Annotated in this window: 54 protein-coding genes (1 of these 54 cut by a window edge); 26 read left to right on the top strand and 28 right to left on the bottom strand. The window is 70.2% G+C overall.

All coding sequences use genetic code 11. The features are described from left to right. Window positions 1-253: 253 nt before the first annotated feature. Entirely contained in the window at window positions 254-2581 is a 2328-nt protein-coding gene (locus tag VF584_10785) for a DUF2723 domain-containing protein (GenBank protein ID HEX8210651.1), read from the bottom strand. A 315-nt stretch (window positions 2582-2896) separates the two neighbouring features. Here VF584_10785 and VF584_10790 point away from each other — a divergent pair, with 315 nt between their 5' ends. The 3 genes from VF584_10790 to VF584_10800 all read left to right on the top strand — a co-directional run bounded on the left by VF584_10790 (window position 2897) and on the right by VF584_10800 (window position 5989). Then, window positions 2897-3499, top strand: a complete 603-nt coding sequence (locus VF584_10790) for a hypothetical protein (GenBank protein ID HEX8210652.1) — start codon at window positions 2897-2899, stop codon at window positions 3497-3499. 124 nt (window positions 3500-3623) lie between these two features. Then, the gene (locus VF584_10795; protein ID HEX8210653.1) at window positions 3624-4001 is read left to right on the top strand and encodes a BlaI/MecI/CopY family transcriptional regulator; all 378 of its coding nucleotides are present in this window, start codon (window positions 3624-3626) and stop codon (window positions 3999-4001) included. Continuing rightward, window positions 3998-5989 carry a TonB family protein gene (locus VF584_10800; GenBank protein HEX8210654.1) on the top strand — a complete coding sequence of 664 codons (1992 nt, stop codon included), beginning with the start codon at window positions 3998-4000 and terminating at the stop codon, window positions 5987-5989. The genes VF584_10795 and VF584_10800 overlap by 4 nt, the downstream gene beginning before the upstream one ends. A 73-nt stretch (window positions 5990-6062) precedes the next feature. On the opposite strand, the gene VF584_10805 is transcribed toward VF584_10800, so the two are convergent. After that, complete coding sequence (locus VF584_10805) at window positions 6063-7547, bottom strand: S8 family peptidase (protein ID HEX8210655.1); 1485 nt, start codon at window positions 7545-7547, stop codon at window positions 6063-6065. Between the two features lie 531 nt (window positions 7548-8078). Here VF584_10805 and VF584_10810 point away from each other — a divergent pair. From VF584_10810 to VF584_10830, 5 genes are all read left to right on the top strand, one after another. Then, complete coding sequence (locus tag VF584_10810; protein ID HEX8210656.1) at window positions 8079-9602, top strand: phospholipase D-like domain-containing protein; 1524 nt, start codon at window positions 8079-8081, stop codon at window positions 9600-9602. 535 nt (window positions 9603-10137) lie between these two features. Continuing rightward, a complete protein-coding gene (locus VF584_10815) occupies window positions 10138-11367 on the top strand; it encodes a transglycosylase SLT domain-containing protein (GenBank protein ID HEX8210657.1) in 1230 nt (409 codons plus the stop codon). Window positions 11368-11467: 100 nt separating this feature from the next. Next, on the top strand, window positions 11468-12430 hold the full coding sequence (locus VF584_10820) for an alkaline phosphatase family protein (protein HEX8210658.1): 963 nt from the start codon (window positions 11468-11470) through the stop codon (window positions 12428-12430). Continuing rightward, window positions 12427-13071 (top strand): HAD-IA family hydrolase, encoded by a 645-nt coding sequence (locus VF584_10825; protein HEX8210659.1) that lies wholly within the window; start codon window positions 12427-12429, stop codon window positions 13069-13071. Before VF584_10820 ends, VF584_10825 begins: the two co-directional genes overlap by 4 nt. A gap of 277 nt (window positions 13072-13348) precedes the next feature. Next, complete coding sequence (locus tag VF584_10830; protein ID HEX8210660.1) at window positions 13349-14518, top strand: saccharopine dehydrogenase C-terminal domain-containing protein; 1170 nt, start codon at window positions 13349-13351, stop codon at window positions 14516-14518. 389 nt (window positions 14519-14907) lie between these two features. On the opposite strand, the gene VF584_10835 is transcribed toward VF584_10830, so the two are convergent. Beyond that, a complete protein-coding gene (locus VF584_10835) occupies window positions 14908-16746 on the bottom strand; it encodes a methyl-accepting chemotaxis protein (GenBank protein ID HEX8210661.1) in 1839 nt (612 codons plus the stop codon). A gap of 285 nt (window positions 16747-17031) precedes the next feature. Here VF584_10835 and VF584_10840 point away from each other — a divergent pair, with 285 nt between their 5' ends. After that, window positions 17032-18864, top strand: a complete 1833-nt coding sequence (locus tag VF584_10840; protein HEX8210662.1) for an ABC transporter ATP-binding protein — start codon at window positions 17032-17034, stop codon at window positions 18862-18864. A 161-nt stretch (window positions 18865-19025) separates the two neighbouring features. Continuing rightward, complete coding sequence (locus VF584_10845) at window positions 19026-19535, top strand: hypothetical protein (protein ID HEX8210663.1); 510 nt, start codon at window positions 19026-19028, stop codon at window positions 19533-19535. 6 nt (window positions 19536-19541) lie between these two features. On the opposite strand, the gene VF584_10850 is transcribed toward VF584_10845, so the two are convergent. From VF584_10850 to VF584_10880, 7 genes are all read right to left on the bottom strand, one after another. Continuing rightward, window positions 19542-20051, bottom strand: a complete 510-nt coding sequence (locus tag VF584_10850; protein ID HEX8210664.1) for a hypothetical protein — start codon at window positions 20049-20051, stop codon at window positions 19542-19544. 242 nt (window positions 20052-20293) lie between these two features. Further along, the gene (locus VF584_10855) at window positions 20294-20653 is read right to left on the bottom strand and encodes a hypothetical protein (protein HEX8210665.1); all 360 of its coding nucleotides are present in this window, start codon (window positions 20651-20653) and stop codon (window positions 20294-20296) included. A gap of 92 nt (window positions 20654-20745) precedes the next feature. Then, a complete protein-coding gene (locus VF584_10860; GenBank protein HEX8210666.1) occupies window positions 20746-21216 on the bottom strand; it encodes a hypothetical protein in 471 nt (156 codons plus the stop codon). A 17-nt stretch (window positions 21217-21233) separates the two neighbouring features. Continuing rightward, window positions 21234-21935, bottom strand: a complete 702-nt coding sequence (locus tag VF584_10865) for a hypothetical protein (protein HEX8210667.1) — start codon at window positions 21933-21935, stop codon at window positions 21234-21236. Next, window positions 21932-22828 carry a formate dehydrogenase accessory sulfurtransferase FdhD gene (gene fdhD / locus VF584_10870; GenBank protein ID HEX8210668.1) on the bottom strand — a complete coding sequence of 299 codons (897 nt, stop codon included), beginning with the start codon at window positions 22826-22828 and terminating at the stop codon, window positions 21932-21934. Before fdhD ends, VF584_10865 begins: the two co-directional genes overlap by 4 nt. Before the next feature lie 187 nt (window positions 22829-23015). Further along, window positions 23016-23216, bottom strand: coding sequence for a CsbD family protein (locus VF584_10875; protein HEX8210669.1), 201 nt, complete (start codon window positions 23214-23216; stop codon window positions 23016-23018). A gap of 100 nt (window positions 23217-23316) precedes the next feature. Next, on the bottom strand, window positions 23317-24531 hold the full coding sequence (locus VF584_10880; GenBank protein HEX8210670.1) for an MFS transporter: 1215 nt from the start codon (window positions 24529-24531) through the stop codon (window positions 23317-23319). A gap of 193 nt (window positions 24532-24724) precedes the next feature. Between VF584_10880 and VF584_10885 the strand changes: the two genes are divergently transcribed. The 3 genes from VF584_10885 (at window position 24725) to VF584_10895 (ending at window position 26917) form a co-directional block, all read left to right on the top strand. Beyond that, complete coding sequence (locus VF584_10885; GenBank protein ID HEX8210671.1) at window positions 24725-25678, top strand: tetratricopeptide repeat protein; 954 nt, start codon at window positions 24725-24727, stop codon at window positions 25676-25678. Between the two features lie 88 nt (window positions 25679-25766). Beyond that, the gene (locus tag VF584_10890) at window positions 25767-26390 is read left to right on the top strand and encodes a YceI family protein (protein HEX8210672.1); all 624 of its coding nucleotides are present in this window, start codon (window positions 25767-25769) and stop codon (window positions 26388-26390) included. Window positions 26391-26518: 128 nt separating this feature from the next. Then, window positions 26519-26917, top strand: a complete 399-nt coding sequence (locus VF584_10895; GenBank protein ID HEX8210673.1) for a response regulator — start codon at window positions 26519-26521, stop codon at window positions 26915-26917. Here the strand turns inward: VF584_10895 and VF584_10900 are convergent. Then, on the bottom strand, window positions 26914-27222 hold the full coding sequence (locus VF584_10900; GenBank protein HEX8210674.1) for a DUF971 domain-containing protein: 309 nt from the start codon (window positions 27220-27222) through the stop codon (window positions 26914-26916). The genes VF584_10895 and VF584_10900 overlap by 4 nt on opposite strands. Before the next feature lie 177 nt (window positions 27223-27399). Between VF584_10900 and yhbY the strand changes: the two genes are divergently transcribed. Beyond that, window positions 27400-27699 (top strand): ribosome assembly RNA-binding protein YhbY, encoded by a 300-nt coding sequence (gene yhbY / locus VF584_10905; GenBank protein HEX8210675.1) that lies wholly within the window; start codon window positions 27400-27402, stop codon window positions 27697-27699. A 104-nt stretch (window positions 27700-27803) separates the two neighbouring features. Here the strand turns inward: yhbY and VF584_10910 are convergent, their stop codons facing one another. Continuing rightward, window positions 27804-28661 carry a L,D-transpeptidase gene (locus VF584_10910; protein ID HEX8210676.1) on the bottom strand — a complete coding sequence of 286 codons (858 nt, stop codon included), beginning with the start codon at window positions 28659-28661 and terminating at the stop codon, window positions 27804-27806. A 37-nt stretch (window positions 28662-28698) separates the two neighbouring features. Beyond that, window positions 28699-29406: a hypothetical protein gene (locus tag VF584_10915; GenBank protein HEX8210677.1), complete on the bottom strand. Its 708-nt coding sequence runs from the start codon at window positions 29404-29406 to the stop codon at window positions 28699-28701. Between the two features lie 174 nt (window positions 29407-29580). On the opposite strand from VF584_10915, the gene VF584_10920 reads away from it, so the two are divergent. From VF584_10920 to VF584_10950, 7 genes are all read left to right on the top strand, one after another. Then, entirely contained in the window at window positions 29581-29958 is a 378-nt protein-coding gene (locus VF584_10920; protein ID HEX8210678.1) for a DUF423 domain-containing protein, read from the top strand. Window positions 29959-30247: 289 nt separating this feature from the next. After that, on the top strand, window positions 30248-31435 hold the full coding sequence (locus tag VF584_10925) for a hypothetical protein (GenBank protein HEX8210679.1): 1188 nt from the start codon (window positions 30248-30250) through the stop codon (window positions 31433-31435). Between the two features lie 173 nt (window positions 31436-31608). Further along, window positions 31609-32286 (top strand): uracil-DNA glycosylase, encoded by a 678-nt coding sequence (locus VF584_10930; GenBank protein ID HEX8210680.1) that lies wholly within the window; start codon window positions 31609-31611, stop codon window positions 32284-32286. A gap of 98 nt (window positions 32287-32384) precedes the next feature. After that, a complete protein-coding gene (locus VF584_10935) occupies window positions 32385-33083 on the top strand; it encodes a DUF1906 domain-containing protein (GenBank protein ID HEX8210681.1) in 699 nt (232 codons plus the stop codon). A 98-nt stretch (window positions 33084-33181) separates the two neighbouring features. Then, window positions 33182-33727, top strand: a complete 546-nt coding sequence (locus VF584_10940) for a hypothetical protein (GenBank protein ID HEX8210682.1) — start codon at window positions 33182-33184, stop codon at window positions 33725-33727. Then, a complete protein-coding gene (locus tag VF584_10945; GenBank protein ID HEX8210683.1) occupies window positions 33714-35423 on the top strand; it encodes an SPFH domain-containing protein in 1710 nt (569 codons plus the stop codon). The genes VF584_10940 and VF584_10945 overlap by 14 nt, the downstream gene beginning before the upstream one ends. Before the next feature lie 179 nt (window positions 35424-35602). Continuing rightward, the gene (locus VF584_10950) at window positions 35603-37306 is read left to right on the top strand and encodes an AMP-binding protein (GenBank protein ID HEX8210684.1); all 1704 of its coding nucleotides are present in this window, start codon (window positions 35603-35605) and stop codon (window positions 37304-37306) included. Window positions 37307-38065: 759 nt separating this feature from the next. Here the strand turns inward: VF584_10950 and VF584_10955 are convergent. From VF584_10955 to VF584_10985, 7 genes are all read right to left on the bottom strand, one after another. Continuing rightward, the gene (locus VF584_10955; GenBank protein HEX8210685.1) at window positions 38066-38302 is read right to left on the bottom strand and encodes a hypothetical protein; all 237 of its coding nucleotides are present in this window, start codon (window positions 38300-38302) and stop codon (window positions 38066-38068) included. Between the two features lie 100 nt (window positions 38303-38402). Continuing rightward, window positions 38403-39212: a DUF429 domain-containing protein gene (locus tag VF584_10960; GenBank protein ID HEX8210686.1), complete on the bottom strand. Its 810-nt coding sequence runs from the start codon at window positions 39210-39212 to the stop codon at window positions 38403-38405. Then, on the bottom strand, window positions 39209-40297 hold the full coding sequence (locus VF584_10965; GenBank protein ID HEX8210687.1) for an acyl-CoA thioester hydrolase/BAAT C-terminal domain-containing protein: 1089 nt from the start codon (window positions 40295-40297) through the stop codon (window positions 39209-39211). Before VF584_10965 ends, VF584_10960 begins: the two co-directional genes overlap by 4 nt. Before the next feature lie 277 nt (window positions 40298-40574). Beyond that, entirely contained in the window at window positions 40575-41012 is a 438-nt protein-coding gene (locus VF584_10970; GenBank protein ID HEX8210688.1) for a hypothetical protein, read from the bottom strand. Window positions 41013-41077: 65 nt separating this feature from the next. Beyond that, the gene (locus tag VF584_10975; GenBank protein HEX8210689.1) at window positions 41078-41335 is read right to left on the bottom strand and encodes a DUF5654 family protein; all 258 of its coding nucleotides are present in this window, start codon (window positions 41333-41335) and stop codon (window positions 41078-41080) included. Window positions 41336-41365: 30 nt separating this feature from the next. Beyond that, window positions 41366-41839 (bottom strand): hypothetical protein, encoded by a 474-nt coding sequence (locus tag VF584_10980; protein ID HEX8210690.1) that lies wholly within the window; start codon window positions 41837-41839, stop codon window positions 41366-41368. Window positions 41840-41908: 69 nt separating this feature from the next. Further along, window positions 41909-43963 carry a thioredoxin domain-containing protein gene (locus VF584_10985; GenBank protein HEX8210691.1) on the bottom strand — a complete coding sequence of 685 codons (2055 nt, stop codon included), beginning with the start codon at window positions 43961-43963 and terminating at the stop codon, window positions 41909-41911. A gap of 149 nt (window positions 43964-44112) precedes the next feature. On the opposite strand from VF584_10985, the gene VF584_10990 reads away from it, so the two are divergent. Both VF584_10990 and VF584_10995 read left to right on the top strand, forming a co-directional pair. Next, window positions 44113-44406 carry a type II toxin-antitoxin system Phd/YefM family antitoxin gene (locus tag VF584_10990; protein ID HEX8210692.1) on the top strand — a complete coding sequence of 98 codons (294 nt, stop codon included), beginning with the start codon at window positions 44113-44115 and terminating at the stop codon, window positions 44404-44406. After that, the gene (locus tag VF584_10995) at window positions 44403-44711 is read left to right on the top strand and encodes a type II toxin-antitoxin system RelE/ParE family toxin (GenBank protein HEX8210693.1); all 309 of its coding nucleotides are present in this window, start codon (window positions 44403-44405) and stop codon (window positions 44709-44711) included. Before VF584_10990 ends, VF584_10995 begins: the two co-directional genes overlap by 4 nt. 66 nt (window positions 44712-44777) lie before the next feature. Here VF584_10995 and VF584_11000 read toward each other — a convergent pair whose 3' ends face one another. From VF584_11000 to VF584_11010, 3 genes are all read right to left on the bottom strand, one after another. Then, on the bottom strand, window positions 44778-46322 hold the full coding sequence (locus VF584_11000; GenBank protein ID HEX8210694.1) for an MBL fold metallo-hydrolase: 1545 nt from the start codon (window positions 46320-46322) through the stop codon (window positions 44778-44780). A gap of 251 nt (window positions 46323-46573) precedes the next feature. Continuing rightward, window positions 46574-47812, bottom strand: coding sequence for a M56 family metallopeptidase (locus tag VF584_11005; GenBank protein HEX8210695.1), 1239 nt, complete (start codon window positions 47810-47812; stop codon window positions 46574-46576). After that, complete coding sequence (locus tag VF584_11010; GenBank protein ID HEX8210696.1) at window positions 47809-48204, bottom strand: BlaI/MecI/CopY family transcriptional regulator; 396 nt, start codon at window positions 48202-48204, stop codon at window positions 47809-47811. The genes VF584_11005 and VF584_11010 overlap by 4 nt, the downstream gene beginning before the upstream one ends. 169 nt (window positions 48205-48373) lie before the next feature. Here VF584_11010 and VF584_11015 point away from each other — a divergent pair, with 169 nt between their 5' ends. The 3 genes from VF584_11015 (at window position 48374) to VF584_11025 (ending at window position 51262) form a co-directional block, all read left to right on the top strand. Continuing rightward, on the top strand, window positions 48374-49858 hold the full coding sequence (locus VF584_11015) for an RNase adapter RapZ (GenBank protein HEX8210697.1): 1485 nt from the start codon (window positions 48374-48376) through the stop codon (window positions 49856-49858). 2 nt (window positions 49859-49860) lie between these two features. Then, the gene (locus VF584_11020) at window positions 49861-50589 is read left to right on the top strand and encodes a nucleotidyltransferase family protein (GenBank protein HEX8210698.1); all 729 of its coding nucleotides are present in this window, start codon (window positions 49861-49863) and stop codon (window positions 50587-50589) included. A 67-nt stretch (window positions 50590-50656) separates the two neighbouring features. After that, window positions 50657-51262, top strand: coding sequence for a hypothetical protein (locus tag VF584_11025; protein HEX8210699.1), 606 nt, complete (start codon window positions 50657-50659; stop codon window positions 51260-51262). 280 nt (window positions 51263-51542) lie between these two features. On the opposite strand, the gene VF584_11030 is transcribed toward VF584_11025, so the two are convergent. The 5 genes from VF584_11030 to coxB all read right to left on the bottom strand — a co-directional run. Beyond that, a complete protein-coding gene (locus VF584_11030; GenBank protein ID HEX8210700.1) occupies window positions 51543-52424 on the bottom strand; it encodes a cytochrome c oxidase assembly protein in 882 nt (293 codons plus the stop codon). Window positions 52425-52585: 161 nt separating this feature from the next. After that, window positions 52586-52936 (bottom strand): cytochrome C oxidase subunit IV family protein, encoded by a 351-nt coding sequence (locus tag VF584_11035; GenBank protein ID HEX8210701.1) that lies wholly within the window; start codon window positions 52934-52936, stop codon window positions 52586-52588. 7 nt (window positions 52937-52943) lie between these two features. Further along, window positions 52944-53585, bottom strand: a complete 642-nt coding sequence (locus VF584_11040) for a heme-copper oxidase subunit III (protein ID HEX8210702.1) — start codon at window positions 53583-53585, stop codon at window positions 52944-52946. Between the two features lie 40 nt (window positions 53586-53625). Continuing rightward, window positions 53626-55563, bottom strand: coding sequence for a cytochrome c oxidase subunit I (ctaD, locus tag VF584_11045; protein ID HEX8210703.1), 1938 nt, complete (start codon window positions 55561-55563; stop codon window positions 53626-53628). A gap of 87 nt (window positions 55564-55650) precedes the next feature. Further along, on the bottom strand, window positions 55651-56620 hold the 3' portion of the coding sequence (gene coxB, locus VF584_11050; protein HEX8210704.1) for a cytochrome c oxidase subunit II. Its footprint extends 92 nt past the window's final position; only the last 970 of its 1062 coding nucleotides appear in the window; its start codon lies beyond the right edge, outside the window; it ends in the stop codon at window positions 55651-55653.

Raw genomic sequence — 56620 nt, forward strand, 5'->3', positions numbered from 1 at the left:
GTACGTATGGGCGAGTCGGGATAGCTTGCATCAGAGCACCGGTTTGGTGTAGCGGGTGTGAGAGGCTTCTTGGCGGAAGTGACTCACAATCTACTACTTCAAGTCGGTGCTCGCTCTTTTTTCCACGCAGGATCTGGGTTCATCCCCCGGTGCTCTCCGCCGGTTGCCTTCATCCCCGGTGCTTCCCCCGGCGATGCACAAACGCGCCGCCCGGATTCCCGGAGCGGCGCGTCAGTGGTTCAGAGGGCGCGGATCAGCGGTCCGACAGCGCCTGGAAGGCCAGGGCGCGCGCCTTGTACTTCTGCGCCTCGGCGGGACGGCCGGAGATCTCCTCGCCGGCCGCGAGGGCGGAGAGCGCGTAGAAGTAGTGCATCGGAATGTTGCGCGTGGCGTCGTCCGTCCAGTGCGGGCGGTTCTCGACGCCGTGGAACTCGAACGCCTCCTCCACCAGGCGACGGTTGCGCTCCGGGTTCAGGTACGCGCCCAGCACCGCGGAGTAGTTCTGCCCCTCCGGCATCTTCAGCGCGTTCCCCGCATCCTGCGCGTTGACCAGCTTGAACACCATCCCCTGCCGCTCCACGAAGGGGTACAGGTTCAGGTCGAACTGCACGTTGGTGGTGCCCGCGAAGTAGAACGGCCGGTCGCCCCATGCGTGCTTCACCATCGTCAGGAGGAACTGGTCCGCCGGCGTGATCGGCCGCTGCGCCTGGATCACCGCCTGGATGCCGCGCGCCTCGAAGACCATCTCCTGGGGGGTCAGGAACGCGCCCTGGTTCATCACCCCGCGGATCTCGTCGTCGTTCAGCGGGAGGATGGTGCGCGTGGGGGCGCGGCGCCCGTCGTAGAACTTGGGCGCCTTGCTGGCGTCGAAGGGGCGCTGGCAGATGATGCGCGTGGGGTCCTCGTCCGCCTGGCCGGGGCGCTCGCACGGCTTGGTGATGTCACGAAGCTGCCGCGCATACCAGTCCGTGTTCAGGTACGAGAGCACGATCACCGTCACGTCGCGCCGCACCCCTTCCACCTCCTGCACGTACCAGAGCGGGAAGGTGTCGTTGTCGCCGTTGGTGAAGAGCACGCCGTACGGCTCCACCGACTGCAGCATGTTGTACGCGAAGTCGCGCGCCGTGTAGTCGTTGCGGCGCGACGCGTACGGCCAGTTGAGGACGAGCGGGATTGCCGCCAGCAGCAGCACCGGCGCGCCCAAGTACGCGGAGTTGCGGCGCCCGCCCACCGCCTCGGCCAGCTGCTGCCAGAGCACCGTGAGCCCGATCCCCGCCCACAGCCCCCACAGGGAGAAGGAGACCAGGAAGAAGTAGTCGCGCTCGCGGACCTCGGAGAGCTCCGGATCCAGGTTCAAGGCGCGCACCTGCATGAACCCGTACTTGAAGTTCATGTAGTACACCAGCCCGAAGGACAGCGTAAAGAAGAGGGTGGCGATGTAGGCGAAGCTCTTCCGGTCGCGCCGGTAGTGCTCCAGCGCGCCGAAGCCGCCCAGCGCCAGAAAGATCATCGTGACGAAGATCCGCCCCGCCCCGAAGTAGCCGTCCTCGCCCTTGACGGAGCGCGCCCACTGCCAGTCGAAGTACTGGAAGTAGTTGGAAATCTGCGCTTTGAACGGCGCCTGCCGCTCCAGCACGGGCGGCTTCTGGTACTGGTCGCGCGCCAGCGAGGCGAACAGGTCCGGGCACTCGCCCGGCAGGTGGATCTTGCCGAACCCGATGACGCTGATGATGGCCGAGCTGAGGTTGGGGCACGACGGCGCCGCCTCGTTGATCACCGGCTGCAGGTTGGAGCGGATGGGCAGGTAGAGGTGCGCCGAAAGCCCCAGCAGCCCAAAGAGCGCGGCGAAGGCGTAGATGCGCCAGTTGGCGAACACCTGCGGCTTCACCATCAGGAAGAAGACCGCCAGCGCCGGCGCGGCCAGGAACGCCATCAGGTGGTTCCCCACCGAGAGCGCCAGCACGAAGGCGATCAGCACCAGCGCGTTGTCGTCGTGCCACTTCTTGCCGCGCCCTTCGCGCGGGCCCGTGCGGCGCGACTCCACCTGGTCGCGCCACAGGAACGCCACCCACGTCATCACGCCGATGGTGAAGAGCGAGACGGTGTACACCTTTTCGTTCACCGTGGCCTGGCTCCACACCGTGTACGCCGTGGCCGAGATGAGCACCGACACCGCCGCGCCGCCGTGCCGGAAGACCGGCCGGTCCGTGAACGTGGTGAGGATGCGGTGCACCACCAGGTACCAGAAGAACATCGTCCCCGCCGTCATGAAGGCGGAGAAGAGGTTGATGCGTACCGCGGGCGACAGCCCGAGCGGCGAGAGAAGCACCTCCCAGGCGCGCGCCAGCAGCACGAAGAGCGGGTTGCCCGGCGGGTGCGGGATGCCCAGGATGTGCGCGGTGGCGATGTACTCGCTGGTGTCCCAGAACCAGGTGGTGGGTCCCAGCGTGATGGCATACAGCGCAAAGACCGCCGCCGCCGCGGCGAGGGCCGCGAGGTACGGCGGGCGCGTGGCCGCCGGCGTGTACACCGGGGGCCCTGCGGAGACGGGGGTCTGCGCGGTCGGGGCGGCTTGGCTCATGGACCTGGGGCCGTCGTTGCGGATCTATGGAGATACGGAAAAACACACCAAAGTAAGGGGACGGCAGGGATTAGGGAACAGGGGCGGGGGGACGGCAACCTTCCGTTAATCCTGTAGGTGTCTTCCCTTGCCGCTGTTCAATCCAGGGAAAGACGGGTCTCACGCGGTGGCGCGGAGACGCAGAGCGGCGCGGCGTTGGGGTTGATTGTTCCTCTCGTTCCGCGATCTACTAATAGACTAGTTGACAACCAGCGCGCGGCGGTGTACCCTCGTACTCGCCCCCCCCCGCCACGCGTGCGGGGCGCGGACGTTCGAATGACCCTGCGCTCTCCAGGAACCATGACCCGCATTCGGGTGCTCGCACTCGCGGCGTTGATCGGTCTCGCTTCACCCGCCGCGCTCGCCGGGCAAGGTGCGGCCGGCGCATACCGGCCCAGCAACAGCGATCCCGAGGGGCGCGAGGTTGTGGCCATCCTCATCAGTTCGTCGACCTGCATCGCGAACCAGAACGCGGAGTTCAAGCCCGCCGTGCAGGAGATGATGCGCCGCCTCGGGTTGCAGCGGGACAGCGCGAAGCTTCACCTGTCGATCACCGGCGTGTCGACGGATTGGGAGCCGCGCGTCGGCGTATCGTACTTCGAGCAGTTCGGCGAGTTCGACGAGCTGGTGGTGGGGCGCAACTGGTTCAACAGCGCGATCACCCGGCACGTGTGGCAGGCAGAAGGCGCGCGTCCCGTCATTCCGCAGCTGATCCTCCTGGAGCGCACCGTGACGCACGGAGAGCGTGGGCCGCGGATCACCGGAGAGCGCGTGATCGGCCGGTTTTTGGGTGGCGACGAGATCATAACCTGGACCGCACGCGGTGCGCCGCTCCCGGTCGCCGATTCCGCGGCCGCGGCGGGCGCTTCGTCTCGCTGAGCGCGGCCACTTCCCCTCCTGTTCGCCCGTACCTACTAACAAACTAGTTGACAAGCTCGGCATGATCGCTTACCATCCTACTAGACATATAGTTGGACCACCTGTCAGCTCGGGGAGCGCGGCGATGGAGATCTCGTTTACGGAGCGGGAGCTGGACGTGATGGGCGTGCTGTGGGACCTGGGGAGCGCAACCGTGGCGGAGGTCCGCGAGCGGCTGGCGGACGACCTCGCCTACACCACGGTGCTCACCGTCCTGCGTACCCTGGAGGAGAAGGGGTACGTGGAGCACACGGAGGAGGGGAAGGCGTACCGCTACCACCCAGCGGTGGAGCGCCAGGAGGCCGGCACCAGCGTACTGCGCAGGCTCACGCGGAAGCTGTTCAAGGATTCGCCGGAGATGCTCCTCACGCACCTCGTTTCCGACCGGTCGCTCTCCGGCGACGAGCTGCGGCGGATGCGCCGCCTTCTGCAAGAGCGCCTCGACGCGGAGGAGAAGCCATGATCGCCTGGCTCGTCTATGCCCTGGCCTTTTCGGCGCTGCTCGCCCTCGCCGCCCTCGCCGCGGAGGCGCTGCTGCGGATGTACGGGCGCCCCACGCGCTGGGTCTGGGTCGGCGCCATCCTCCTATCGTGCGCTGGACCGTTTGCGCTGGCGGAGCGTCCGCGCCAGGTGGCCGTCTCCTTTGCTCCCGTGGCGACGGCCGGCGCTGATCTCCCCGCCGCGCCGGCCGTGCGCCGCGCTCCCCCGCTTTCCGAGCGCGTCGAAAGGGTGCTGCCGGCGCTCTGGATGGCGACTTCGGCGCTGCTGGTCGCGGGGATCGCGGCGGGGGTGGCGGTGCTGTGGCGCAGGCGGCGGGGGTGGCGTGCGGCGCGGCTGGCGGACGTGTCCGTGCTCCTGTCGCACGAGGTGGGGCCCGCGGTGGTGGGCGTCGTGAGGCCCGCCATCGTGGTGCCGCGCTGGACGCTGGACTGGGCGGAGCCGATGCAGCGCCTGGTGGTGCGGCACGAAGGCGAGCACATCCGCGCCCGCGACCCCCTCCTGATCCTGGCCGCTACCGTGGCGGCGGCGCTCGTCCCGTGGAATCTCGCCCTGTGGTTTCAGCTTCGCCGGCTGCGGCTGGCGGTGGAGGTGGACTGCGATGCTCGTACCCTGCGCGGAGGCGGGGACGTCGCCACCTACGGCGACCTCCTCCTGCGCGTCGGCGCCCGTGGCTCCGCGGCCGCACTCGCGTCCGCGGCATTTGCCGAACCCCGTTCCTTCCTGGAAAGGAGAATCCGCGCCATGACCGATCGCACCCCGCGCAACCGCGCCGCACGCGCGGCTGCCTGCGCCGTCCTCACCCTTTGCGTAGCGGCCACCGGCTACGCGCTTCCGGCACCGGCCCACCCGGCACTCTTCGCCAGCCTCTTTCCCGCCGAGGACGCGGACCCCATCCGCGTTCGCGCCGCCCTGACGCAGCCCGACACGATCCCGGTCTACGACATCGCCCAGGTAGAGCGGAAGCCCTCGCTGCGCAACGCGAGCGAGATCACCCAGGGGCTGCAGCGCGCCTATCCGGCGCACCTGCGTGACTCCGGCATCGGAGGCACCGTGCTGGTGGAGATGGTAGTGCAGCCGAGCGGAACCGTCGCGCAGGCCCGGGTGGTCAACACGACCCACCCTGAGCTCCAGGAGCCGGCGCGGACCGTCGCCCTCACCATGCGCTTTGCGCCGGGCGAGGTGGGCGGCGAGCCCGTCGGTGTGCGAGTGCAGATCCCCATCACCTTCCAGCCGGAGGGCGCCGCGGTCACGCTGACGGCTCCCGGCCGGGACATGGAGCCGTCGCGCGCGTCGAGTGCGAGGACCGAGGCCGTTAGCGTGCCCACGCGCGCATCGAGCGCGCAGACCGAAGCCGTCAGCGTGCCCACGCGCGCATCGGGCGCGCAGACCGAAGCCGCCACCGTGCCGTCGCGTGCATCGAGTGCGAGGACCGAAGTCGTCAGCGTGCCGTCGCGCGCGGCCACGCGGGTGGACACCATCGTGGTCCCATCCACCACCACGGGTGAAGTGCTGCCGGCGAGCGCCGGGATCTCGACCCGGGGATGGGCTCCAACGCGGACCACGGCGCCCACCCGGGCCCAGCCGCGCTCGCTTGCCCCGACCCAGACCACCGTCATGGTCACCACGGCACCGACGAAAGCGGCGATCGCCCGCGGGGTCGCACCGGCACGGACCACCGTGCTGACCACCACCGTGCCCACCAGGAGATCGGCATCGTCCCGCGCGGTCACCACGGCGGCGGCGCCGGCTCACGCGGAGACCCGGGCACAGACGAGCACGCGGATCACCACCGCGCGGACGACAAAGGTGGCGCCGGCCCGCGCCACCAGCATCGCCCCGGTCAGGGCCCGGCCGTCGCGTGCGCGGAAGGCCGACCCCACGCCGGAGCTGCTGGGCAGGGTCATCGATCCCAACGCGCCGCGCGTGCCGCCCGCGCCCGCGCAGCCCTGACGAGAGCACAACGCGAATCGCCCCGCCGGCATCGGATGCCGGCGGGGCGATTCACATCAAGCGAGCCGCGGGATCAGCTCGGCTTGGTGAGATTGAAGGTGTACGAGCCGCTGCCGCTGTACGAGTAGATCCTCCAGCGGTAGTAGTAGCCGCCCGCGCCGCTGTAGGTGATGCTCTCGGTGGAGGTGGAGCTCTCCGCCGCGGCCACCTGCACCCACGACGAGCCGTTCCAGCGCTGCAGGTAGAGGTCGAAGTCGGTGCCCGACGGGCCCTGCAGCTTGCCGACGTGCGAGCCCGCGTTGGCGCTGTAGTAGTAGCTGCCGTCCGGCTGGTACTGCGAGGCGCCGGTGCCGCTCAGGCTCCCCGTGTACGTGGTGCCCCCCGTGCCGCCGCCGCTCTCCGCCGTCAGCAGCGAGAAGAGGAGCTTGTTGGGCGAGCCGGTGCCGGCGCTCGTCACCTTGTTGCTGGTGGCGGTGCTGACGATGGCGTTGGCCACCGTCGCCGGCGAAGCCGACGGGTTGCCCTGCAGGTAGAGCGCGGCCACACCCGCCACGTGCGGCGAGGCCATCGAGGTGCCGCTGATGGTGTTGGTGGCGGCGTCGCCCGTGTGCCAGGCCGACGTGATGTTGTTGCCCGGCGCAAAGATGTCCAGGCAGCTGCCGTAGTTGGAGAAGGAGGCGCGCGCGTCCGTGTTCGTCGTGGCGCCCACCGTGATGGCGTTCACGGCACGGGCCGGCGAGGTGTTGCAGGCGTTCTGGTTCTCGTTGCCCGCGGCGACCACGGTGGTCACGCCCGCGTTCACCATCCGCTGGATCGCGTCGTCGATCGCCTGGCTCGCCCCGCCGCCCAGCGACATGTTGGCGGCGGCCGGGGTCACCCGGTTCTGCGCCACCCAGTCCATCCCCGCGATGACGCCGGCGTTGGTGCCGCTGCCGGCGCAGTCCAGCACGCGCACGCCGTACAGCCGGGCGCCCTTGGCCACGCCGTACGTGGCGCCGCCCACCGTGCCGGCCACGTGCGTGCCGTGCCCGTTGCAGTCGTCCGCCGAGCCGCCGTCCACCGCGTCGTAGCCGCTCACCGCGCGCCCGCCGAAGTCGGCGTGCGAGAAGCGGATGCCCGTGTCGATGATGTAGACGTTCACACCCGCGCCGGTCGGCGTGTAGGTGTAGGTGCCGTTGAGGGGAAGGGAGCGCTGGTCGATGCGGTCCAGCCCCCAGGTGGCGTTGCTCTGCGTGGCGGAGGCCTGCACCCGCGCGTCCTGCTCGATGTAGTCGACGTTCGGGTTGTGCTGCAGCGCGTTGAGCTGCCCGGCGTTCAGCTCGGCCGCGAAGCCGGTGAGCGCCGCCGTGTACACGTAGCGCGGGCTGACGCCGGCGACGGCGGCCACGGCGCGCGGGTCGGCATCCTCGTTGAGGACCACGACGTACGAGCCCGGGATCGCGCCGCTGGCGGCCGAGCGGACGTGGGTGGGGTCGGTCGCGACCGGCGAGCCGGCCTGATCGGAGCACGCTGCGAGTGCGGTGAGGAACGCGGTCGCGGCGAGGGGTCTGAAACGCATCGGTTCACCTGTCCAAACGGGGTGGTTGCGCCGTGCCACCTTTGGGCGCGGCCTTGTTCGGCTCGTGCGTTGGGACCCGTGTGCCCCGCTGAGGGCGCCTCCCGACCCCTTCGCCATCCTGCCGGCCACCCATAAGGCACACCCCGGACCGCTTTCCCCCAAATCCTAAACCGCCACCCTGCAACCACTTACACTCCATACGCAAGTTGCCGCGCCGCGCGAGAATGGTGCACCGCATCGGTGCGCGCACCACAATGGTGCGCGCACTGCGTGCACTTTTTCGATACGGTGGCCCTCACACCCAGCCCCTCTCCCAATAACAGGAGAGGGGCTTCGCCCTCCTGTTCTCGGGAGAGGGGGGCAGTACGGAGCCGCGCACACGAACCTCCGCATACGCCCCTCCCCCAGGTAGTTATTTGGGGGAGGGCCGCGAGGTGACGAGCTGGGGTGGGGGCCGTCCCGCTGCTTCTGGCCGCGCATTTGCTTTCCCTTTCCGCGCCAGTCGTACCGTCCACCGATTCCCCCGCGCCCGTGTCGGAAACGCCTCCCGCCCTGCCCAACCCGCCCACCGCGAAAGCGTCGGGGCTGCGCACGCTCGTGCGCTACGCGGAGCGGGCGATGGTGCGCTCGTCGGACGCGGGGCAGATCCGCGGGAACTCGGCGCGGCTGCTGGTGGACGGGCCGCAGGCGTTCCCCGCGTGGCTGGAAGCGATCGCCGGCGCGCGGCGGTGGATACACCTGGAGAACTACGCCATCCGCGACGACCTGGCGGGGCGCACCTTTCGCGATGCGCTCGCGGAGAAGGCGCGCAGCGGGGTGCCCGTGCGTGTGCTGTACGATTGGGTGGGGTGCTGGGCCACGCCGCGCTCCTTCTGGCGCCCGTTGCGCGAGGCGGGCGCGGAGGTGCGCTCCTTTGCGCCGCCCAGCATCACCGATCCGCTCCACTTCATGCGCCGCGACCATCGCAAAGTGGTCGCCGTGGACGGCGACTACGCCTCCGTGGCGGGAATGTGCATCGGCGACGAGTGGGCGGGGTCGCCGCACGAGGGGATCACCGCATGGCGCGACACGGGGGTGGAGTTCCGCGGGCCCGCCGCCGCCGCCATCGACCGCGCCTTCGCCCGCACCTGGCGCGCCGCCGGCCCCCCGCTCCCCCCCGGCGAGGTGCCGGACCCGGAGCAGGTCGCCCCCCGCGGCGACGTGGCGGTGCGCGTGGTGGAAGGGGAGCCGGGGAAGAGCCGCATCTACCGCCTGATGCAGTTCGTGGCCGTGGGCGTGGAGCGGCGCCTCTGGATGACCGACCCCTACTTCGTCCTCCCCCCCGCCATGGTGGAAGCGCTCGCCTCCACCGCGCGCGACGGGGTGGACGTGCGCGTCCTCGTCCCCGCCTACAACAACTGGCCCATCGTGGGGGGGATGTCGCGCGCAGGCTACCGGCCGCTGCTGGAGGCGGGGGTACGGCTCTTCGAGTGGGAAGGGCCCATGATCCACGCCAAGACGGCGGTGGCGGACGGGATGTGGTCGCGCATCGGATCGACCAACATGAACCTGGCGTCACTGCTGGGGAACTGGGAGATCGACGTGGCCGTGACGGACCGCACCTTCGCGGCCGAGATGGAGGCGCTCTTCGAAGCCGACTTGGAGGCGTCGGTGGAGATCGCGCTGCGCACATCGCCGATACCCGGCGCGGAGTTCAAGAAGGAGCGGCGCGCGACGGAGCGGCTGGTGGTGACCGACGCGGAAGACCAGCGCCGCCCGGAGATCGTCACGGCCCGCGAGGCGCGCGCGCATTCGTACCGGGGAACCGAGCTGGGGCGCATCGTGGGGCGCATGGCGCGGGCGGGCACCGTCCTCGCGCGCGCGCTGGTGGGAGAGCGTCTTATCGGCCGCGAAGACATCGGCTGGGTGACCGCGCTGGCGGTGCTGATGCTGGTGCTGGCCGGGGTCGGAATCGTGGCTCCACGGGTCCTGGCCTGGCCCCTTTCGGTCGTGCTCTTCTGGCTCGCCATGGCCGCCATTGTACGGCTGGCGTCACGGCGGAATTCCGCGGGGTAGTTTGGGGATTGGGGATTGGGGATTGGGGATTGGGGATTGGGGATTGGGGATTGGGGATTGGGGATTGGGGATTGGGGATTGGGGACAGCCGCCGGTCCACGAAGTTGTCATCCTGAGACAGCCGCCCACGCGGGAGCCGGTGGTGCGTTCCTGCCTCCTGCGGTGAGCGAAGGATCTAGCCGGCGAGGCAAGTGGCCGGCCGGTGACGAAGAACCCCTCGGCACGCGTGGTAGATCCTTCGCTCCGCGCCAGGGTTCGCGAAACGGCAGAGGACGGAGAAGCGCATCGCTCCAGATGACACGAGGGTTGTGAAGCCCAACGTGCCTCGACCCGCGCCGATCCCTTCCCATCCCCCCATCCCCCATCCCCCTCATTCATCAGCAGGGTTGAATAACTTGTTGCGATGCACTATGTTAGATGCACGGAGCGGCGGCGGCGAACGCGACTCCGGCAGGTTCCCACCTTCGCCGCTAGCGGTTTCCAGAGCCTTGCAGAAGTCCCGCACCACCGCGGTACCCCCCATCAAGGAGGATGCATGGAGTTCAGGACGGCTTGGCCGGTCGCGGTTCTGCTCGGCAGCGTCATGGGCGCCGCCGTGCTCGCCACCGACGGCCCGGATGCACGGAATACGACGGCGCTCCGCAAGAGCCTGTTCGCCGCCGAGGCCCAGGCAGCCGACCTTTCCGCGAGCTTCGACATCCCGGTCGTCCGCAACGCCTCCGTGCTGCGCTTCGTGGGCATCTTCACGGGGAGCCAGCAGGACGAGATGGCCCTCTACCTCAAGCGCTCCGGCCGCTACGAGGAGATGATCCGCGCCAAGCTGCGCGCGCGCGACATGCCCGAGGACCTGCTGTACCTCTCCATGATCGAAAGCGGGTTCAACACCAACGCCAAGTCGCGGGTGAGCGCGGTGGGGCTGTGGCAGTTCATGGCCCCCACGGCGCGCGACTACGGCCTGCGCGTGGACTCGTACGTCGATGAGCGGCGTGATCCGGAGCGCTCCACCGACGCCGCGCTGCGCTACCTGACGGACCTGCACAAGCAGTTCGGGGCCTGGTACCTGGCCGCCGCGGCGTACAACACCGGGCAGGGCCGCGTGGAGCGGGTGATGAAAAAGGTGACCGGACGCGGGACGGGGAAGGACGGCGACTTCTGGCGCATCCGCCACGCCCTGCCGCGCGAGACGCGCGAGTACGTGCCGCAGATGGTTGCCGCCGCGCTGGTGGCCAAGGAGCCGCACAAGCACGGGCTTGGCAACGTGGAGCGCTGGCTGCCGCTGCGTGTGGACTCGCTGGACGTGCCGGGCGGGGTGGAGCTGGAGACGGTCGCCGCCGCGATCGGGTCGACGGAGAAGGAGCTTGCGCGCCTGAACCCGCACCTGGTCCGCAAGATGACGCCTCCCGGGAAGAATACGTTCCCGGTCCGCGTCCCCCGCGGACGCGCCTCGCTCTTCGCCGCCCAGTTCGAGCGGGTGAAGGCCGAGGCGGAAGCCCGCGAGGTGGTGCGCCTGGCCGAAGCGAAGGCAGCCGAGACGCGCCGCGCCGAGATCCGCCGGGCCGAGGCCAAGCGCGCCGAGACGCGCCGCGCCAGCCGCCCCCGGACGGCCAGCCGGGCCCGCACCCACACGGTGCGCCGCGGCGAGAGCCTGTGGACCGTCGCCCGCCGCAACGACATGACGGTGGCGCAGCTCCGCCGGGCCAACGGGATGCGAAACACCACCCGCCTGCAGCCGGGCCAGAAGCTGGTAATTCCGCGCGCTCGCTGAGCCGCCGGGCAGTGCAGAACAGACGAAGGCCGCCGCTTCCATCACGGGAGCGGCGGCCTTCGCCGTTTGCTGGACCGGGCCGTGCACGTACATTCCCGCCATGGACCCTGCCACCCTCCAGCCGCCAAGCCGCGCGATCCTCGTCTTCCTGGACGGCGTGGGGATCGGACCCGCGGACCGGGCGGTGAACCCGTTCGCGGCCGCCACCCTGCCGAACATCCGCGGCATGCTGGGCGGGCGCCTCCCCGTGACGGAGGACCTGGACGCGCGCGGCTGCATCGTCTCCGCCGGCGCCGTCCTGGCCGCGGCCGACGCGACGCTGGGGATGGAAGGGGTGCCGCAGAGCGGAACGGGCCAGACGACGCTCCTCACCGGGCGCAACGCGGCGCGGGTGTACGGGCGGCACTTCGGGCCCTGGGTCCCCACGGCGCTGCGCGAGATGCTGGCGGCGGAGAACCTCCTGCGCCGCGCGCGCGACGCGGGGCGCACGGTTGCGTTCGCCAACGCGTATCCCATCGCGCTGATCGACGCGGACCCGCGCATCTTTCGCCGTCCGGCCGCGCCGCCGCTGGCCGCCATCTCCGCCGGCGCCCTCACGCGCGACGTGGCGCAGCTGGTGGCGGGCGAGGCGGTCGCCTCCTCCATCACCAACGACCGCTGGCGCCAGCGCACGGCCGAGGTGCCGCCGGTGAGCGCGGAGCAGGCGGGGCGCAACCTGGCCGCCATCGCCGCCGGGGCGGAGGTGACGCTGTACGCGCACTACGACACGGACCACGAGGGGCACCGCGGCGGGATGGAGGGCTCCGTGGCCGCGCTGGAGCGGGTGGACGCCTTCCTGGGCGGGCTGACCGGCGCGCTCGGCCCCGAAACGCTGCTGGTGATCTCCAGCGACCACGGCAACGTGGAAGACGTGCGCGAGGGACACACCCTGAACCGCGTTCCGGTGCTGGCGATCGGCCCGGGGCGCGAGGTGCTGGCCCGCCGCATCCGCACCATCGCCGACGTGGCGCCCGCGATCCTGGGCCTCCTCGACATCCCCACGCAACCCGAAGCGACGACGTGACACCGATACGCGCGGTCCTGTACGATTTCGACGGCACCCTGGCGGACAGCACTGAGCTGATCATGCAGTGCTACCGCCACACGATGACCACGCACCTGGGCGAGTGCCCGCCGGACGAGGAGTGGCTGAGCGGCTTCGGCACCCCGCTGGCGGACCAGATCGCCCGCTTCGCCCGCACGCCGGACGAAACGGGGGCGATGCTCGACACCTACCGCGACCACCAGGACTCGCTCCTGCAGACGGCGCTCCGCCCCTACCCGGGCGCGGAGGAGGTGCTGTCCGAGCTGCAGCGCCGTGGCGTCCCGCTGGCGATCGTAACCAGCCGCCTGCGGCACGCAACGCTGCGCGGGCTGGACATCTGCGGCCTGTCGCGCCACTTCGAGGTCATCATCACCCCCGAGGACGTGCGCAACGCCAAGCCCGATCCGGAACCGGTCCTCCTGGCGCTGGAGCGGCTGGGCGTCCCCGCCGCGGAGGCGCTCTTCGTGGGCGACTCGCCGCACGACGTCGCCGCCGGCCGCGCCGCCGGCACCCGCACCGCCGGCGTCCTCTGGGGCCCGTTTCCGCGGAGAACGCTGGAGGAGGCGGGGGCGGATTTTCTGCTGCAGCGGCAGGACGAGGTGCTGGGGCTGGTGGGGTAGGCCCTCACCCCCCCGGCCCCCCTCTCCCGAACTGCTGGGAGAGGAGGGAGATCGCGGCCTACCGTGCGCAGCCTCACCGCCCAGCAACGCGCCGTCCGGCGGTTGGGTGTCCCTCTCCCCTGCCGTTTTCCCATTCCCTATTCCCCATTCCCCGCAGTTCCCCCGCCTTTCCCTCTCCGCCACTCCCCGCTATCTTGCCGCGCCGCGCGCCCGGAAAACCGGCACGCGTGCGCCTCGCCATCGATCCAAGACCGCCTTTGCGACAGGAGTCGACCGTATGCGGATGCTCGTGCTCGGCGCGGGCCTGCAGGGTTCTGCGTGTGCCTACGACCTGCTGGCCAACACGGACCACGAGGTGGTCATCGCCGACCTCAAGGTCGACGCGCTTCCCGCCTTCCTCCAGCCGTACCTCGGCGGCCGGCTGACGGCGCAGCAGGTGGACGCCAACGACCGCACGGGGATCCGCGACGCCATGGAAGGCGCTTCCGCGGTGATGAGCGCCTTCCCGTACTACTTCAACCTGGGGATGGCAGTGGCGGCGGTGGACTCCGGCGCGCACTTCGCCGACCTGGGCGGCAACACCGAAATCGTCCTCCAGCAGAAGGGGCTGCATGAGCGCGCCCGCGAGAAGGGGCTCTCCGTGATCCCCGACTGCGGACTGGCGCCGGGGATGGTCAACGTCCTGGCCGAGCACGGCATTCGCCAGCTCGACACCACCCGCGCGGTGCGCATCTTCGTGGGCGGCCTTCCGCAGAACCCGCAGCCCCCGCTCAACTACCAGATCGTGTACTCGCTGGAAGGGGTGCTGGACTACTACACGACGCTCTCGTGGGTGCTGCGCGACGGGCGCCCGCTGCAGGTGGCGGCCCTGAGCGAGGTGGAGGAGCTGCCGTTCGACGGCGCCGGCACGCTGGAGGCCTTCCACACGGCGGGCGGCCTTTCGACGATGGCGCAGCGCTACGAGGGGCAGATTCCCTCGATGGAGTACAAGACGCTCCGCTACCCCGGCCACGCCCGCGCCATGGAGACGATCCGCGAGCTCGGCCTGCTGGGGCTGGAGCCGGTGGACGTGAAGGGGCAGAAGGTGACGCCGCGCGACCTGTTCATCTCCGTGGTCGGCCCCAAGCTGCGCAAGGACTACCGCGAGAGCCCGGACCTGGTGGCGCTGCGGGTGGAAGCGGAGGGTGACAAGGATGGCGAGGAAACGCTCCTGCGCTGGGACCTCCTCGACCGCTTCGACCCCGCGACGGGGATCACGGCGATGATGCGCACCACCGGCTTCTCGCTCGCCATCACTGGCGCCCTGCAGGCCGCCGGCGACATCGAGCCCGGCGTCTGGACTCCGGACGAGTGCATGCCCGCCGCCGTGTACATCGATTCGCTGGCGCGCCGCAACGTCATGATCCGCGAGCACCGCCTCACCCCCGACACCGCCGCGGTCCGGTAGGACCACGGCAGCGGAAAAAAAACGAAGCGCCTCCGGAGGATGGTTCCGGGGGCGCTTCGGTTTCACACGCATCGTTGCGGGAGGGGGGCGATGGCAGGGATCTGCGCGACGTGCGCGGGGCGGCGCGGCCGACAGCACGGGCAGCCACGTGGGGCTGCCCCTACAAAGATTCGGGTGCGGAGAGTGGGCGTCGAGGCGGGGGCGAGGGAGGGCAGATACGCAGGTCTGCCCCTACGGCATCGGGTGTGAACGGCAGAAGGTCGAGGAGGGGCGAGGGAGGGCGCGATGAATCACGCCCCTACCGGGGCTGTGCGACGCGGGCGGATTTCTCCCCCTCGCCCGCCCTGCCCCCCCGCAGGCGGGGGAGGGGGCCGGGGGGAGGGCCCCCTCTACGTCCTGAACTCGCTCACCAGGTCGCGCATCTGCTGGGCGGCGTGGAGGAGCTCGGCGCTGGAGGCGGACATCTCCTGCGTGGCGGCGGACTGCTCCTCGGCGGCGGCGGAGACCTCCTCGGCGCTGGCGGCGTGCGACTCGGAGGTCGATGCCACCTCGGCCACGGCGGCCTCCACCCCGTCCATCGCGGAGCGGTTGCGCTCCACCGCCTCCTGCACCTGCCCGGCGGCCAGGCGCACCCCGTCCACCGCGGCAAGGATCTGCTCCAGCGCGCTGTCGGCGCCCTTGGAGACGTGCTCCACGTCGGCCACCTTGGTCTGCCCCTGCGCCATGGTGCCGACGACGCCGGTGATGCGCGAGCGGATGGCGGTGACGTTCTGGGCCACCTCCTGCGCGGCGCGCGCCGAGCCCTCGGCCAGCTTGCGGACCTCCTCGGCGACCACCGCGAAGCCGCGGCCGTGCTCGCCCGCGCGCGCGGCCTCGATGGCGGCGTTCAGCGCCAGCAGGTTGGTCTGCCGCGCGATGCCGGTGATCGTCTCCACGAAGCGGTCGATCTGCGCCGAGGTCTGCTCCAGCTCCGTCACCTGGTTGGCCGAGGTCTGCACCACCTCGCGGATCTCCAAAAGGCGCTGGAGCGCGGTGGAGACTTCCTGCCGGCTCCCCGCCGCCACGTGGTAGATCTGCTCGCTGAGCGAGCTCACCATCACGGAGGCGTTGGAGATCTCGCCGGCGCCGCGCTTCATCTCGCCCAGCGCCTCCTGCGCCGCCTGCAGGCCGTGCGACTGGCTCTCCGCGCCGCTGGCGATCCCCACCATGGCGGTGGCCACCTCGCCGCTGGAGGCCGCCACCTCTTCGCTGATGCTGGAAAGGTCGGACGCAAAGGAGGAGATCCGCTCCGCCGTCGTCACCGTCTGCCCCACGATGTGGCGGAGCTTGCCGGCCATCCCGTCGAACGCGGCGGAGAGCGCGGCGAACTCGCGCTTCATCGCCACCCGCTCCGTGCCCTGGACGCGCAGGTCGCCCGCCCCGAGCTGCTCGGCGGAGCCCATGAGGTGCGCCATGGGGAGCGTGATGCTGCGCACGGCCGTGTAGACCGCGCCGAGCGCCAGCAGCCCCGCGCCCAGCGAGAGGAGCAGAAGAAGGACCTTGCGCCGGCTTGCGTCCTCGCGCAGGCGCTGCGAGGTGGCGTTCACCTTCTGCGCCTGGCGCTCGCTTACGCGGCGGATGGCGGCCTGCAGCTGCTCGGTGCGCGGGCGCACGGCGCCGATGCGGCGCAGCGCCCCCTCGCGGTCGCCGATGTCGGCCTGGGCGTGCGCCAGCGCGTACTCCACTTCGATCTGGGAGTGAAGCGCGTCGATGGCGGCTACCTCCTGCTGCTCGGAGACGCTCAGGTCCTTGAGGTCGCGGTAGCGGCGCCGCTGCTGGTGCGCCTGCCGCCCCTGCTCCGCGAAAGCCTGCTCGGCGGCGGGCGAGGGGGTCAGCAGGTAACGCTCGCCCGTGTTCATCTGCGCCAGGATCAGCGCTTCCAGCGAGGTGCCGATCTCGGAGCTCTGCTGAAGCGACCCGAGCTGCCCCTCGGCATTGCGGACGATGCGGTCCACCGTGAACCAGCTGAGCGCGGCGCCGCCCAGAATCAGCAGGCAGAGGCTGATGCCGAACGCCCAGAGCTGCTCCTGGATGGTGCGGAAGAGCTCCTTGCGGCCGCGCGGAGCCTGCGCGGGACGCCTCTCAGGCCCGCCCGGAAGGGGGCCGAAGCGCGGCGGCGCGGCGGGGGGCGCGTCGGGCTCGGTGGCCAGGGCGGCACCGGACGACGACGTCGAAAAGGGCGCGGTCATGGACGCGGGAGCGAGCAGGGGTGAGCGGGGCGGGTGTTCCGCATTGTATCCGGGACGATGAACGAGTGTCAAACGACGCACGCGGCCCGCGGGGGCGCGGCGGAGCATCGGCTTTGGGCCGGGAGTGTGGCACGCAAACGGGTTGCGGAGCTTCCGGGGGAGGAAGAACAACTGTACGGCCCCCGCCGTGGATTTGTCAACCGTCGTTGCAGGGGCCGGATACGTGGGCTACGTTCCCGTCATGCTTTGTCTTAGCACCCGCGAAAAGACCGCGCTCGACGCGCCATGAGCGACTCCGCAGCCACCGCCCACGCCGAGGAAGAGGCGGACAGCCGGGCGTACGACCCTCACCTGCTGCGCCGCCTCCTCCGCTACCTCAGTCCGTACCGCGGCCGGGTTGCGGCGGCGCTGGTGCTGCTGGTGATCGAGTCCACCACGCAGCTCGCGGGGCCCTGGCTCACCAAGATCGCGCTGGACGAGGCAATCCCCGCCCGCGACGTCGGCTTCCTCCTCCTGCTGACGGCGGCGTACGCACTTTCGCTGCTGGTGGGGTTCGTGTGCGAGTACGGACAGACGCTGCTCACCACCTGGCTGGGGCAGCGGGTGATGTTCGACCTGCGCACCGAGATCTTTGGGCACCTGCAGCGCCTCTCCCTCCGCTACTTCGACCGCAACCCGGTGGGGCGGCTGATGACGCGGGTGACCAACGACGTGGAGCAGCTCAACGAGGCGTTCTCGTCGGGGATCGTGACGGTGTTCGGCGACATCTTCACCCTCGTCTTCATCCTGGCCGCCATGCTGCGGCTGGACTGGCGGCTGGCGCTCGTCACCTTCACCGTGCTCCCGCTGGTGGCGGTGGCGACGTTCGTCTTCCGGGCGCTGATCCGCTCGGCGTACCGCGACATCCGGGTGAAGCTGGCGCGCATCAACGCGAACATGCAGGAGAGCGTCACCGGGATGCGCGTGCTGCAGCTCTTCGGGCGCGAGCGGCAGGCGATGGAGCGTTTCGGCGCCACCAACCGCGACCACCTGGACGTCAACCTCCGCTCCATCACCTACTACGCGCTCTTCTTTCCCGTCATCGAGGTGCTGACGGCCGCCGCCCTCGCGATGATCCTCTGGTACGGCGGCGGCGAGACGATCCAGGGCACGATGACGGTAGGGACTGTAGCGGCGTTCCTCCAGTACACGCGCCGCTTCTTCCGCCCGCTGCAGGAGCTGTCGGAGAAGTACAACATCCTGCAGGCCGCCATGGCCTCCTCCGAGCGCATCTTCGAGCTGCTGGACACGGAGCCCGAGATCACCGACCCCGCGGACCCCGTGCACCTGCCGGTCCCCGGGCGCGGCGAGATCGAGTTCCGCGACGTCTGGTTCCGCTACGGTCTCGGGGAGGGGGACGAGGGAGAGGACCCGCAGTGGGTGCTGCGCGGCGTCTCGTTCCGCGCGGCGCCCGGCGAGCGCGTGGCGATCGTGGGCGCGGCGGGCGCGGGAAAGAGCACCATCATCAACCTGCTGATGAGGTTCTACGAGCCGCAACGGGGGGAGATCCTGTTCGACGGGGTGCCGGTGTCGCGCGTGCCGGTGAAGGAGCTGCGCGACCACATCTCGCTGGTGCTGCAGGACGTCTTCCTCTTCAGCGAAGACGTGCAGCGCAACATCCGCCTGGGCCGCGACGACATCCCGGACGACGCCGTGCGCCGCGCCGCCGCCCGCGTGGGTGCCGACCGCTTCGTGGCGCGCCTCCCCGCCGGCTACGCGCAGCCGCTGGGCGAGCGCGGCACCTCGCTATCGGTGGGCGAGCGGCAGCTGGTGAGCTTCGCCCGCGCGCTGGCGTTCGACCCGCTCGTGCTGGTGCTGGACGAGGCCACCTCGTCGGTCGATTCGGAGCTGGAGGCGCAGATCGACACCGCGCTCGCCACGCTGATGCAGGGGCGCACCTCGCTGGTGATCGCCCACCGCCTTTCGACGATTCAGGACGCGGACCAGATCCTGGTGCTGCACCACGGCGAGCTGCGCGAGCGCGGCACCCACGCCGAGCTCCTCCAGCGCGGAGGCCTGTACGCGCGCCTGTACGAGCTGCAGTTCGTGCGGTCGGTCGGCGCGGGAACCGGGGGATGAAATGAATCCCCCCGGCTGGAACGACGGGAAGGCGGCTGAAGCCGGCTCGTGCAGCGCGGCATTGGACCCCGAGTCCGCGAAGGCGGACTTCGTGCGGTTGTTGCCGCGAGTTTACTCGCCCCAGAGGTGTGGGTGATACATGTCCTACAGGAGAGGCACGGATGAGCGCCGTATCGTTTGATCAGCTGCCAGATGACGCGCGGGTGTGGGTGTTCGGGGCCTCGCGCCCACTGGCGGAGGCGGAGAGCGCGGCGCTGCTGCGCGGGGTGGACGGCTTCATCGAGGGGTGGGCGGCGCACGGTGCGGCGGTGCGGGGCGCGCGCGACTGGCGCCACGACCGCTTCCTCCTGGTCGGCGCGGACGAGCGGGCGACGGGCGTCTCCGGGTGCTCCATCGATTCGCTCTTTCACGCCCTCGCCACCGCCGAGGCCGCGACCGGCGTCACGCTGCGCGACTCGGCCCTCGTCTTCTTTCGCGACGCCGCGGGCGAGGTGCGCTCCGTTCCCCGCCCCGAGTTCCGGCGCATGGCCGCCGCGGGCGAGGTGGCCGAGGACACCGTCGTCTTCGACAACACCGTCACCACCGCCGGCGACGTGCGCGCCGGCCGCTGGGAGACGCGCCTGCGCGATGCCTGGCACGCCCGCGCCTTCCCCATCGCCGCCGCGCGCTGAAAGTGCCTAGGCCGGGAGGCTCGGGGCTGCTTCCCTGATCCGGCGCACCCACTCGCCGCTGCCCTCCACCTTGAGCCGCTCGGCGCTGCCGTCATCGAGCTGAAGGAGGAGGTCGGTCGCGAACACCCCCGCGTACCGCCCCGTGCGAACGTCGCTGAGCTGGCGGAGCGGAATCGAAAGCTCGTCGCCGCCGCCCAGCCGGCACATCACCAGCCTGCAGTCGGTGAGGAACAGCCAGCCGCGGTATCCGAGCTCATACCGGTCCGCCGGGCCATCGTGAAGGATGCGCTCCCCCGTCTCCATCGCGATCTGCCAGTTGCCACGCAGAAGCTGACGGTTGGCCGCGCCGAGAGCTACCGGTGTGAGCAGCGTCAACAGGAGCACGAGGGCGAGCACACCACCGATCTGCCAATCGACCGTCCCTCCCGATGCCCACAGCACGGCGCCCGCGTAGAGGACGAACAGCGGGATCGTGACGCCGATGTGAGAGCGAATCGCTCGCAGCAGAGAAGACATGGGGGGCGTTTTGGTCGGAAGGAGAGCGCACCGCGGAGCCCACACTACGCCTCTCCCTCTCGACCGTCAACGAAATCGTCCGCAGCCACGAAACCGCTTCAGCGGTCTTCCCGTGGTTCCAGCCGGGGGCTTCAGCCCCCGGTGCCCGCGCCGGTGCCCTGCCCAGCGCTCGCCCCTGGCCCACAAAAGAAGCCCCGGACCAGCATCGGTCCAGGGCCTCTTTGCATCGCCGTCGTGCTCGCCTACCGCACGCCCTTGGGGGCCATGGGCTCGGGGCCGCGGCGCACCAGCTCTTCCATGCGGCCCACGAACGTATGCTCGCCGGCGCGGCTCTCGCCAAAGAGCCCGTCGGTGTTGTCCTCGGCGTGGCGGGTGGGCGAGTACAGGTTGAGCCACAGGTCGAACCGCTCGCCCATGCGCAGCACCGCGTAGAAGTAGCGGCCGCGCTCGCTCCGGTCGAGGAAGAAGAGGTCCGCGAGCACGGCGCCGATCGAAAACCAGAACATGCAGAAGCCCTTGATCCCATCCAGCAACAGCTTGATGTGGAAGAGGATCAGGTCCCGAATGAGAACGAGTGGACCGACGTGCTTGCGAGGCTGCATGGTCGAAATTCCTGCTTGCGGGTGGAGTAGCGGACGGGGTGTGTACGGAGGAGAGTACCCGGTGGTTTCACCGGGCCGTGACGCGGGGGCGCTCAGCAGTCGGCGGCGATGGCGGCGACGAGCGGAGTGGCGATGGGAAACGCGACCAGGACCTCGGCGGCGCCACCCTGCTGCACCGCCAGGAAAGCGGCGGAGGTCGCCGCCGTGCCGAGAAGCCCGCGCAGGAACCGCTCGCGCCGATCGCAGCGCCCGCCGTGCTCCGGGAGCGCGGCACCCAGCGCGGCGCCGAGCGACCCGCCCATCACCGCCCCGACGAGCATCCCATCCAGCCCCGGGTCCTCGCCGCCGGCGGTGCGGTAGGTAAGCTGGTATCCGGTGTAGCCCCCCGCGACGGTCAGCAACCCCATCCCCAGAAACGCGCTGCCACCGCGGCTTGCGATCCGGGCCAGGGGCGACGGCCGCGTACGCGTGGTGCTGTCTTGGAAGGCGGCGGGCTCGCGCCGCTGGGCGGAGGCGGGGAGCGCCAGCGAGAGCAGCGCGGCGAAGGTGAGGAGGAGTTTCATCGGAGGGGGAGAGAGGATTACTGCCGCACGTCTACGATCAGCCGGTTCGGAGCCGGCACCACGAGAACGCGGTAGGGGTTGGGAGATTGCACACCCACCACCACCTCCACCTCGCCCTCGAAGTCGCAGATGATCTCCACCTCGCGCAGCACCGGCGTGGTGGCGACGATCTGGCGGTCGCGAACGGTCGCGTTCCCCGCGTCGTCGTGCGCCTGCGTGGCGCGTAGCCGCACCTTGAGCCACCCCTGCCCCGCGACCGGCACCGCCTCGCCCGAACCGCACGCGTGTACCGGCGAGTCCACGTACTCCACCTGGTACGGGGGCACGGGGCTGGTTCCGAAATCGAGCACCAGCCGGTCGAAGCCGGCGTTCCGCCCCACCCGCATCCCGCGCAGGATGGAGGCGCTGGCGCCCGCCTTCCCCGCCTCGCGCTTCCCTGTGGTCCAATCCGCCTGCCCCGACGGATTCGCGCCCGCGGCCGGGACGGTGTCGGCCGCGCGCGCGGGGGTGGCGCCGGTGGTGTCCACGAAGACGGGAAGGCGGTACTCGCCGGTGTCCTGGGCGGCCGGGCCGGCGGCGGTGTCGTTGCCGGCGTTCTCCGCGCGGCGCCGCTCCGTGGCATCCTTCAGCTCGCCGCCGCCGCTGGTGCAGGCGGCGAGCAACAGAAACGCGAATCCGCTGAAGCCCCGCGCGGTCGTTCCGAGTCGGCCGATGGTCATCCGCCCTGCCCCGTGGAGGCGTGGAGAGATGCGGCGATGCGTTCGCCGCCGGAGTACACGTTGAACCGCGAGCCGCGGACGAAGCCGGCCAGCGTCATCCCCACCGATTCCGCCAGCTCCACCGCCAGGCTGCTGGGCGCCGATACGCCGGCCAGCACCGGCACGCCCGCGCGCGCGGCCTTCTGCGCCAGCTCGAACGAAAGCCGGCCGCTCACCAGCACCGCACCGTCCGACAGCGGCAGCTCGCCGGCGAGGAGCGCCGCGCCGACCAGCTTGTCCAGCGCGTTGTGCCGCCCCACGTCCTCGCGCAGCCTCACCAGCGCGCCCTCCGCCGTGAAGAGCGCCGCCGCGTGGAGCCCGCCGGTGCGCTCGAACACCGCCTGCGCGGAGCGGAGCACGTCCGGCAGCCCCAGCAGGATCTCGGGAGTGACGACGAGATCGCTCTCGATGCGCGGGCACGCCGGCCCGAGCGCATCCTCGATGCTCGCCTTGCCGCACACGCCGCAAGCCGAGGTGACCGGGAAGGCGCGCTCCGCAAGAGACGACGGCTCCCACTCCGCGGACGGCGAGAGCACCAGGTTTACTACGTTGTAGAGCTGCTCGCCCTCCGTGCAGTAGCGGATCGCGGCCACGTCTTCATGAGCGCGAACGATTCCTTCCGCGAAGAGGAAGCCGGCGGCGAGCTCGAAATCCGCGCCCGGCGTCCGCATGGTGACCGCGACGCGCGTCGCACGCCCGCCGCGGACGATGCGAATCTCCAGCGGCTCCTCGGTGGCGAGCGCATCCGCACGCGTGCGCCGCACGACGCCATCCGCGCCGATCGCCACCTGCTCCACGGGACGGCGAACGGTGCTGGCGCGGCGCAGGTTGCGGAGGTGCGGGGGTGATGCCATGGCGGGAACTTCCTTGCGGGGTGAGGGCCCGCCCAAAGGTGCCTACGTCCTGCCGGTGCCGCAAGTCCAAAAAAGCATCACACAGAGAACACGGAGGGAACCGCAAGCCAACAGAGAACAACTTTCTGTCAGGTCTTGCAGTTCCCTCTGTGTCTCTGTGTGAGGTGCTTTTCCCTACCGTCTAAAACTACGGGCGATCAAGGTCGCGCTGGGCCTTGCCAAAGGTGTCCTGCACCTTGCCCTTGAGCTGGTCCAGCTTCCCTTCGCCCTGCAGGCTGGTGTCGCCGGTGAGGCCGCCCAGCGCGTCCTTGACCTTGCCTTTCACGTCGGTGGTCTTCCCCTCGAGCGAGTTGTCGAGGCCGCGCTCGGTCAGGTTCCGTTCGTCCATGGTGACGCTCCTGGGCTGAGATTCCTACATTCGGCGTGCCTTCCGCCGCTCGGAACACGTTGGGGCAAAAGCCGTTCCGTGAACCTGGGAGCACATCGTGTCAGGTAGTCGGATCTGATGCGGGGCCGCCCGCCAGCGCCAGCGGAAGGAGCAGCGCCGCCGCCGCGGCGAGCCCCGCGCCCACGTAGAAAGCCGTCGCGGCGCCGAACACGTCCCACAGCATCCCGAAGAGGAGGCTCGCCGGGAGCGCGACGATGCCGACGGTGAAGTGGTACGCGCCGAACGCGCGGCCCCGCACCCCTTCCGGCGCCAGCGCGGCAACGAGCGCCTTCTCGGGGGCCTCGGTCAGGCCGTAGAAGAGGCCGTAGACGAGGAAGAGGGCCCACGCCTGCCACGGCGCACCGGCCACGGCGAAGCCCGCGTACACCAGCGCGTACACGGCCCATCCCGCGGTGATCGCCCCGCGCGCGCCAGCGCGGTCGCTCAGCCGCCCGCCCACGACGCTCCAGAACGACTTGCTCACGTGGAGGACGCCCCAGAGGAGAGGGATCAGCGCCGTGGCCACGCCCAGCTGCTGCGCGCGCAGCAGGAGGAAGGCATCCGACGCGTTGCCGAGCGCAAAGAGCGCCAGCACCGCCAGGAGGCGCGGAAAGCGCGGTCCCAGCCCCGAAAAGCGCACCTCGGGCGCGGGCTGCGCCGGCTTCGGCGGAGCGACGGACCGCGGATCGCGCACCTTCCACGCGGCGACCGCCACCGCCAGCACCCCCGGCACCAGCGCCAGCGCGAAGACCAGCCGCAGGTCGCCCGGGAAGAGGAGGAGGATGCCGGTGGCGAGGAGCGGCCCCGCGACGGCGCCCGCGTGGTCCGCCGCGCGGTGGATGCCGAACGCCTCCCCTCGCCGCGCGTCGGACACGGATTCGGCCAGGATGGCGTCGCGGGGGGCGGAGCGGAGCCCCTTCCCCACCCGGTCCGTCAGCCGCACCGCGAGCACCTGCCAGGCAACCGACGCCACGGCGATCAGCGGACGCCCCAGTGCAGCGATCCCATATCCCCACACCACCAGCGCGTGGCGCCTCCCGAATCGGTCCGCCGCCCAGCCGCTGGCGAGCTTCAGCAGGCTGGAGAGGCTCTCCGCCGCTCCCTCCACCGCCCCCACGAACGCCGCCCCCACACCCATCGACCCGGTGAGGAACAGGGGGAGGAGCGGGTAGATCATCTCGCTGGCGACGTCGTTCAGGAAGCTGACGACGCTCAGCCAGAGGACGTTTCCGCGCAGCAGCGGCGCCCTTGCGGACGGCGCGGGATCGGCGCTCACGTGGGGGCGTGGGTTGCGCTACGGGTGGCGGGGAAGGCTCGAGGGCGTTCCCGGGACCGGGTGCGGACACGCACAGCGCGCACCGCGGCGGGCGGGGCACCCTTTCTTTTTTGTCCGCCGTTGCCTATCGTGGCAATCCGAGGCCCCCCGCCGGCCCACGTCGCGTCGCCGGCGCGCACCAGGAGAGCCCGCCATGAAGCCAGCCGCACTCGCCCCCATCGCCGCGCTCCTGCTCGCGGCCTGCGTCCCTTCCGTCCGGCGCGACCCGTCTCCCGAGATGGGGCGGCCGGAGGCGGTTTCGCTGTTCGGCAACCGGCTGTACCCCCCCGAGCTGCCGCTGGAGCGCCGTACGCGCCTGGAGGCGGACCTCGCGCAGGCGCGGCAGGCGTACGAGGCGCGCCCCGCGGACGCCGACGCGCTGATCTGGTACGGCCGCCGCCTGGGGTACCTGGGGCGCTACCGCGACGCCGTCGCCATCTTCAGCGAGGGGATCAAGCGGCACCCCCGCGACGCGCGGATGTACCGCCACCGCGGGCACCGCTTCATCACGCTGCGCCGCTTCGAGCGGGCCATCGGCGATCTGCGGCGCGCCGCGTACCTGACCGCGGGGCAGCCGGACCAGGTGGAGCCGGACGGGTTGCCGAACGCGCAGAGCATCCCCCTCTCCACGCTGCAGGGCAACATCTGGCACCACCTGGGCCTCGCGCACTACATGCGCGGCGAGTGGGGGCGCGCGTCCGAGGCGTTCCGCCAGGCGCTGGCCCGCGCGCGCAACGACGACATGATCGTCGCCACCAGCGACTGGCTCTACATGTCGCTGCGCCGCGGAGGGCGCGCCGCCGAGGCCGCCCGCGTGCTGGAGCCCATCCGCCGCGACATGCGCATCATAGAGAACACGGGGTACCACCGCCGCCTCCTCATGTACCGCGGCGAGCTCTCCGCCGACTCCATCCTCCCCGGCGACGGCGACGGCACCCACCTGGCCAACCTGGGCTACGGCGTGGGGAACTGGCACCTGTACAACGGGCGCCGGCGCGAGGCGGAGGCCATCCTGTGGCGCGTGGTGCAGGCGGAGAACTGGGCCCCCTTCGGCTACATCGCCGCAGAGGCGGACCTGCACCGGCTGGAGCGCAGCGGCAGGCGCTGAGGGTGGAACCCCCGGACGCCCGCGGGGTTCTTAAGCGCTGAAGCATCCCACCGCAGCAGCCAACCGTAACTCCGCTGGAGGCACACCGATGTTGTCAGGCTTCGCCGCTCTCGTGTTCCCGCTCGTCGTCGCGTTCTCCCCCGCGCCGGCCGTCCCCGCCGCACCCGCGCCCGCCGAGGCGCCGCCGGTCACGTGGCGGATCGACCAGTCGCACTCCGACATCAGCTTCCGCATCCGCCACCTGGTGAGCCGCGTGCGGGGCACCTTCAACGAGTGGTCGGGGACCATCGTGGCCGATCCGCAGAACCTGGCGGGCGGCTCGGTGCAGGTGGAGATCAAGACGGCGAGCATCGACACCAACAGCGAGCGGCGCGACACGCACCTGCGCTCGGCGGACTTCTTCGACGCGGAGAAGCACCCCGCCATCACCTTCCGCAGCACCCGCGTGCAGACGCGCGGCCGCCAGCTCACGGTGACGGGCAACCTGACGATGCACGGCATCACGCGCCCGGTGGTGCTCAGGGGCGAGGTGACGCCGCCCGCGGGCGCGGCCGGCAAGCGCCGCATCGGCTTCGAGGCGTCGGCCACCATCAACCGGCAGGACTTCCAGGTCGCCTGGAACCGCGCGGCCGAGGGTGGCGGCGTGGTGCTGGGCGACGAGGTGGAGATCACCATCACGGTGGAAGCCGTGGAGCAGGCCGCCTCCTCCTGAGGCCCCCTAGGTGAGGGTGTGAGAGACCGCGCGTGCTCGGGGTGAGCACGCGCGGTCTTTTCGCGCGGCGTGGCGGGCTTTGTTCTTGCGTATTCCGGCCCGTCATTCAGCCACGCACACGCACCCGTATGCCGCGAACCATCCTCCTAGCCGAAGACCACGAAGACAACCGGTTCGCGCTGCTCACGGTGCTGCAGCGGGAGGGGTACGCCGCGCTCGGCGCGCGCAACGGCCGCGAGGCGGTGGAGCTGGCGTTCGAGCACTCGCCGGACCTGATCGTGATGGACCTGGCGATGCCGGTGATGGACGGGCGGGAGGCGCTGCGCGCGCTCAAGGATGACCCGCGCACGCGCCACATTCCGGTGGTGGCGCTCACGGCAATGAGCCTCACGGTGAGCAGCGAGGAGCTGGAGGCGGAGGGGTTCGCGGCGCTGCTGACCAAGCCGTGCATGCCGCCGCACCTCATCGCCGAGGTGCGGCGGAGGATCGGCCCTCCGGAGGCGGAGGATCTGGCGGGGGCTCCCTAGCTGCTGGGCGAGAGCTCGCGCAGGTAGGTGAAGGGGTAGATGCCGGTGCGGTGCCCGTCGCTCCAGTCGAAGCGCAGCGCGTAGTCGCCTACGTACTCCACGGACCGCGGGTACACTTCCAGCGGCACCGAGGCGGGATCGAGGATGGGGCGGCCCGACATCTCCTCCACGCAGCCGGCGCAGGGGCAGCAGAGCCGCAGGTAGCGCGGCGGGTAGTCGCTCACCACGCCGTCGCGCCAGCGGATGCGCAGCTCGCTCCCGTCTTCCGTCGGCCCGATCTCGGCGGGCGTGGTCTCGTCGTTCACGTGCGGCTCCTGGTGGGGTCTGGTTCGGGGCAGCGGGTGCAACTACGGGGCCCTCACCCCGGCCACGGGCGACGGAGCGGGGGCGGGCACGGGCGCGATGAATCGCGCCCCTACGATGGGTACGGCCGGGGGCGGGTGCGTCCGGCGAACATTCGCAACGCGAGACGGAAAGGAACGTTGGAGCTCACCTCCAAGCAGCGCGCCCACCTGCGGGCGCTGGCCCACCACCTGAAGCCGGTGGTGCAGATAGGGAAGGAAGGCGTCACCGACGCGGCCGTGCGCTCGGCGCAGGAAGCGTTCAACACGCGCGAGCTGGTCAAGGTCAAGGTTCAGGAAGCCGCCCCCATCCCCGCCCGCGAGGCCGCCCAGGAGCTCGCCTCCCGCGTGGAGCAGGCGACGCTGGTGGCCGCCATCGGCCGCACCGCCATCCTGTACCGGCCGGACCCGGAAAAGCCGGAGATCGAACTGCCGGGATGAGGGAATGGGGAATGGGGAATGGGGAATGAAAACAGCCACCCGGCGCGAGCGTACCGGGTGGCTGTCGTCTTTTACCATTCCCCATTCCCCAACACCCATTCCCCTCAGTAGATGTACACCGGGGTCCCCACCGCCACGTTCCGGTACATCCACATGATGTCCTGCTCGTACATGCGGATGCAGCCGTGGCTGGCGGCGGTGCCGATGGACGCGGGGTTGTCCGTGCCGTGGAAATAGTAGCCGTCGTACATCTCCAGCTTGGCGGCTCCCAGCACGCCCTTGATGGCGCGCTGCGGGCTCCCCCAGGGCGGGATGATGACCTTGCCGCCGCGGATGGGCGTCTGCCCCGGCGCGAAGCCGCTCAGCGCGTTGGGGGACGCGTTGCTCATGTCCACGATCCCCAGCCCGTTGTTGCGCGCGATCTCCACGTAGTGCCAGTTGGGCGGAACCCAGACCGGGTCCAGCTCCTTGTGGGTGATGGACATCCGCCCGCGCGGCGTGATGAAGCGCTTGGTGCGCCCCTCGATCACCACCGTCTTGCCGGAACCCACCGCGACCGGCGCCTTGTAGAGCGTGTCGTCGCCCTGCAGGTAGAGCATGCGGCGCTCGGCCAGCGATACGACGATGTACGGCCGGTTGCGCGGCGCCAGCTCCTCCTCCATCGCAGCCAGCTCGCGCTCGCGCTGCTCCTGCGTCTTCACCAGCTCGGCCTCGCGGCGGCGCACGAACTCCAGCGCGCGGGTGTCGTTGAGGTACGCCATCTCGGTGACGCGGCGGGTGAAGCGCTCGTTGACCGCCCACGCCGATGCCGCCGCGAACGCCCCCGCGGAGAGCAGCACCACCAGGATCAGCATCACCGCCTTCCACGGATGGTCGTGCGCGATCCGCCGCACGCGCCCCGGCGGCGTATAGTTGCGCCGCTCCGGCACGTCCTCCGGCTTCCTGTCCCTCAAGTCGCTCATCGCTTCATCCTTTGCATGGTTTCCAGCGTACGACCCACTAGTAGATGAAGACCGGCGTCTCTTCCTTCAGCGCGTCGAAGATGGCGCCCATGTCGCGGGCGCGCACCTGGAACGACGCGGGCTTCACGGTGCCCTTCAGCGGCCCCGCCTGCGGCTCGGTGTGGATCTCGGTGCCGTCGTCCAGCCTGATCACGTACGACCCCAGTCCGCCCTCCACCCTGCGCTCGCCCTCCGGCGGGATCGGCTGCCCCTGCCGCACGTACACCCACTCCGGGATCGTGTAGACGGGGGAGCGCTGGAGCTCCGCCACGCGCCGCTCGCCGACGGGGCGCACCAGCCGCCATGCGCGGCCGTCCGGCGCCTTGACCTCCGCGTCCGGCCCGATCTGCATCTTGGCGCGGCGCAGGGTGGCGCGGCCGTGGCGCAGCTCCAGCACCGAGTCCGCGATCACGACGGCCAGGTGCACCTTCTTCTGCTGCAGCGCGCGAATGCGGATGTCGCGCTGCAGGATGGCCATGGCGAGCTGCGTGCGCTTGCCGCGGTGGGCCAGCACCGAGTCGCGGGTGGCGCGCTCCGCCGCCGTCATGCGGGCGTTGAACTGCGCCGCCTCGGCCCGGTAGCGGGGCACCCTCATGGCGACCGCCGCGGCGCCCGCCAGAAAGAGGGCGGCCACCACCAGCGAGCCCCACAGGAAGAGAGGATGCTCACGCCAGAACGAGGGCCTGCGCGTCGTGGGTTCGCTCATCCGTGCGTCGGAAACGGGTTGGGGTGGATGGTGCTCAGGGGCCCCGGAGTGCAAGACCCGTTCCGGTTAAGCCTTGTCAAACCCGCACTTACGGATGGGCTGGCGCGGAGGCCGTGGGCCGCCCAACTTCCGCCCGTCCCGAGTCTTCCCCAACCCGCCGCCCCTTGACCGATGATGGCGCGTACCTTTTGGATCCTGGGCTCCCTCTTCGCGTTGACGGCGGTGGGCGCCGGCGCATTCGGCGCGCACGCTCTCCGCGCCCGCCTCACGCCCGACCTGCTGGCGGTGTGGGAGACGGCGGCGCGCTACCAGATGTACCACGCCCTCGCCCTCCTCGTGGTCGCGATGGCCGCGTCGCGCTGGCCCGCCGCGGGGTGGAACGCGGCCGGATGGCTCTTCACCGCCGGCATCGTGGTGTTCTCGGGAAGCCTCTACGTCCTGGCGCTCTCCGGCGTCCGCTGGCTGGGCGCCATCACGCCGCTGGGCGGGCTCGCCTTCCTGGCCGGCTGGGTGATGCTGGCGCTGGCCGGGTCCAGGGCGCTCGGCGACTGAAAAGCCTCACACGGAGAACACAGAGGGAACCGCAAGCCACGGAGGAACCCTTCCGCTGTTCTTCCTCTGTGGCTCCGTGTCTCTGTGTGAGACCCGCCGGTTGCAGTGTCCACCGCATGTGACGATCTTGTCCAGTTCGGGCGACGCACCCACGGCCGCGTACACGGGACCGTTCCCGCAAATGGAAGCGGCGCAATCGGTTGAATTTTTAGCAGGACCGGTGTATCGTTTGCAGTGCACCGTCGTGGCCCCGCAGTGCGAGTTCCATCGCAGCCCCCCAGGATTTCCCATGAGGCGAAGCATCGCGACCCTGCTCCTGCCGCTCGCAGCGCTCACCGCATGCGCCACGGCGAGCGGCGGCGGATCGGCCCCCAGCCCGTACAGCCACAACGGCACCCGCGCCTCGTCCAGCTCGGAGCCGATGCGCGTGCGCCTGCACGAGAATTTCGGCGACGGGCTCGTGCTGCAGCTCAACCGCCCGGCGTACACGGCCGTCTTCCAGATCGTCCCCGGCCAGGGGGTGGCGCTGGTGTACCCGGACATCGGCCAGCGCGCCATGTACAACGCCGGGCAGACCCGCCTGACGCCGAGCGTCGCGTCGAATCGCTTCTGGCGCTACGACAACGCTTACAACAACGCGTACTCCTTTGCGTCGAGCATCCATCAGGGGCCGCGCCACCTGCTGGTGATCGCCTCCGAGCGCCCGCTGCAGACCTCGCGTTTCCGCGGCGGAATGCTGCGGCGAGTGATGGGGACGTCGAGCTACACCACGACGAACAGCCGCCGGGTGGTGGACGACCTGCTGGCCGTGGTGGTGCCGCCACAGCCGGACGAGAGCTGGGACGCGGACGTCATCACGGTGTGGCCGAGGGTGAACGACGTGCGCCTCCCCTCCGGCGACCTGTACCGGGTCCGTTGCCGTAGCGGCGGGTCGGTGTGGGTGCCGCTGGAGCTGGCCGCGGCCGCGTGCCGCAACCCGGACCGGGTGCTCCCGCAGCCGCGCGACAGCGTGGGTGCGCCGCCGCGGTCGGACACCACCGGCGTGCGCAAGCCGGGTGGCCGCCGCCCCGAGCCGGAGACGGGTGTCGGCCAGGCGCCGCGCCAGGGCACGCGCCTCAGCCAGCTGCGCGACGAGATGCGGAGCTACCGCAACGCATCCGGGCCTGACGGCTCCCGGCCGATCCGAATCAGCGACCTGCGCCGCGAGCTGGACAACATGCGCTCGGGTGGCTACGGAAGCGTGTCGGCCCGGTTGCGCGACGGGCGCACGGGGAACTCGCCGTCGCCGGGCGACTACACCATTCGGCCGCCAGTGAACACGTCGCGGGCCACGGCGCAGCACGATTCGCCGCCCCCGAGCGGAACGCACAGCTACACCCCGGGAGAGGCTGCGACCGGCGGCGCGTCGTCACCGGCCCCCAAGCCGGACCCGCAGCCGGCGCCGAGTCCGGAGCCGCCATCCAATCCGATTCCGTGAAATGACGAGCCCCCCGGCACCCGCCGGGGGGCTCGTTCGTACAACCGCGCTTCACACGGAGACACAGAGGGAACCACGAGGAAGGGAAAGAGTATCGGTCCTTCTTCTGTGCCCTTTCCGTTTTCCTCTGCGCCTCTGTGTGAGATTGCCGTTTCGCCGTTGACGAAGCTTTGATGATGCTGCGGGTGATTCAGGACGAGGTGACCGCGTGCCGCCGGTGCGCGCGGCTGGTGGAGTGGCGGGAGCGCGTGGGGGCGGAGAAGCGCCGCGCCTTTCGCGAGTGGGAGTACTGGGCCCGCCCCGTACCCGGCTTCGGCGACCCGGCGGCGCGGCTCCTGGTGCTGGGGCTGGCGCCCGCCGCGCACGGCGCCAACCGCACCGGGCGGATGTTCACCGGCGACCGCAGCGGCGACTTCCTGTACGCCGCCATGCACCGCGCCGGCTTCGCAAACCAGCCCACCTCCCTCGACCGCGGCGACGGGTTGCGCCTGGCCGGCGCATGGGTGAGCTCCGCCGTGAAGTGCGCCCCGCCGGACAACAAGCCCGCGCCGGACGAGCGCGACGCCTGCCTCCCCTTCCTCCTGCGCGAGATCCGCGCGCTGGCCGACCTGCGCGCCATCGTGTGCCTGGGCGGCTTTGGCTGGGACGCGGCGCTGCGCACCCTCCGGGAGCTGGGGCACGCCCTCCCTGCCCCGCAACCGAAATTCGGCCACGGGGCCGAGGTGCGGCTCGACGGCGGGCTCACGCTGATCGGCTCCTACCATCCCAGCCAGCAGAACACCTTCACCGGGCGCCTCACCCCGGCCATGCTCGACGACGTCTTCGCCGCCGCCCGCCGCATTGTGGGGTGACCGAGCGATTGTGGCGCCGAAGGGATTGAGTCCGCGGCGAGCTTCATATATCCTCCATGCGTTCGTCCCCCGCCGTACTCCCCCCACAGAGAATCCCCATGGCACTCCAGGGCACCGTCCTCAACGCACCCGCGGGCATCAAGGGCTTCGATGCCAATGCCGTAATCTCCGCCTCCGTCGCCCGCCAGTTCGTGGACGCGGGCTACAACTTCTGCGTGCGCTACGTAGGGCGCACGCAGATGGCCTCGCACGACCTGACTGCCGCCGAGGCGCAGACGCTGCTCGGCGCGGGGCTGGCGCTGATGCCGGTGCAGCACGTGGAGGCCGGTGAGTGGGCGGCCAGCGGTTCGCTCGGCGCGGAGTACGGCGCCAACGCGGCGCAGTTCGTCTCGGCCATCGGCTTTCCGCCGGGGGTGAACGTCTGGCTGGACCTGGAGAGCGTCTCCACCTCCTCCGCCGCGGCGGACGTGATGGCGTACTGCAACAACTGGTACGACGCCGTGGCGGGCGCGGGGTACACGCCGGGGATCTACGTCGGGTGGCAGCCGATGCTCACCAACGGCCAGCTCTACTCGGCCCTCAAGTTCAAGCAGTACTGGGGCGCCTACAACGTGGACGCCGTCATCCCGCAGCGCGGGTGGGTGATGAAGCAGACACCCGCCCACACGCAGGTCGCCGGAATCGACCACGACGACAACTTCACCCACGTGGACGGCCTGGGCGGTCAGGTGACCTGGCTCGCTCCCGCCGGACAGTCCGCCTCCATATTCGGCACCCCGGCTCCCGCGCAGGGCTGAGCCGTTCTGCTCCGAAACCCGCCCGTCGCGGGCCTCGTACCCCATCATGCCCCCCTTCGACTCCGGAGGGGGCACCCCACTCCCGAGCCATTCGAGACGTGGAAAACGCATTCCTGATCTGTGCCGCCGTCGGGGCCGCCGTGCTGGTGCTTCAGCTTCTGCTGGGCGCGGTGGGGCTCGGCACGCACGCGCTGGACACCATCGACGCGGACACCGACCACGATTTCCTCAGCATCCGCGCACTGGCGTCGGGGCTGGCGTTCTTCGGGCTTGCCGGGATGTGGGTGCAGGCCACCGGGCGCGGGCTGTGGCCGGCGCTGGGGGTGGCCGCGCTGGTGGGCGGACTGGCGCTGTGCGCGGTCGCCTGGGCGATGCGCCAGATGCTCCGCCTGGAGCGCGACGGCACCGTGCGGATGGAGCAAGCCGTGGGCAACCCCGCCACCGTGTACCTGGGGATCCCCGGCGGCACGTCGCCCGGCAAGGTTCACCTCACGCTGGGCGGCCGCACCGTGGAGTGCCAGGCGGTGTCCGACCGGCCCCTCCCCACGGGCACGCCCGTGGTCGTCGTGGACGTCCTCGGTCCGGGGACGCTCGAAGTCGCACCCTCACCCCTCCTTGGAGGTCCCAACGATGTCTCCCGCTAGCTCCATCGCCATGCTGCAGCTGAGCCCCAACGCCATCCTGGGGAGCGGCGCGCTCCTGGGAGTGGTGATCGCGTTCGGGTTCGCCCTCTTCCTCGCCAGCCGCTACCGGCGCTGCCCGGCCAACAAGGTGCTGGTGATCTCCGGAATGGTGGGCGGGGGGAACTCCGCCAAGTGCATTTCGGGCGGCGGCGCCTTCGTGTGGCCCGTCATCCAGGAGTACGACTACCTGACGCTGGAGCCGATCCAGATCGACATCCCGCTCAAGGACGCGCTCTCCTTCGAGAACATCCGCGTCAGCGTCCCGAGCGTCTTCACCGTGGCCGTGGGCACCGAGGAAGACGTGCGGCAGAACGCGGCCATCCGCCTGCTGAAGCTGGACCAGAACCAGGTGAAGCGGCAGGCGCAGGACATCATCTTCGGCCAGCTGCGCCAGGTGATCGCCTCCATGCGCATCGAGGAGATCAACCGCGACCGCGAGTCGTTCCTGCACAACATCCAGACCTCGCTGGAGCCGGAGCTCAAGAAGGTGGGCCTGGTGCTGCTGAACGTGAACATCACTGACATCAACGACGAGTCGGGGTACATCGAGGCGATCGGGCGCAAGGCGGCGGCCGAGGCGGTGCAGAAGGCCCGCGGCGACGTGGCCGACCAGGAGAAGATGGGCGAGGTGCGCGTGGCCGAGGCCGAGCGCGAAAAGGTCATCCAGGTGGCCAACGCCACCAAGCTGCGCGAGATCGGCACCCGCGAGGCCGCGCGCGAGCAGGCGGTGCGCGTGGCCGAGCTGAACAAGGAGCAGAAGGTCGGCGAGGAGACCGCAGCCCTGGAGCGCGAGGCGCAGATCAAGGAGGCGCAGCGCCAGCAGGCCGTGCGCATCGCGCTGCTGGACAAGGAGCAGAGCGTGGGCGAGCAGACGGCCGCCTTCGAGCGCGACGCCGCCATCAAGGAGGCGGAGCAGAAGAAGCGCATCGCCATCGCCAACGCCAACGCGCTGGCCATCGCGGGCGAGGCGCAGTCGCAGGCGCAGATCGTGGCCACGCAGGCGCAGCTCAAGGTGCGCGAGGCGGAGGCGTACCAGGTGGCGGAGGGGCGCAAGCGCGAGGCGGAGGCCGCCGTGATGGAGGCGCAGAACCGCGCCATGGCCCGGGCCGCGCTCGCCGACGCGGAGCGGGTGGAGGCCGAGCAGCGCGCCACCCTTGAGGCCCCGGCCAAGGCCGAGAAGGCCCGCACCATCGTGGAGGCGGAGGCCGAGGCGGAGAAGCGCAAGCTGGGCGCCCAGGCCGAGGCCGCGGCGATCTACGCGAAGCTGGAGGCCGAGGCGCGTGGCCAGTACGAGATCCTGGCCAAGAAGGCCGACGGCCTGCGCCAGATCGTGGACGCGTGCGGCGGGCCGCAGCAGGCCTACCAGCTCCTGATGCTGGAGCACATGGACACGCTGGCCACCACGGCGGCGACGGCCATCTCCAACATCAAGTTCGACAAGGTGGTGGTGTGGGACGGCGGCACGGGCGGCGCCGCGCCCAACTTCCTGCAGGGGATGACCCGCACCCTGCCGCCGATGATGCAGGTGATCCGCGACATCGGCGGGGTGGAGCTCCCGGGGATGTTCGGCAAGCTGGCCGAAGAGGCCGCCGCGCCCGCTCCCGCCGCTCCCGAGGCTGAGCGGCGCGCCCCGGAAGCGCTGATCGTGGCCGAGTAAAGACAGGGGCTCACGGGGAGACACGGAGGCACGGAGAAGAGGCTTTTCTCCGTGCCTCCGTGTCTCTGTGTGAGCCATTGCAGTTGCCGTTACCCTCCTCTTGGTGCAATCATACGGTACGCGCCCAGCCGCGAAGACGTACCGAGCACCACCCCACCCACCGCACCGGAGCCGCGCCGATGCCCACGCATCCCTGGATTTCGCAGTACGCCCCCGGCACCCGTCCCGAGATCACCGATACCGGCTTCCAGCACATCCCGGAAATGGTCCGGCGCTCCGCCGCCAAGCACGCCGCGGCGCCCGCCTTCTCGCAGTGCATGCCCAACGGGATGACGGGATCGCTGACCTACGCCGAGGTCGACCGCATGTCCGACGAGTTCGCGGCGTATCTGCGCGGCACCCTCGGCCTGGCCCGCGGCGACCGGGTGGCGGTGCAGATGCCCAACTCGCTCGCGTATCCCATCGCCCTGTTCGGGATCTTCAAGGCGGGGTGCGTGGCGGTCAACACCAACCCGCTCTACACCGTGCGGGAGATGACCCACCAGTTTTCCGACGCGGGGGCGCGCGTGCTGGTGATCAGCGACCTCTTCGCCGACCGCCTCCCCGAAGTGCTCCCCGCCACGCAGGTGGAGACGGTGGTGACGGTGCGCATCACCGAGTTCTTCTCGCCGGTGCAGGCGACGCTGATCCGCGCGGTGCTCAAGTACGTGAAGAAGCAGCTCCCGGCCGTCACGGTGCCGCACACCGCCTTCCAGGAGACGCTGAAGCTGGGGCGCGCAAAGCTGGCCGGCGGGGAGAAAGTGGCGGGCTACCTGGACGGCGTGGGGCCGGACTCGCTGGCGGCGCTCCAGTACACGGGCGGCACCACGGGCGTGTCCAAGGGCGCCATGCTCAGCCACGGCAACCTGCTGGCGAACACGGCCCAGATGCTGGAGATGAACTCCAGGATCCTGGACGAGGGGAAGGAGGTGGTGCTGACGGCGCTGCCGCTGTACCACATCTTCGCCTTCACCTGCAACCTCCTCCTCTTCTACCAGATCGGCGGCCACGACATCCTGATCCCGTCGCCGCGCCCGGTGAGCAACCTGAAGGCCGCGTGGCAGAAGTTCCCCATCACCGCCTTCACGGGGGTGAACACGCTCTTCAACGCGCTGGCCGACGAGCCGTGGTTCATCGAGAAGCCCCCCAAGCAGCTGAAGTTCGCCGGCGCGGGCGGTATGGCGCTGCACCCCTCCACCGGCCGCAAGTGGATGAAGGTGACGGGGAACCAGGCCGTGGAAGGATATGGCCTGACGGAGACGTCGCCGGTCGTCACCTTCAACCCGGTGGGCGTGGCGGTGAAGGAGGGGAGCATCGGCATCCCCCTCCCCTCCACCGAGGTGCGCCTGGTGGACGAGCACGGCGAGACCCTTCCCGAGGGCGAGCCGGGCGAGCTGGCGGTGCGCGGCCCCCAGGTGATGTCCGGCTACTGGCAGCGCCCCGACGAGACGGCGCGGGTGCTCAAGGACGGCTGGCTGCGCACCGGCGACGTGGCGGAGATGGACGCGGACGGCTTCTTTCGCATCGTGGACCGCAAAAAGGACATGATCCTGGTGAGCGGCTTCAACGTCTATCCCAACGAGGTGGAGGAGGTCCTCGCCCGCCACCCCGGCGTGCGCGAGGTGGGCGTCATCGGCGTCCCCGACGAGCACAGCGGCGAGGCGGTGAAGGCCTTCGTCGTCGCCGCCGAAGCCAAGCCGACGCCCGAGGAACTGATCGCCCACTGCCGCGAATCGCTGGCGTCCTACAAGATCCCCAAGCAGATCGAGTTCCGCGAAGAGCTCCCCAAGAGCCCCATCGGCAAGATCCTGCGCAAGGATCTGCGCGTAAAGGCGCCGGCGTAAGGCCCCCTCCCCCCGACCCCCTCCCCCGCGTGCGGGGGCGCAGGGCGGGCGAGGGGGAGAACTGCAGTTCGGGCTGCACGGATCTGGTAGGGGCGCGATTCATCGCTCCCGTGTCACGGGAATGCGCCGCGGCTGGTCTCCAGGTGGGGGCCAGCCGCGCTTTTCGGTCAGCGCCCAGCCGCACCATCGCGCGTCTGACCGCTTTCGAACTCCCGACTGCGGGCTACGTCCGTGCGTCGTTAGGATGCGGGGGCGGCGGTTAAAACCGCGGCAACAACAGCACAAAGTCCGCCTTCGCGGACTCGGGGTCTGATACCGCGTTGTACGAGCCGGCTTCAGCCGCCTTCCCGTGGTTCCAGCGGGGATTCATCTCCCGGCGATGCGGCACCCACGACCGCCACGCGCGCCTAATCCCGAGCACCCATGAACACCATCCAATCACACCAGGATCATCCGCATCCGCGTGACTCATGAAGCGATCATCGCGGAGCTCGCGGATGGTCGCCATGAGCGTCCCGCTTACCTGGTCGTGGCGGCTTTCCGAAGCCAGCCCCGAGCAGCGCGCTAACTGGCGCATCGTCGGTTCCGGCGACGGTATCCACTGGCCGGGCGTGGACGAGGACATCAGCGCCCGTGGGATGCTCAACGGGGTTCCCGCACATCGGCCAAGGTCACCCTGAACAACACGGCTTACATAGAACGACGCAGGAGAGGTGCTGACGCCTCTCCTGCGTCTCTGCCTGCAGCCACGAACGTGGCCTAGGACGCCTTTAGCAGCGCCTGCTCTACATCGTGCCGCAGGGCAACTACGAAGAAATCGTCCGCAGGGTAGAGATAGTCCTCACCGGATTCGTCCACGATTCGCATCATTCCATGCTCAGCCGCGTCTGAATCCGGGAGCACAGGATAGAGCTTCCGCACCTCGAGAGAGGCGGAATGATCGTCGTTGCGAATGCAGACGGCGAAACACACGTCCGCGTGATCTGCCAGGTTCATAGCTCTTCTTGTTCGATGTGCGCCACTCAAGCACGCGGTTCTCCCCCTCACCCGCCCTGCGCCCCCGCAGGCGGGGGAGGGGGCCGGGGGGAGGGGGCCCTCACCCCAATGCCGCCGGCGGGCGATAGATCCATCCCTCCAGCCGCAGCGTCTCCTCGGGGACGCGGGAGGTGCGGAAGGGCTGGTCGAGGTCCTCGCGGCACTGCCAGGCGGCCAGCGCGGCGATGCAGGCGTCGCGGGCGTCCTCCAGGGTGCAGGCGATCACCTCCAGGGAGGGGTGCTCAAAGGAGAAAAAGGTGCGCAGCCCCGCCGGCCGCGCCCGCACCTCGCCGGGGCGCGAGGGGACGCGCGAGCCCTTGATCCCCAGGTCCTTGACGGCGCCGGAGGGGTACACCTCCACCAGCGTCGTCGGGGCGTCGGCGGGGGCCTGGGGGACGATGGAGACCTCCGCCTCGTCGCGCAGCTCGTGCAGCCAGCGCAGCCCCTCCACCGTCTGCTTGTAGAGGCGGAGGTCGAGCGGGGCCATGGCGCCGTTGGTGTCGGTGGCGCGCGGCGACTTGAAGAGGTCTGGGAAGGCGTCTCGCACCTCGTCCGCGGGGCGGTCCGCGACCCAGGCGGCGGTGGCGGACCACGACGCGCGCCGCCCGGCCGCCAATCGCTCCGACATCGCCGCCGGGACGCCGAAGGGGAAGTCCGCGCCCCACAGGACGCGCTCGTCCGCGCCGGCGCCCGCCGTCTTCCGCCACCCGCCCGCGACGTACGAGCGCAGGTCCTCACGGAACGGATGCGGCTGGAGCCACCGGACGTGAAGCCGGCCGTCGCGCTCCTCGCCCAGCGCGCTCCACAGGTTGGAAAGGGGCTCCTTGGCCCCGCTGAAGTCGATCCCGCCGAAGTAGCGGAAGGGGGTCATCGCGTCCGCGTGGGGGCGGTGGTCGAAGGGGGCGCGCCGCGCTCGGCGACGCGCTGGAGAAAGGCTTCCACCCGGCGGCGGTAGCCGCGCAGGTGCCGCACGCCGTGCCCGGCGTCGCGGTAGCGGTAGTACTTCCACTGCGTGCTGTCGCGGCCCTGCGCGCGCAGCACCGCGTCAAGCCGGTCCGCATGGGCGACGTGCACCTTGCGGTCGTCGCTGCCGTGGTGCGCCTGCACCGCGGGGAGCCGGTCCGCGAAGTAGACCACGGAGCGGCGCAGCAGCTCCTGCCGCGCCCGCGGCACCGTCGTGCGCCCGTCGCGCAGGGCGAAGAGGACGCTGTCCGCCAGGTACCCGGCGCCGGGAAGGCGCGGCACGCTGGAGCCCACGGCGCGCTTCGCCAGCCCGCGCACCTGCGGGAGGAAGAAGTCGGTGGGCCCGTACAGGTCCGCCACCGCCTTCACCCGCCGGTCGCGCGCCGCCATCAGCAGCGCCACACCGCCGCCGCGGCTCCGCCCCACCACCGCCACGCGCCCGCTGTCCGCCTCCGGCACGTTCGCCAGGACGCTGGAGAGGAGCCCCATCGCGTCGTCCACGTCGCGGTCCCACGGGCTGGGGAGCCCCTCCGATTCGTAGCGACGAAAAGGCGTGAGGCGGATCGGCTCCGAGCGGAAGGAGGGGATGACCTGCACCCACCCGCGCGCCACCGGGCCGGAGTGGAAGAAGTAGTACGCCGTCGCGCCGCTCTCGCCGCCGTGGGTGATGACGAGCACCGGGAGGCGCCGCCCCTCCGCCCCATCCGGCACCCTCACCGCGCCGTAGTGCCGAATTCCGCCCACGGTGTGCGACACCACCATCGTTCGCCCCGTGCGCCCGTCGCGCTTCGTGTATTCCACGCGGTAGCCGTGCGCCCCGGTGTCGCGCCCGGCCCAATCCGCCTCCACCGCCGCGATCTCCGCGGCCGTAGGAGGCGCAAAGAGCGCGTCCAGCATCGGCCCGGACTGCGCCGGCGGCATCCCCTGCGCGCACCCGCCGAGCGCGGCCAGTATGGCGGCGAGCAGGGAGCGTATACGGTGTCTGCGGATCAATGCGTGCTCCTGGACGGGTAACCGGAATCTCGCGGGCCCACCGCAACCCGCATCCAGAAACGAATGAAGCCGCCTCAAACCGCACGTACGCCCTATCAGGTTTGCCGAGGCGGAACGGCGGGTCTCACACAGAGACCCGGAGAAAACAACAAGGCGCAGAGAACTTCCCTCTTCTGTTCTCTCCCTTTTCCCTCCGTGTCTCCGTGTGAAACTCCCGTTCAGGATTGCACGTCCCGGGCCTTCCAGACGCGGCGTGCAGAAACGGTGCTTTCGGTACTTATCCCAGCTCCGGTGGGGACAGCAGGCGGCTGGCGAGGGCGTATTCGACGTCGGATGCGAGCTCGCGGGCGTCGGTGCGGTCGCGGCGGCGGATGCGGAGCGAAACCTCGCCGGTGGCGGCACGGGGGAAGCCTTCGAGGGCACGCAGGTCGGCGGCGGCGACCTCCAGGCGCGGGCGCCACCATGGCCCCGCCACCCGCACCGCGCGCAGCGCTCGGAGCGGGATCAGCAGCTCGCGCACGTCGGACTCGTCGGTGCCCTGCTCGTACCGCCCGCCCCGGTTCCGCTGGAACTCCTCGATGGTGCGGAACTGGAGGCGCAGCGCCGGACCGTCCAGCGACGCCACGCCCACGACCGACGTCCTGACGATGTGCATCTCGCTGCCGCCCGAGAGCTGCTCACTGCGCGGCGGGAGGGTGAAGGGGACGGCGCTCACCGCGCCCCTGGCTGCAAAGCCGCGCCGCGGTGATCGGGTGCAGAGATGCGCATTAGGCTCTACACTCAGCCTTCCGCTTCGCGATGGACCGCGACGTCACCGCCCACACGCGCGGATGCCCGTGCGAGCAGCGTCAGGACAACGACCGCGAGAACGGTGGCGAGGATCGCGTAGGTGTACAGACCGGCAAGACTCTCGGAGGTGCCGAATACCTGTTTGATCGTGGCCTTGATTGCCTCGTTCCAGGCCAGCGCCGCGACAAGGCCAAGCGAGGCCGAGGCGAGGGTGATCATCGTCTGGAGCATCACGCGCGGGTTGGCCATTGCGTCTTCTCGGCTCACGATTTCGATTGGTCAGCGGACCTGGACCTGCTGCGTCATCGCGGTCTTCGTCTCCCACCCCGTGCCGGCGTAGGTGTGCACCACGCGCAGCGTGTAGCTCCCCGCCGGCACGCCGCGCAGGGTGGCGTCGAAGGCCAGCGTGCCGATGCTCTGGATGCACATCTCCGCGGTGGAGCGCGCGCTGACGGTGAGGGTCAGCGTGCTCCCGTCGCGCGCCGCGGTGCCGCTGAGCGCGTAGCACGGATTGGGTGTGGAGATGGTGCCGCGCACGGCAACCGTCCCCGTGCCGCCGGTGGCGCCGTCGGGAGCGCCGCCGGGTTCGCGCTGCCTGAATTCGACGGTCACCGGGCCGCCCGGCGTGGAGGGCTGCGCGGGTGCCTGCCCGGTGGAGGGGGTGCCGCTGCCGGTGCCGGAATCGCCGGGTGTGTTCATCGAGCAGGCCAGGAGCGTGGGGACGAGGATCAGGGGAGCGAGCAGGCGTCGCATGGTTCGTCCGGGTTCGGGGGACTTCGTCGGCAAAGATCCGCCGCCACGACCTGGGCCGCAAGGATCGGGCTACGCCTCCACCCCGAGTTGCCAGGCCAGATCCTCCGGCGTCGTCACCGGCCGCTGGCAGGCGAAGCGCTCGCACACGTACGCCGTCGCCTTTCCGTCCAGCGCGGTGCGGCCCCGCAGGAGCGGGATCAGCTCCGCCACCTCGTCACCTTCGTCGGGGCGGCGCAGCGCAACGGCGGTGTTGGGAAGGTAGGCGCGGCGCACGACGCGGAGGAGCGCTTCCGTGTCTTCGTCGCCCGGGCGGCCGACGATCGCCACCTCCTGCGGAACGGCCAGGTAGCGGTCCAGCGCGGTCACCAGGTGGCCGAACGCGCCCGGGAAGCGCGCCAACTGGTCCGCGAAGCTGGCCAGCACCCGCTCCGCCACGGTGCGGAAGCGCTCCTCTCCCGTCAGCTCGGCGAGGCGCAGCAGGGCGAGCGTCGCCGCGGAGTTGCCGGACGGGGTGGCATTGTCGTACAGGTCGCGCGGGCGCACCACCAGCGTCTCCGCGTCGTGCGCGGTGTCGAAGAAGATCCCCTGCTCGTCCTCCCAGAAGCGCTCCAGCATCCCCTCGCCGAGCGCGCGGGCTTCGCGCAGCCAGCGGGGGTCGAAGGTGGTCTCGTACAGCGACAGCAGGGCGTCGGCGAGAAGGGCGTAGTCTTCCAAAAAGGCGCCGATCTTGGCGCGTCCGTCCTTGTAGCTGCGCAGGAGCACGCCCTCCGGACGCAGGGCGCGCAGGAGGAAGTCCGCGCTGCGCTCCGCCGCCTCGCGGTAGTCGGCGCGGTCCAGCACCCGCGCCGCGTCGGAGAAGGCGTGGAGCATCATGGCGTTCCACGAGGTGAGCACCTTGTCGTCGCGTCCCGGCCACACGCGCTGGGCACGCGCCGCGTACAGCTTCGGCCGCGCCCGCTCGATCGCCTCCATCAGCTCCTGCACACTGATGCCGGCATCCGCCGCCACTTCCACCGGGTCGCGAGGTGTGTGCAGGATGTTGTGCCCCTCGAAGTTCCCCGCCTCCGTCACGCCGAAGTAGCGCCGCACGAGCGCGCCGTCCTCCGCGCCCGCGACCGCGTCGATATCGTCTGGCGTCCACACGTAGAACTTCCCCTCCTCGCCCTCGCTGTCCGCGTCGAACGCCGAGTAGAAGCCGCCCTCCGGCCCCGTCATCTCGCGGAGCACGAAGCCGAGCGTTTCCTCCACCACCTGGCGGAACTCGGGGTCACCGGTGGCCTGGAAGGCGTGGACGTACGCCTGCGCCAGGAGCGCGTTGTCGTACAGCATCTTCTCGAAGTGCGGGACGAGCCACTGCGCGTCCACGCTGTACCGCGCGAAGCCCCCTCCGATGTGGTCGTACATCCCGCCCGCGTGCATGCGCCGCAGCGTATGTGCGGCCATCTGCAGCGCCTCCGGTCCCCCGGTGCGCTTCCAGTGGCGGAGGAGCACCTCGATGGTCATCGGCTGCGGGAACTTGGGCGCGCCACCGAAGCCGCCCCAGCGCGCGTCGAACCGCGTGGCCAGGTGATGCGCCGCGCGGTCCAGCACGGACCCGCTGAGCGCGCTCGCCGCTCGCTTCGGCACCGAATGCTGCAGCGACTGGCGGATCTCGGCGGCGCTGCGGTCCACCTCGCCGCGCCGCGTGCGCCACGCATCGGCCAGCGCGGTCAGCACCTGCGTGAACGAGGGCATCCCGTGGCGCGGCTCGGGCGGATAGTAGGTGCCGCCGTAGAACGGCGCGCCGTCGGGCGTGAGGAACACCGTCATCGGCCACCCGCCGTGCCCCGTCATCCCCTGCACGGCCGCCATGTAGATGCTGTCGATCTCCGGCCGCTCCTCGCGATCCACCTTGATGTTGACGAAGTGCTCGTTCATCAGGGCGGCCGTCTGCGGATCTTCGAACGACTCGTGCTCCATCACGTGGCACCAGTGGCACGCCGAGTACCCCACGGAGAGCAGGATCGGCCGGTCCTCGGCCCGCGCGCGCTCCAGCGCCTCGGGTCCCCAGGGGTACCAGTCCACCGGGTTGTCCCTGTGCTGCAGGAGGTACGGGCTGGTCTCGTCGACGAGGCGGTTGGGCATGGGCCGGAACGTTTCAGGGGTATCGGTTGGAGCCCGTGCGCACGCGGCAAAGCGCGGGCCCGCCACGGAGCACCAATCCGCTGGACAGAACTGCCCGCGTGCACTATCATGAAATCGACTGCGAATTTCCTGCTTAATGGAGCGCCACCATGATCGACCTGAACGACATCTATTCTCTCAGTGACTTTCAGCGGAAGACCCGTGAACACATCGAGCGGCTCAAGCAAACCGGGAAACCAACCGTGCTTACCGTGAACGGAAAAGCGGAGCTCATCGTCCAGGACGCCTCGGCATACCAGGCGCTCCTCGACCGCCTGGACGAGGCTGAGGCGATCATCGGGATCCAGCGTGGACTGGACTCCATTGATCGCGGCGAAGGCGAGTCGCTGGAAGAAGCGATCGCGAAGATCCGCGCCAGCGTACCGGTGCGACGGAGCGCGTGACCTACAAGATCGTCGTCCAGCCGGCGGCGCGCGCCGAAGCCGCGGGGATCTACAAGTACCTGCACGAGCACTCTCCTCCAGCCGCGGAGCGATGGCTCGGGGGATTTGAGCAGGCGGCTCGCACGCTCGAGAGCATGCCGGAACGCTGTGGCCACGCGCTGGAGAACCGGTCGTTCAAACGTGAAATCCGCCAGCTCCTGTACGATCAATACCGCATTCTCTTCACAATCCGCGGCCGCACCGTGCGCGTGCTGCACGTGCGCCACGGGGCACGCATTCCGCTGGGTAAGCGCGGCGGGGAGTGAGAGACATCGAAAGCGCCCCGCGTCCGGCATGGACGCAGGGCGCTATCGCTTCTGGATGGAGGATGCCTAAAGCGCGCTGGCCCCCCTGCGGATCGCCTCGCGAAGGTCATCCATCGTGCCGTTGAGGCCGTGGACGGCGCCGATGGTGCGCACGTCGAGGCGAAAGCGGCGGATGATGGAGTCGAGGTCGCGGTTGGCGTCGGGCGAGACGACCGGGCCGCCGTGCTCGTTGATGCGCAGGAGGTCGCCCTGGAAAAGGAGCTTCTGCGCGGGGACGTACACGGCCAGCATCGCGGCGGCGTGGGAGGTGGGGCCGACGTCGAGGACCTCCACCGCGCGCGCTCCCCGTCCGATGGTACGGCGTCCAGACAGCGTTTCGAACACCGCCTCCCTGACGGGCGCGCGCGGCGGCTGGCCGATGCGGCCGAGGGTGCGGGTGACCGAGATCATCCGCCGCAGGTACGCCTCGCTCCCCGGTGCCACCAGGATCGTGGCGCCGCGCGCCGCGTACGCCGGGATGCCGCCGATGTGGTCGCCGTGGTGGTGCGTGATGACGACGTAGCGGATCGGACGGCCGGGGAGCGTCCGCTCGATCAGCGCGATCGCGGCGCCGGTGATGTCGGGATTGAGCGGCGCGTCCACCACTACGAGGCCGTCGTCCGTGTCCACCACCAGCGAACGGTAGCCGCCGCCGATCCGCTCCACGAAGTACACGCCCTCCGTCACGCGCGTCATCGCGGGCGCGCCGCCGGGGGCTGGGGCCGCGTAGCCCGCCGGGACGCGGAAGAGGCTGTCCGGGAGCTCGGCCGCCGGCGCGAACGAGACCAGGCGCTGCCGTCCGGTAAGCAGCCCGTTCCAGCGCAGCTCCAGCCGGCGCGGCACCGAGAAGCCCGCGACCTGCTCGTAGCTCGCGAAGTAGGTCGCATTCACCTCGTCGCCCAGCGAGCCGTTGCCAATCTCCTCGCGGCGGGTGAGGAGGTGCGTGGCGGTGTCGAAGTAGAGCGTGACCGGGTCTCCCTCGGCGGTGGTGTACGAGATCACCTCCTCCTGCGCGGTCCGGCCGAGATGGCGTAGCGTGTTGGACCGCTCGAGCGCCTGGCGGAGCAAAAGGACCGGCATGTTGCCGCCAAGGGACGAGAGCGCCCGCCGCTGCTGTGTCCCGGTGGTGTCCCGCTGGTAGGTGGTGCCGCCCATCCCGCGCTCCGGGTGATGGTTGTAGCTCAGGAACTCGCGGCCGCTGCCGACCCACCGGAACGCGTTCAGGTACCCTCCGCCGAAGCGGAACTCGCGGTCCCACGCGAAGCGGCCGCCCGCGATGTCGACTCGCACGTCGCTCGTCACCGCACGCCCGTTCCCCGCCGTGTCCCACGATGCGGCCGGCACGCGACCCTGCGTGGGGGCGTAGTCCTCGCCCTCCCAGCGGAACGAAGCCGCCGTGAGCCCGCGGATCGCGGCCGCGCCGCCGTGCGCCTCCGCGCCCAGGCGCAGTACTTCGGCGGCGCGCGTGTACGAGCTCCAGAGCGGACCCTGCGGCGCTTGCGCGGCGAGGGCGGCGGGTGCGAGGAGCAGGGCGGAGAGGAGGAGACTTCGGCGGATGGTCTGGTGGGGCATGCGTGTGCTCCGGTGTGGGGTGATGGGTAGGTGCCAATTTTTTGGCTTATGCGGGTGCGCGGAGGGCCCTCACCCCCGTCTCGTACACTCGACTGCCCCCTCTCCCGATAACGGGAGAGGGCTGCGCCCTCGCCGGTATCTGGAGAGGGGGCTTGACTGCGTGCGCGGTGCGGACATCCTGTAGGGGCGCGATTTATCGCGCCCGCGGCCGGGGATGCGCCGACGTTTGTCTTTGCGTTCGGGCGTCTGGTTCAACCGTCGGCGGGCCAGCCGAAGCGGATGACCATGCCCTGTCCTGAGCCTGGGCGGAGGCGGGCGCCGAAGCGGGCCATCGCGGGGACGGCGGGGTTGGGCTCGGTGCGCAGCGTGGCGTGCAGCGCCGCGACCGAGGCGGGGTCGCCGAAGCGGGCGATGCTCTCGGCGGCAAAGGCGCGGCGCGTCCAGTCGGGCGAGCCGAGGGCGGTCCAGAGCACGTCGGGGCGCGGGCTCAGGCGCATGGAGCCGACGACCAGGACCAGCGCGGCGCAGGCTGCCGCCGTCGCAAAGGATGCCGCGAAGGATGGGGCGGGGCGCGGGGCAGGGGTCAGGATCGCGCGCAGCCTCAGGCGGAGCTGTCCACGGCGGAGGAAGCCGGCCGCCACGATCGCCGGGCCCACCGCGCCGAAGCCGCGGGCGCCATCGGCGATGCGCAGGAGGCACTCGGCGTAGTCGGAGGGGCGGACGCCGGCGCGAAGGACGCGCTCGTCACAGGCCCGCTCCCGCTCGGTGCCCAGGCGGTGCGCGGCCCACCAGGCGCCCGGGTGGAACCACCAGAGCGCGCACGTCAGGTGGGCGAAGAGCTGGAGGAGGCAGTCCAGCCGCCGCACGTGGGCCAGCTCGTGGAGGAGGACGGCGCGGCGGTGGGATTCCGGCCACCCGTCCGCGTCGGCGGGAAGGACGACGGCGGGGTGCAGCGTGCCCCAGGTGAGCGGCGTGCCGATTCCCGCCGCGCGCAGAAGGCGCACGCGGCGCCGCACCCCCAGCGCGGCCGAGCACTCGTCCAGCAGCGCCAGCCAGCCCGCATTCTCCACCGGCCGGGCGCGGCGCGAGAGGAGCGCGACGGCGGTCCATCCCCACGCGAGGCGACCCAGCACCAGCGCGGCGCCGGCCATCCAGGCGATCCCCAGCACTGTCGTCCAGGGCAGGGTGAGCGCGCCGGGCCAGCTCTGCGCCACCATCGTGGAGCCGATCGCGATCATCGGCTCGGCCAGAACGGAGGGGACCACGTGGGCGCTCCAGTGCAGCGGGAGCATGCGCAGCTCCGGCAGCGGCAGCAGCGCGACCAGCGCCGCCGCCCAGAGCTGCGCCCGCACGGATGCGGGGGCGCGGCGAAGGAGGAGGGCCGCCGCGGCCAGGATCAGCAGCAGGACGGTGGCCCGCAGTGAGGTGGCGTAGCGGAGCCAGGCCCACTCCGGGCTCCACACCGGGTCCAGCGCCATCCACCCGTTCACCGCCCCTCCTCGCGCTCGCGGCGGATCATCTCGACCAGCTCGTCGCGCTCCCTGGGCGTCAGCGGGCGCTCGGAGAGGTCCAGGAGCGTCGCGACGGCGGCGCGGGGCGAGCCGCCGAAGAAGGTGCGCAGCAGGTGCGCCGCCGCCGAGCGCTGCGCGGAGTCGCGCGGCACGGTGGGGAGGTAGATGTGGCGTGGGCCATCCTTTTCGTGCTTCAGGTGCCCCTTGTCCTCCAGAATGCGCAGCATGGTGCGCACGGCCGTGGCGCTGGGCGGGTCCGGGAGGCGCTCGTGGATCTCGGACGCGCTCGCCCGCCCCAGGCGAAAGACCACGTCCATGATCTGGCGCTCGCGGCGGCTCAGCTCGGCGTCGGGTGAGGTGTCGGAAGGCATCGGCGGAGGGCGGGGCGTGCGAGGGAGGTGGATCGCTCTGGTGCCAAGATAATGGCACCCCCGGGCGAAGGCAAGGAAGACGTGCGGGCTCCACCGTAGCGGCACCGGGGTTGCACGCATATCCTGTTGGCAGCGAAGGCATTCAAGCTTCTCCAGGAAGACGGGTCCCGTGGAGCAGATATTTATCCGTTTGTTTGAAGAGCGGTTCGGCAAGCCGCCGGCCTCCATCCTCCAGATCGAGGGCGATGGCTCCAGCCGCGCGATGTACCGCTTGATCGGCGACGCCATGGAGACGGCGGTGGGCGTTGTGGGCCCCGACCGCGACGAGAATCGCGCCTTCCTCTCGTACTCGCGCGCATTCCGCTCCATCGACCTTCCCGTGCCCGAGATCTACGCGGTGGACGAGGAGGCGGGGCTCTACCTGGAAGAGGACCTGGGCGAGACGACGCTCTTCGACGCCATCGTCGAGGCGCGCGCGGAAGACCCGGGGGCCGACTTCCCCGCGGCCATGATCCCCGTCTACAAGCGTATCCTGGAGCTCCTCCCCCGCTTCCAGGTGGAGGGGGGGAAGGTGATCGACTACTCGGTGGCGTACCCGCGCGCCGCGTTCGACCGCCAGTCGATCCTGTGGGACCTGAACTACTTCAAGTACCACTTCCTGAAGCTGGCGCACGTCGACTTCAACGAGGCACGCCTCGAAAAGGACTTCCGCCGGCTGACGACGTTCCTGCTCGCGGCGGACACGCGCCACTTCCTGTACCGCGACTTCCAGAGCCGCAACGTGATGCTGCGCGACGGCGACCCCTGGTTCATCGACTACCAGGGCGGCCGCCGCGGCGCGCTGCAGTACGACGTCGCGTCGCTGCTGTACGATCCCAAGGCGGGGATCCCGGAGGCGCTCCGCGAGCAGCTGCTGGAGCACTACCTGGACGCCCTCCACGAGCACCTCCCCAGGGTGGACCGCGAGCGCTTCCGCCAGCACTTCCGCGGCTACGTGCTCGTGCGCATCATGCAGGCGATGGGGGCGTACGGCTACCGCGGCTTCTTTGAGCGCAAGCCGCGCTTCCTGCAGAGCGTGCCCGGCGCCATCCGCAACATCGAGCGGCTGCTGGAGACCGGCTTCGTGGCGCTTGAGCTCCCCGAGCTGCGCACCGTCTTCGAGCGCATCTGCAACAACGCGGCGCTGCGGAAGTCGCAGCCCAAGCCCCTTCCCGGGCTCACGCTGTACGTCGGTAGCTTCTCGTACAAGGGCGGCTATCCGGACGACTCGGGCGGGCACGGGGGCGGCTTCGTCTTCGACTGCCGCGCCGTGCACAACCCGGGGCGCTACCCGGAGTACGCGCCGCTCTGCGGGTGCGACGAGCCCGTGACCGAGTTCCTGGAGACGCTGCCGGAGACGGTGGAGTTCTGGGAGAACGTGCGCGAGCTGGTGGAGCGTCAGGTGGGGGTGTACCTCACCCGCGGCTTCCAGTCGCTCAGCGTGTACTTCGGGTGCACGGGTGGGCAGCACCGCTCCGTCTACTTCGCGGAGAAGCTGGCGGCCCACCTGCGCACGTACTACCCCTCGGTGAACGTGGTGCTCAGCCACCGCGAGGAGGGGAAGTGGCCCGCGCGCCGCGCCGCCGCCGAAGCCGCCGTGGGGGCCGGGGTCTGAGCGTGGACGCACTGATCCTGGCGGCCGGGCTGGGTACGCGCCTCCGGCCGCTGACCGACCACACCCCCAAGGCGCTGATCGACGTGGGCGGCGTCCCCATGCTGGAGCGGGTCGCCCGCCGGCTGATCGAGGCGGGCGCGGACCGGCTGATCGTCAACACGCACCACCTGGGCGAGCAGATCGCGCGCTACGTGGAGGAGCGCGGCGGCTTCGGCGTGGAAACGGTCATCTCGCACGAAGAGGGCGAGCCGTTGGAAACGGGAGGCGCACTCGTGGCCGCGACCGACCTGTTCCGCAAAGACGCGCCCTTCTTCGTCCACAACGCAGACATCCTCACAGACCTCCCGCTGGCCGAGATGTACGCGGCGCACGTGCAAGCCGGCGACCCGCTCGCCACGCTGGCGGTGATGGAGCGCCCCAGCACGCGCGGCTTCCTCTTCGACGACGCGGGGCTGCTGGGGCGGGTGGACGAGACGAAGAAGCTGGACATCCGCGTCCGCCCCGCCGTGGGCGAGGCGAAGGCGGTGCCGTTCGCGGGGGTGCACGTGATCTCGCCGCGCATCTTCGGGCTGCTGACGGAGCGGGGCGCATTCTCGGTGCTCGACCCGTACCTGCGCCTGGCCGCCGCCGGCGAGCGCGTCCTCCCCTTTCGCGTGGACGGCCGCCTGTGGCTCGACATCGGCCGCCCGGAACAGCTCGAGGCGGCCAGGGCGGCGGTGGCGGCGGGGTGACCCGTCGCTGGAATGCCTCTTGCCCCGTCGCGCCGCCCACACACGACGCACGGAAAAGGGGATGCCGATGAGAAGGACAATACAGGTGGCGGCGATGCTGGCGCTGGCGGCTTCGGCGGGGGCGTGCTCCCGCGGCGGGCAGGCGGTGGAAGACGGCGAGCCGGCCACGCAGGAGCACAAGGTGGGCGAGGCGCAGGACGAGCGTCAGTCGCACCAGGCGTCCGAGGCGGACCAGTCCGGCCAGAACCCCGGCGCGCCGCGCAACGTGCGCGACCCGGTGAGCGGGATGTCGCAGGCGGGCGCGCTGACGGCGCTCAACAACTCCGGGGTGTCGGGCAACTTCAGCATGATGCCCGCCGGCAACGGCACCACGGTCAACATCTCGGTGAACGCGCCCACGGGTGGGTCGGGCGGCTTCCGGGTGTCGGTCAACCAGGGCCCGTGCAGCCAGCTGGGCGCACAGGTCGCCGAAGTCGGGCAGGTGCAGGTGGGCGGGGCCACGGTGTCGGGGCAGACGTTCACGCTGGCTGTCCCCACCACCCAGGTGATGAACGGCGAGCACGCGCTGGTGGTGTACGGCGGCACATCGCAGCCGGTGGCGTGCGCCAGCATCCCGCGCAACGCGCCCGTCCCCGGCACCACCGGCACCGCGCCCCCGCCGCCTGCCGGCTGACGGCGAACGGCCCACGAACAGGAGCGCCCCCGATCCACGAGCGTCGGGGGCGCCTTCTTGTTGTCCGCTCGACATCCCGTCTACATCTCACGCGGCGACGCGGAGGCGTGGAGAACTGCAACAGCGAGCTCACACAGAGACACGGAGCCACAGAGGAAAGAACAACAGGAGAGGTGCTCACCCCTCGCCGCGAACCCGGATCTACGCGAACGCCCCTCCCCCAGGTAGTTATTGGGGGAGGGGCCGCGAGGTGACGAGCGGGGGTGGGGGCCCGCCCCCCCTACGTCTGCGGGAACGCGGGCGGCTTGATGACCAGGCCGGAGCGGGCCAGCTTCCGCGACCTCGTCTCGTCCGCGGTGACCTCGGGGACGGTCCAGCGGAAGTAGACGACGGTGATGGCGATCCACAGCATCAGCCCGCCGGGGACCCACATGATCACCCCCCCCAGCCGCTGGTCGTCCAGCGGCGAGATGGGGAAGAGGCGCGGGGCCTCCACGTACCAGCGGTACAGCTCCGTCTCCGAAAAGGTGATCAGCGCCGCCGAGACCATCATCGGAATGCCGAGCACGAAGAGGTAGACCATCTGCAGCGCAGGCGCGATGCGCGGAAGCTCCTTCATGGGGCTCATCACCGGCCACCACATGATGGTGCCGGTCACCATGATGGTGAGGTGCATGGCCACGTGGACGCCGTGGTTGCGCATCATCAGGTCGTACGGACCCGGAAAGTGCCACGCCAGGAAGATGGTGTTGTTGAGCGCGAACGCCACGATGGGAAAGGTGAGCAGCCGCGCCACGAACGCCACCGGCCGCAGCCGCACCGCGGGGCGCAGCATCCAATCCGGAATGCCGTACAGCAGAAACGGGGGCATCACCAGGATCAGCACCAGGTGCTGCACCATGTGCGCGCTGAACAGGAAGTAGTCGCTCAGCTCGTGCAGCGGCCCCTGCAGCGAAAGGAACATCGCCGCCATCGCGAACGTGAACGAGGCCACCTTCTTCGCCGGCACCGGCTCCGACCCGGGAAAGCGGCCGCGGAGCGGCCCGATCAGGAGGAAGTAGGCCGCTCCCAGCAGGAGCCACCCCACCATGAACTGCGGATATACCTTCCACTCCTGCCAGGAGAAAGACTCCTGGTGCAGGAGCGCGAGCGTCATCGTCATTCCGAACTGCCTGTTTAGGTTCCCGCCTGAAAAGCCGGAGCGGGGCGGGGCTCACTCCCCCGCCCCGCTGCGGAAAGGGATTGGGGATGGGGGATGAGGAACTGCAAGTCCGCGCTCGCCTCCCCATCCCCTCATCCCCTCATGCCCTCATCCCCTCATCCCTAACTCCCCAGCGCCGATCCCGCCCGCGGCAGCACCTGCTGCACGATGTACATCGCGCCGATCACCAGGATCGCCAGGGCGGCGGGGAAGATGAAGATCCCCGTGAAGATCTTGTGGTCGAACTTGAGGTGCATGTAGTACATCACCACCGTGATGAACTTGGCGGCCGAGAGGATGGCGATGACCGCCGCGGCCATGCCGGCGTTCAGGATGCCCCAGTCCTCTTCCGCGTAGTACGCCAGGATCTCGAACACCGTCATGATGGTGAGGATGACCCCGATGATGACGTACTGCCTCGGCCCCGGATGGGTGTGCTGGTCGTGCGCGATCTCGCGCTGCTCGCTGCTCATCGTCGGTTCACTTGATCAGGTAAACGAGGGCAAAGATCACGATCCAGATCACGTCCACGAAGTGCCAGTACAGGCCCGCGATCTCCACGCTCATCGAGCGCTCCGGTCCCAGCTGGTTCTTCACCGCCAGCATCCCCAGCGTGCTCAGGTAGATCACCCCCACGAAGACGTGGGCCCCGTGGAACCCCGTAAGCAGGAAGAAGGTGCTCCCGAACAGGTTGGTCTGCAGCGTCAGCCCGGCGTGGTAGAAGTGGTTGAACTCGTACGCCTGGAAGCCCAGGAACACGAGCCCCAGCCCCGCCGTGGTGAAGAGCCAGAGGATCGCTCCCTTGCGGTCGGCGCGCTGCACCGCGGCCAGCGCCAGCACCATCCCCAGCGAGCTCATCAGCAGCACGAAGGTGCTCAGCGAGGTCAGTGGGATGTCCAGGATGCCCTGAGACTCCTGGCCCCCCAGCGTGCGGCCGGCGTGCGGGAGGGGGCCGGTCAGGCTCCGTCCCTTGTACGCCAGGTAGGTGGCGATCAGCGATCCGAAGAGGAGGCACTCCGACCCGATGAAGGTCCAGAACGCCATCTTCCGGTTGTCCAGCCCGGTGCTGGTGTCCAGGTGCGCGGGGTTCGCGGCGTGGTCGGCCGCGTTCACGATGCTCACGTAGCGTATCTCTCCGTCCCGAGGCTCGGGGTCGTCAGGCTCAGTGCCCGGGCTCGAAGGCCCACTTGAAGATGGAAACCGCGACCAGCAGCACGCCCGCCACCGACAGGAACCAGAGGTTGTGCAGCGCCCCGTCCAGGTTGCGGAAGATCAGCGACCCAAAGGTCATCAGGATCCCGAAGGCCAGGATGACCGGCCAGTACGACGGCGGCGGAAGGTGGATCCCCAGGTCGTGCGCGCTCATCTTGCTTTCGGAGTCCGGGTACTCGATTTCGCCCACCTGCGTGCCGCCCACGGTGATCGAGTTCACGTCCTCGGCCACCTTGCCGTGCGGAATCCCCGGCTCCTTGTTCGCGTCCGCCTCCCACAGCGGCATGCGCGAGTGCACCATGGGGATGTCGCGGAAGTTGTAGACCGGCGGCGGCGACGGGATCGACCACTCCAGCGTGGCGGCGCCCCACGGGTTGTCCCCCGCGATCGCGCCCTTGCGAAGCGAGCGGATCACGTTCCACACCAGCACCAGCGTGGACAGGGCCATCAGGTACGCGCCCATGGTGGACAGGAAGTTCATCCAGTTCCACCCCAGGTCACCCGGATAGGTGAAGGTACGGCGCGGCTGGCCGTACATCCCCAGGAAGTGCATGGGAAAGAAGGCCAGGTTCATCCCCGCCAGCGTGCCCACGAAGTGGATCTTCCCCAGCTTCTCGTCCAGCAGGCGCCCGAAGATCTTGGGGAACCAGTAGTAGATCCCCGAGAACAGCCCCAGCACCGTGCCGCCGAAGAAGACGTAGTGGATGTGCGCCACCACGAAGTACGTGTCCGTCTGCTGCAGGTCCGACGGGGCCACCGAGTGCATCACCCCCGAGATCCCGCCCAGCGTGAACATGGCGATGAACGCCACCGCGTAGAGCATGGAGGTGGTGAAGCGGATGGAGCCGCCCCACATCGTCCCGATCCAGTTGAAGATCTTGATCCCGGTGGGGATGGCGATCAGCATGGTGGAGAGGGCGAAGAAGGCGTCGGCGATGGGCCCCAGCCCCACGGCGAACATGTGGTGGCTCCACACCCCCCACCCCAGCCAGCCGATGAGCACCGAGGCGAACACCATCACGTTGTAGCCAAAGAGCGGCTTGCGGCTGAAGGTGGGGATCACCTCGCTGATGATCCCGAAGATGGGGATGATCAGGATGTACACCTCCGGGTGGCCGAACATCCAGAAGAGGTGCTGCCACACCAGCGGGTCGCCGCCGCGCGCCGGGTCGAAGAACGTCGTGCCGAACATGCGGTCGAACATCAGCTGCGTGATGGCGATGGTGAACACCGCCATCGCCGTCACGATCAGCACCTGCGTGATCAGCACCATCCAGGTGAAGATGGGCATGCGCATCAGGCGCATCCCCGGGGCCCGCATGTTCAGGATGGTGACGATGAAGTTGATGCCCGCCAGGATCGACGATAGGCCGACGATCTGCAGGCCCAGGACGTAGAAGTCGACGTTGGGGCCCGGGTTGTACTGCCGCTCCGTGATGGGCGCGTAGGCGAACCACCCCACGTTGGGCGCCATCTTGGTGACGGCGGCGAACAGCAGCATCAGCCCGCCGAAGAAGTACACCCAGTACGACAGCGCGTTGAGCCGGGGGAACGCCACGTCGCGCGCGCCGATCTGCAGCGGAACGATGTAGTTGAAGAAGGCGGCCGTCAGCGGCATCAGCGCCAGGAAGATCATCGTCAGCGCGTGCTGCGTGAACATCTGGTTGTACGTGTCCGCGCTGATGAAGTTGTTCTCCGGCACGATGAGCTGCGTGCGGATGAACAGCGCCTCGATCCCCCCGACCAGGAAGTAGAAGATCGACGAGAAGAAGTACAGGATCCCGATCCGCTTGTGGTCGACGGTGGTGATCCAGCTCCACACCCCCGTTTCGGTGTGGGGTGCGGCTGCGTGGGCGTGCGGCGCAGCCACGGTCGCGGTCGATGCCATTCCTACTCCATCAGGTTGCGGCGCCGCGGGTGGCGCCGTGGATCACTGGATGCGTGGCCCCGCCGCGCGTGCGGCGGGGCGCCCGTCTCACTGCAGCGTCTGCAGGTACGCCACGATGTACCGGATTTCCTCGTCCTTGAGGTTGAGGTTCGGCATCTTGGAGCCTGGTTTCACCTCGGGCGGGTTCTTGAGCCACTTGCTCAGGTTCTCCGCGTTGTTCTCCAGGATCCCGCCGGCCAGCGTGCGGCGGCGGCCGAAGTGCGTCAGGTCCGGCCCCGTGCGTCCCATGGTGGCCGAATCCCGGGCGGCGCCATAGCGCAGCGTGTGGCACCCGGCGCACGCGCCCTTGGTCACCAGCTGCTTGCCGAGCATCACCGCGGAGTCGCGCGGCGCCGGGGCGGGCTGCGACTCGTTCTGCAGCCAGCGCTGGAATCCGTCGCCCTCGTGGGCCACCAGCCGCATCTTCATGAGGGCGTGCGAGTCGCCGCAGAACTCGCCGCACTGCCCCAGGTACACCCCCGGCTCTTCGGGGGTGAACATGAGGGTGTTCACCTTGTTGGGGATCAGGTCGCGCTTGCCGCCCATCTGCGGCACCCAGAAGGCGTGGAGCACGTCGCCCGCCGTCATGCGCAGCTGCACGGGGGTGCCGACGGGCACGTGGATCTCGTTGGCGGTCACCACCGTGTCGCGCCCGCCGTTGACGGCGTAGCGGAACTCCCACCACCACTGCCAGCCGCGCACCTCCACGATCAGCGCGTTGGCCGGCGCCTCCCGCTGCGTGTTGAAGATGCTGCGCACCGTGGGGACCGCGATCGCCGCAAGGATGAGGGCGGGGATGAAGGTCCAGAGCAGCTCCAGGCGGGCGTTGCCGTGCACCTGCTCGGGCTCGGGGTGGCCGGGCTGGTAGCGGAAGCGCCACACGATGTACCCCAGCAGCGCGAACACGAAGAGGCCGACGAGCACGCCCAGCACCAGGGTGTACTTGAACAGCCAGTCCAGCTCCCGCGCGAAGTCGCTTGCGGGGGCGAAGGTCGTCTGCGGGTACGTCTTCAGGTGG

The sequence above is a fragment of the Longimicrobium sp. genome, from assembly GCA_036389135.1.
In the GTDB taxonomy this organism is placed as follows: Bacteria; Gemmatimonadota; Gemmatimonadetes; order Longimicrobiales; family Longimicrobiaceae; genus Longimicrobium.

Bases quoted from the DNA above. Each gene is read 5' to 3' on its own strand.
- VF584_10785 (HEX8210651.1), bottom strand. From the start codon at position 2,581: ATGAGCCAAGCCGCCCCGACCGCGCAGACCCCCGTCTCCGCAGGGCCC.
- VF584_10790 (HEX8210652.1), top strand. From the start codon at position 2,897: ATGACCCTGCGCTCTCCAGGAACCATGACCCGCATTCGGGTGCTCGCA.
- VF584_10795 (HEX8210653.1), top strand. From the start codon at position 3,624: ATGGAGATCTCGTTTACGGAGCGGGAGCTGGACGTGATGGGCGTGCTG.
- VF584_10800 (HEX8210654.1), top strand. From the start codon at position 3,998: ATGATCGCCTGGCTCGTCTATGCCCTGGCCTTTTCGGCGCTGCTCGCC.
- VF584_10805 (HEX8210655.1), bottom strand. From the start codon at position 7,547: ATGCGTTTCAGACCCCTCGCCGCGACCGCGTTCCTCACCGCACTCGCA.
- VF584_10815 (HEX8210657.1), top strand. From the start codon at position 10,138: ATGGAGTTCAGGACGGCTTGGCCGGTCGCGGTTCTGCTCGGCAGCGTC.
- VF584_10820 (HEX8210658.1), top strand. From the start codon at position 11,468: ATGGACCCTGCCACCCTCCAGCCGCCAAGCCGCGCGATCCTCGTCTTC.
- VF584_10830 (HEX8210660.1), top strand. From the start codon at position 13,349: ATGCGGATGCTCGTGCTCGGCGCGGGCCTGCAGGGTTCTGCGTGTGCC.
- VF584_10835 (HEX8210661.1), bottom strand. From the start codon at position 16,746: ATGACCGCGCCCTTTTCGACGTCGTCGTCCGGTGCCGCCCTGGCCACC.
- VF584_10840 (HEX8210662.1), top strand. From the start codon at position 17,032: ATGAGCGACTCCGCAGCCACCGCCCACGCCGAGGAAGAGGCGGACAGC.
- VF584_10845 (HEX8210663.1), top strand. From the start codon at position 19,026: ATGAGCGCCGTATCGTTTGATCAGCTGCCAGATGACGCGCGGGTGTGG.
- VF584_10850 (HEX8210664.1), bottom strand. From the start codon at position 20,051: ATGTCTTCTCTGCTGCGAGCGATTCGCTCTCACATCGGCGTCACGATC.
- VF584_10855 (HEX8210665.1), bottom strand. From the start codon at position 20,653: ATGCAGCCTCGCAAGCACGTCGGTCCACTCGTTCTCATTCGGGACCTG.
- VF584_10860 (HEX8210666.1), bottom strand. From the start codon at position 21,216: ATGAAACTCCTCCTCACCTTCGCCGCGCTGCTCTCGCTGGCGCTCCCC.
- VF584_10865 (HEX8210667.1), bottom strand. From the start codon at position 21,935: ATGACCATCGGCCGACTCGGAACGACCGCGCGGGGCTTCAGCGGATTC.
- fdhD (HEX8210668.1), bottom strand. From the start codon at position 22,828: ATGGCATCACCCCCGCACCTCCGCAACCTGCGCCGCGCCAGCACCGTT.
- VF584_10875 (HEX8210669.1), bottom strand. From the start codon at position 23,216: ATGGACGAACGGAACCTGACCGAGCGCGGCCTCGACAACTCGCTCGAG.
- VF584_10885 (HEX8210671.1), top strand. From the start codon at position 24,725: ATGAAGCCAGCCGCACTCGCCCCCATCGCCGCGCTCCTGCTCGCGGCC.
- VF584_10890 (HEX8210672.1), top strand. From the start codon at position 25,767: ATGTTGTCAGGCTTCGCCGCTCTCGTGTTCCCGCTCGTCGTCGCGTTC.
- VF584_10895 (HEX8210673.1), top strand. From the start codon at position 26,519: ATGCCGCGAACCATCCTCCTAGCCGAAGACCACGAAGACAACCGGTTC.
- VF584_10910 (HEX8210676.1), bottom strand. From the start codon at position 28,661: ATGAGCGACTTGAGGGACAGGAAGCCGGAGGACGTGCCGGAGCGGCGC.
- VF584_10915 (HEX8210677.1), bottom strand. From the start codon at position 29,406: ATGAGCGAACCCACGACGCGCAGGCCCTCGTTCTGGCGTGAGCATCCT.
- VF584_10920 (HEX8210678.1), top strand. From the start codon at position 29,581: ATGGCGCGTACCTTTTGGATCCTGGGCTCCCTCTTCGCGTTGACGGCG.
- VF584_10925 (HEX8210679.1), top strand. From the start codon at position 30,248: ATGAGGCGAAGCATCGCGACCCTGCTCCTGCCGCTCGCAGCGCTCACC.
- VF584_10930 (HEX8210680.1), top strand. From the start codon at position 31,609: ATGATGCTGCGGGTGATTCAGGACGAGGTGACCGCGTGCCGCCGGTGC.
- VF584_10935 (HEX8210681.1), top strand. From the start codon at position 32,385: ATGGCACTCCAGGGCACCGTCCTCAACGCACCCGCGGGCATCAAGGGC.
- VF584_10945 (HEX8210683.1), top strand. From the start codon at position 33,714: ATGTCTCCCGCTAGCTCCATCGCCATGCTGCAGCTGAGCCCCAACGCC.
- VF584_10950 (HEX8210684.1), top strand. From the start codon at position 35,603: ATGCCCACGCATCCCTGGATTTCGCAGTACGCCCCCGGCACCCGTCCC.
- VF584_10955 (HEX8210685.1), bottom strand. From the start codon at position 38,302: ATGAACCTGGCAGATCACGCGGACGTGTGTTTCGCCGTCTGCATTCGC.
- VF584_10960 (HEX8210686.1), bottom strand. From the start codon at position 39,212: ATGACCCCCTTCCGCTACTTCGGCGGGATCGACTTCAGCGGGGCCAAG.
- VF584_10975 (HEX8210689.1), bottom strand. From the start codon at position 41,335: ATGGCCAACCCGCGCGTGATGCTCCAGACGATGATCACCCTCGCCTCG.
- VF584_10980 (HEX8210690.1), bottom strand. From the start codon at position 41,839: ATGCGACGCCTGCTCGCTCCCCTGATCCTCGTCCCCACGCTCCTGGCC.
- VF584_10985 (HEX8210691.1), bottom strand. From the start codon at position 43,963: ATGCCCAACCGCCTCGTCGACGAGACCAGCCCGTACCTCCTGCAGCAC.
- VF584_10990 (HEX8210692.1), top strand. From the start codon at position 44,113: ATGATCGACCTGAACGACATCTATTCTCTCAGTGACTTTCAGCGGAAG.
- VF584_11000 (HEX8210694.1), bottom strand. From the start codon at position 46,322: ATGCCCCACCAGACCATCCGCCGAAGTCTCCTCCTCTCCGCCCTGCTC.
- VF584_11010 (HEX8210696.1), bottom strand. From the start codon at position 48,204: ATGCCTTCCGACACCTCACCCGACGCCGAGCTGAGCCGCCGCGAGCGC.
- VF584_11025 (HEX8210699.1), top strand. From the start codon at position 50,657: ATGAGAAGGACAATACAGGTGGCGGCGATGCTGGCGCTGGCGGCTTCG.
- VF584_11030 (HEX8210700.1), bottom strand. From the start codon at position 52,424: ATGACGATGACGCTCGCGCTCCTGCACCAGGAGTCTTTCTCCTGGCAG.
- VF584_11035 (HEX8210701.1), bottom strand. From the start codon at position 52,936: ATGAGCAGCGAGCAGCGCGAGATCGCGCACGACCAGCACACCCATCCG.
- ctaD (HEX8210703.1), bottom strand. From the start codon at position 55,563: ATGGCATCGACCGCGACCGTGGCTGCGCCGCACGCCCACGCAGCCGCA.